This is a genomic window from uncultured Mucilaginibacter sp., assembly GCF_937859865.1.
GTDB lineage: Bacteria > Bacteroidota > Bacteroidia > Sphingobacteriales > Sphingobacteriaceae > Mucilaginibacter_A.
In genome coordinates this window covers 1-46615 of record NZ_CALMAT010000035.1, presented here as the reverse complement: position 1 = coordinate 46615, position 46615 = coordinate 1, and the positions used below count along the sequence as shown (strand labels likewise).

49 protein-coding genes are annotated in these 46615 nt (G+C 40.2%); 26 read left to right on the top strand and 23 right to left on the bottom strand.

The window, feature by feature from the left end:
- Positions 1-117, top strand: coding sequence for a phosphoribosylformylglycinamidine synthase subunit PurS (locus Q0192_RS04360; protein ID WP_299286627.1), 117 nt, complete (start codon positions 1-3; stop codon positions 115-117).
- 179 nt (positions 118-296) lie between these two features.
- Here the strand turns inward: Q0192_RS04360 and Q0192_RS04355 are convergent, their stop codons facing one another.
- Positions 297-671, bottom strand: coding sequence for an Hpt domain-containing protein (locus Q0192_RS04355; protein ID WP_299286624.1), 375 nt, complete (start codon positions 669-671; stop codon positions 297-299).
- Positions 672-689: 18 nt separating this feature from the next.
- Complete coding sequence (gene folK / locus Q0192_RS04350) at positions 690-1181, bottom strand: 2-amino-4-hydroxy-6-hydroxymethyldihydropteridine diphosphokinase (protein WP_299286621.1); 492 nt, start codon at positions 1179-1181, stop codon at positions 690-692.
- Positions 1182-1265: 84 nt separating this feature from the next.
- On the opposite strand from folK, the gene sppA reads away from it, so the two are divergent.
- The 5 genes from sppA to Q0192_RS04325 all read left to right on the top strand — a co-directional run bounded on the left by sppA (position 1266) and on the right by Q0192_RS04325 (position 7056).
- On the top strand, positions 1266-3026 hold the full coding sequence (sppA, locus tag Q0192_RS04345; protein ID WP_299286618.1) for a signal peptide peptidase SppA: 1761 nt from the start codon (positions 1266-1268) through the stop codon (positions 3024-3026).
- Between the two features lie 83 nt (positions 3027-3109).
- Positions 3110-4816 (top strand): DNA polymerase/3'-5' exonuclease PolX, encoded by a 1707-nt coding sequence (locus tag Q0192_RS04340; protein ID WP_299286615.1) that lies wholly within the window; start codon positions 3110-3112, stop codon positions 4814-4816.
- Between the two features lie 27 nt (positions 4817-4843).
- Positions 4844-5821 carry a glycosyltransferase family 9 protein gene (locus Q0192_RS04335; protein WP_299286612.1) on the top strand — a complete coding sequence of 326 codons (978 nt, stop codon included), beginning with the start codon at positions 4844-4846 and terminating at the stop codon, positions 5819-5821.
- Between the two features lie 69 nt (positions 5822-5890).
- The gene (locus Q0192_RS04330) at positions 5891-6568 is read left to right on the top strand and encodes a porin family protein (RefSeq protein WP_299286609.1); all 678 of its coding nucleotides are present in this window, start codon (positions 5891-5893) and stop codon (positions 6566-6568) included.
- Between the two features lie 14 nt (positions 6569-6582).
- A complete protein-coding gene (locus Q0192_RS04325) occupies positions 6583-7056 on the top strand; it encodes a phosphoglycerate mutase family protein (RefSeq protein ID WP_299286605.1) in 474 nt (157 codons plus the stop codon).
- 4 nt (positions 7057-7060) lie between these two features.
- On the opposite strand, the gene dprA is transcribed toward Q0192_RS04325, so the two are convergent.
- The 4 genes from dprA to Q0192_RS04305 all read right to left on the bottom strand — a co-directional run bounded on the left by dprA (position 7061) and on the right by Q0192_RS04305 (position 10585).
- The gene (dprA, locus tag Q0192_RS04320; protein WP_299286602.1) at positions 7061-8158 is read right to left on the bottom strand and encodes a DNA-processing protein DprA; all 1098 of its coding nucleotides are present in this window, start codon (positions 8156-8158) and stop codon (positions 7061-7063) included.
- 81 nt (positions 8159-8239) lie between these two features.
- Positions 8240-8872, bottom strand: a complete 633-nt coding sequence (gene rsmG, locus Q0192_RS04315) for a 16S rRNA (guanine(527)-N(7))-methyltransferase RsmG (RefSeq protein ID WP_299286600.1) — start codon at positions 8870-8872, stop codon at positions 8240-8242.
- Positions 8862-9476 (bottom strand): sigma-70 family RNA polymerase sigma factor, encoded by a 615-nt coding sequence (locus Q0192_RS04310; protein WP_299286597.1) that lies wholly within the window; start codon positions 9474-9476, stop codon positions 8862-8864. The genes rsmG and Q0192_RS04310 overlap by 11 nt, the downstream gene beginning before the upstream one ends.
- The gene (locus tag Q0192_RS04305) at positions 9467-10585 is read right to left on the bottom strand and encodes a glycosyltransferase (RefSeq protein ID WP_299286594.1); all 1119 of its coding nucleotides are present in this window, start codon (positions 10583-10585) and stop codon (positions 9467-9469) included. The genes Q0192_RS04310 and Q0192_RS04305 overlap by 10 nt, the downstream gene beginning before the upstream one ends.
- A 291-nt stretch (positions 10586-10876) precedes the next feature.
- Here Q0192_RS04305 and tgt point away from each other — a divergent pair, with 291 nt between their 5' ends.
- The 5 genes from tgt to Q0192_RS04280 all read left to right on the top strand — a co-directional run bounded on the left by tgt (position 10877) and on the right by Q0192_RS04280 (position 15785).
- Positions 10877-12007, top strand: a complete 1131-nt coding sequence (gene tgt / locus Q0192_RS04300) for a tRNA guanosine(34) transglycosylase Tgt (protein ID WP_299286591.1) — start codon at positions 10877-10879, stop codon at positions 12005-12007.
- Positions 12007-13104, top strand: a complete 1098-nt coding sequence (locus Q0192_RS04295) for an LptF/LptG family permease (RefSeq protein ID WP_299286588.1) — start codon at positions 12007-12009, stop codon at positions 13102-13104. Before tgt ends, Q0192_RS04295 begins: the two co-directional genes overlap by 1 nt.
- Positions 13105-13109: 5 nt before the next feature.
- The gene (locus Q0192_RS04290; RefSeq protein WP_299286585.1) at positions 13110-14024 is read left to right on the top strand and encodes a DMT family transporter; all 915 of its coding nucleotides are present in this window, start codon (positions 13110-13112) and stop codon (positions 14022-14024) included.
- Between the two features lie 592 nt (positions 14025-14616).
- Positions 14617-14895 (top strand): LapA family protein, encoded by a 279-nt coding sequence (locus Q0192_RS04285; RefSeq protein ID WP_299286582.1) that lies wholly within the window; start codon positions 14617-14619, stop codon positions 14893-14895.
- 2 nt (positions 14896-14897) lie between these two features.
- Complete coding sequence (locus Q0192_RS04280; RefSeq protein ID WP_299286579.1) at positions 14898-15785, top strand: NAD(P)-dependent oxidoreductase; 888 nt, start codon at positions 14898-14900, stop codon at positions 15783-15785.
- Between the two features lie 6 nt (positions 15786-15791).
- On the opposite strand, the gene ispE is transcribed toward Q0192_RS04280, so the two are convergent.
- On the bottom strand, positions 15792-16595 hold the full coding sequence (ispE, locus tag Q0192_RS04275) for a 4-(cytidine 5'-diphospho)-2-C-methyl-D-erythritol kinase (protein ID WP_299286576.1): 804 nt from the start codon (positions 16593-16595) through the stop codon (positions 15792-15794).
- A gap of 98 nt (positions 16596-16693) precedes the next feature.
- Here ispE and Q0192_RS04270 point away from each other — a divergent pair, with 98 nt between their 5' ends.
- The 6 genes from Q0192_RS04270 (at position 16694) to Q0192_RS04245 (ending at position 25240) form a co-directional block, all read left to right on the top strand.
- Positions 16694-17488, top strand: coding sequence for a thymidylate synthase (locus Q0192_RS04270; protein WP_299286573.1), 795 nt, complete (start codon positions 16694-16696; stop codon positions 17486-17488).
- Between the two features lie 55 nt (positions 17489-17543).
- Positions 17544-19448 carry a M1 family metallopeptidase gene (locus Q0192_RS04265; protein ID WP_299286570.1) on the top strand — a complete coding sequence of 635 codons (1905 nt, stop codon included), beginning with the start codon at positions 17544-17546 and terminating at the stop codon, positions 19446-19448.
- A 2-nt stretch (positions 19449-19450) separates the two neighbouring features.
- A complete protein-coding gene (locus tag Q0192_RS04260; protein WP_299286567.1) occupies positions 19451-19933 on the top strand; it encodes a dihydrofolate reductase in 483 nt (160 codons plus the stop codon).
- A 111-nt stretch (positions 19934-20044) separates the two neighbouring features.
- A complete protein-coding gene (secDF, locus tag Q0192_RS04255) occupies positions 20045-23044 on the top strand; it encodes a protein translocase subunit SecDF (protein WP_299286564.1) in 3000 nt (999 codons plus the stop codon).
- A gap of 95 nt (positions 23045-23139) precedes the next feature.
- On the top strand, positions 23140-24450 hold the full coding sequence (locus tag Q0192_RS04250; RefSeq protein ID WP_299286561.1) for an NAD(P)/FAD-dependent oxidoreductase: 1311 nt from the start codon (positions 23140-23142) through the stop codon (positions 24448-24450).
- 241 nt (positions 24451-24691) lie between these two features.
- A complete protein-coding gene (locus Q0192_RS04245) occupies positions 24692-25240 on the top strand; it encodes a DUF4251 domain-containing protein (RefSeq protein ID WP_299286558.1) in 549 nt (182 codons plus the stop codon).
- 29 nt (positions 25241-25269) lie between these two features.
- On the opposite strand, the gene Q0192_RS04240 is transcribed toward Q0192_RS04245, so the two are convergent.
- Positions 25270-25629, bottom strand: a complete 360-nt coding sequence (locus tag Q0192_RS04240; protein ID WP_299286555.1) for a hypothetical protein — start codon at positions 25627-25629, stop codon at positions 25270-25272.
- 382 nt (positions 25630-26011) lie between these two features.
- The gene (locus Q0192_RS04235) at positions 26012-26200 is read right to left on the bottom strand and encodes a hypothetical protein (protein WP_299286552.1); all 189 of its coding nucleotides are present in this window, start codon (positions 26198-26200) and stop codon (positions 26012-26014) included.
- Between the two features lie 121 nt (positions 26201-26321).
- On the opposite strand from Q0192_RS04235, the gene Q0192_RS04230 reads away from it, so the two are divergent.
- On the top strand, positions 26322-26606 hold the full coding sequence (locus Q0192_RS04230) for a hypothetical protein (RefSeq protein WP_299286549.1): 285 nt from the start codon (positions 26322-26324) through the stop codon (positions 26604-26606).
- A gap of 78 nt (positions 26607-26684) precedes the next feature.
- On the opposite strand, the gene Q0192_RS04225 is transcribed toward Q0192_RS04230, so the two are convergent.
- From Q0192_RS04225 to accD, 3 genes are all read right to left on the bottom strand, one after another.
- On the bottom strand, positions 26685-27260 hold the full coding sequence (locus tag Q0192_RS04225) for an arylesterase (RefSeq protein ID WP_299286546.1): 576 nt from the start codon (positions 27258-27260) through the stop codon (positions 26685-26687).
- Between the two features lie 85 nt (positions 27261-27345).
- Entirely contained in the window at positions 27346-27615 is a 270-nt protein-coding gene (locus Q0192_RS04220; RefSeq protein WP_299286544.1) for a DUF3072 domain-containing protein, read from the bottom strand.
- A 79-nt stretch (positions 27616-27694) separates the two neighbouring features.
- The gene (gene accD / locus Q0192_RS04215) at positions 27695-28540 is read right to left on the bottom strand and encodes an acetyl-CoA carboxylase, carboxyltransferase subunit beta (RefSeq protein ID WP_299286541.1); all 846 of its coding nucleotides are present in this window, start codon (positions 28538-28540) and stop codon (positions 27695-27697) included.
- A gap of 121 nt (positions 28541-28661) precedes the next feature.
- Between accD and fbaA the strand changes: the two genes are divergently transcribed.
- The 3 genes from fbaA (at position 28662) to Q0192_RS04200 (ending at position 30718) form a co-directional block, all read left to right on the top strand.
- Positions 28662-29741, top strand: coding sequence for a class II fructose-bisphosphate aldolase (gene fbaA, locus Q0192_RS04210; protein WP_299286538.1), 1080 nt, complete (start codon positions 28662-28664; stop codon positions 29739-29741).
- Between the two features lie 84 nt (positions 29742-29825).
- Complete coding sequence (locus Q0192_RS04205; RefSeq protein ID WP_299286535.1) at positions 29826-30296, top strand: low affinity iron permease family protein; 471 nt, start codon at positions 29826-29828, stop codon at positions 30294-30296.
- Complete coding sequence (locus Q0192_RS04200) at positions 30293-30718, top strand: GNAT family N-acetyltransferase (RefSeq protein WP_299286532.1); 426 nt, start codon at positions 30293-30295, stop codon at positions 30716-30718. The genes Q0192_RS04205 and Q0192_RS04200 overlap by 4 nt, the downstream gene beginning before the upstream one ends.
- A 248-nt stretch (positions 30719-30966) precedes the next feature.
- Here Q0192_RS04200 and Q0192_RS04195 read toward each other — a convergent pair whose 3' ends face one another.
- From Q0192_RS04195 to Q0192_RS04160, 8 genes are all read right to left on the bottom strand, one after another.
- Entirely contained in the window at positions 30967-33303 is a 2337-nt protein-coding gene (locus tag Q0192_RS04195) for an FdhF/YdeP family oxidoreductase (RefSeq protein WP_299286529.1), read from the bottom strand.
- Between the two features lie 2 nt (positions 33304-33305).
- Positions 33306-33677, bottom strand: coding sequence for a hypothetical protein (locus tag Q0192_RS04190; RefSeq protein WP_299286526.1), 372 nt, complete (start codon positions 33675-33677; stop codon positions 33306-33308).
- A 120-nt stretch (positions 33678-33797) separates the two neighbouring features.
- A complete protein-coding gene (gene fdhD / locus Q0192_RS04185; RefSeq protein WP_299286523.1) occupies positions 33798-34655 on the bottom strand; it encodes a formate dehydrogenase accessory sulfurtransferase FdhD in 858 nt (285 codons plus the stop codon).
- A 130-nt stretch (positions 34656-34785) separates the two neighbouring features.
- On the bottom strand, positions 34786-34938 hold the full coding sequence (locus Q0192_RS04180; RefSeq protein ID WP_299286520.1) for a hypothetical protein: 153 nt from the start codon (positions 34936-34938) through the stop codon (positions 34786-34788).
- Between the two features lie 35 nt (positions 34939-34973).
- Entirely contained in the window at positions 34974-35201 is a 228-nt protein-coding gene (locus Q0192_RS04175; RefSeq protein ID WP_299286517.1) for a hypothetical protein, read from the bottom strand.
- Between the two features lie 262 nt (positions 35202-35463).
- On the bottom strand, positions 35464-36453 hold the full coding sequence (locus Q0192_RS04170; protein ID WP_299286514.1) for a type IX secretion system membrane protein PorP/SprF: 990 nt from the start codon (positions 36451-36453) through the stop codon (positions 35464-35466).
- Between the two features lie 52 nt (positions 36454-36505).
- Positions 36506-37747 carry a gliding motility-associated C-terminal domain-containing protein gene (locus Q0192_RS04165; protein ID WP_299286511.1) on the bottom strand — a complete coding sequence of 414 codons (1242 nt, stop codon included), beginning with the start codon at positions 37745-37747 and terminating at the stop codon, positions 36506-36508.
- Positions 37748-37783: 36 nt separating this feature from the next.
- Positions 37784-38479 carry a hypothetical protein gene (locus tag Q0192_RS04160; RefSeq protein ID WP_299286508.1) on the bottom strand — a complete coding sequence of 232 codons (696 nt, stop codon included), beginning with the start codon at positions 38477-38479 and terminating at the stop codon, positions 37784-37786.
- Positions 38480-39626: 1147 nt separating this feature from the next.
- On the opposite strand from Q0192_RS04160, the gene Q0192_RS04155 reads away from it, so the two are divergent.
- The 3 genes from Q0192_RS04155 (at position 39627) to Q0192_RS04145 (ending at position 41488) form a co-directional block, all read left to right on the top strand.
- Positions 39627-40394: a dienelactone hydrolase family protein gene (locus Q0192_RS04155; RefSeq protein WP_299286505.1), complete on the top strand. Its 768-nt coding sequence runs from the start codon at positions 39627-39629 to the stop codon at positions 40392-40394.
- A gap of 176 nt (positions 40395-40570) precedes the next feature.
- Complete coding sequence (locus Q0192_RS04150; protein ID WP_299286502.1) at positions 40571-40990, top strand: MerC domain-containing protein; 420 nt, start codon at positions 40571-40573, stop codon at positions 40988-40990.
- A gap of 72 nt (positions 40991-41062) precedes the next feature.
- Positions 41063-41488, top strand: a complete 426-nt coding sequence (locus Q0192_RS04145; protein WP_299286500.1) for a transcriptional repressor — start codon at positions 41063-41065, stop codon at positions 41486-41488.
- Positions 41489-41561: 73 nt separating this feature from the next.
- Here the strand turns inward: Q0192_RS04145 and Q0192_RS04140 are convergent, their stop codons facing one another.
- Positions 41562-44132 (bottom strand): TonB-dependent receptor, encoded by a 2571-nt coding sequence (locus Q0192_RS04140; protein WP_299286497.1) that lies wholly within the window; start codon positions 44130-44132, stop codon positions 41562-41564.
- Positions 44133-44373: 241 nt separating this feature from the next.
- Entirely contained in the window at positions 44374-44715 is a 342-nt protein-coding gene (locus Q0192_RS04135; RefSeq protein WP_299286494.1) for a LysR family transcriptional regulator, read from the bottom strand.
- A gap of 237 nt (positions 44716-44952) precedes the next feature.
- Between Q0192_RS04135 and Q0192_RS04130 the strand changes: the two genes are divergently transcribed.
- On the top strand, positions 44953-45375 hold the full coding sequence (locus Q0192_RS04130; RefSeq protein ID WP_299286492.1) for a DUF983 domain-containing protein: 423 nt from the start codon (positions 44953-44955) through the stop codon (positions 45373-45375).
- Positions 45376-45500: 125 nt separating this feature from the next.
- On the opposite strand, the gene Q0192_RS04125 is transcribed toward Q0192_RS04130, so the two are convergent.
- Entirely contained in the window at positions 45501-46178 is a 678-nt protein-coding gene (locus Q0192_RS04125) for a DUF1080 domain-containing protein (protein WP_299286489.1), read from the bottom strand.
- A gap of 89 nt (positions 46179-46267) precedes the next feature.
- On the opposite strand from Q0192_RS04125, the gene Q0192_RS04120 reads away from it, so the two are divergent.
- A partial coding sequence (locus Q0192_RS04120) for a hypothetical protein (RefSeq protein WP_299286486.1) occupies positions 46268-46615 on the top strand: 348 nt, incomplete at its 3' end.

The window sequence follows — 46615 nt, the reverse complement described above, 5'->3', positions numbered from 1 at the left end:
TTGGCAATCGAAGCAGATTCTGAAGACGACGCTACCCAAAAAGTAGAACAGGCCTGCAAAAAACTGCTGGCCAATTTAATTATGGAAAGCTATACTTTCAAAATGCAGCCCGCTTAGAACCTGTTTAAATTTTATTTAATTAGATATCAATGCTTCTTTTATCACCTAAAAATTGGTGTTTATACTTCGTATTGGTTTGCTTAGGCTGGCGCTAACACCAATTTTTATAGGGTAAAAGAAGCATTGGCATCAATCCTGAGAATATCGAAAGACCTTTTACAAATTTAAACAGCACATTAAGCTTCAGCTTCTTTTTGTTTTTTGATCTCAGTCAATTGTTCCAAACTTTTGGCAACTGCTTTTTTTACCAATTCAAATTTCAAAGGCAGTTCTGCATCGGTTCCGCCTGCTTTGGCACCAACCTCAATTTCCTGCATTACCCCTTTTATCCGGTCCATCCCAAAAAACCCTAAATTGGATTTTACTTTGTGCGCCAGTGCATAAGTGGTGGTCCAGTCTTTGGAAGCAATAGACTTGGTTAAATTGCCAAAAATTTCAGGTGTTTGCACCAGAAACATGTCAATAGATTCGATCATAAATTCTTTGTTCCCGTCGGCAATTTCTTCTAAAAATGACAAGTCGAAATCAGGTTCACTTTGTTGCGTATTCATATTTTCAAATAATAAAAATTAGTTTTGGCTGGTAAATTTTTTCACTAAGAGTTTATCTTTAACTTCTTGTTTTAATTTGTGTATCGACTTGTTTATAACCGGATGGATAAAATCAGGAATCAGTTCATTTAAAGGCACTAAGGTAAATAAACGGTTTTGTATTTCCGGGTGCGGTATTTTAAGCTTGCTGGTATTAATAATTGCAGATCCATAAAACAAAATATCTATGTCAATTGTACGCGATTGCCATTTATTTGTTCTTTCCCGAAGCAGTTTTTCTTCGATTATTTGTGTTTTTTCTAAAATAATTTCCGGCTCGAGGCTGGTTTCTATTTCCAGTACTTGGTTTAAATAATCCGGCAGGTTTTCCACGCCCCAGGATTGCGTTTCGTAAATACTTGAACTGCGTTTGATTTTTCCTACGAACTGTGCTAAAAGCACAGATGCTTCTTTTATATAGGTATTTCTATCGCCCAAATTGCTGCCCAATAAAAGATAAACTGTTTGCATGTTGTAACAAATTATATCCGTAAAGCTCTTACAATTAACGTTGCCGTTTTGTTAACTTCGCAAATAAATAGAATTAGCTGTTAAATGAAACAATTTTTTAAGTATGTTTTTGCCACCATCATTGGTGTTCTGTTGTGCCTGGTTATTTTTACGTTTGTTGTCCTCGGCCTTATTTCTTCTGCCCGAAGCGATAAAAAGACCGAAGTTGAAGCTAATTCTGTGCTTCGTTTATCCTTAGATTATGCCATTAAAGAACGCACATCTTCCAATCCGCTTTCCGGTATTCCGTTTTTAAACCTCAGCGTTAAAAAAACGCCGGGTTTAAATGAAATTTTAGCCAGCATCAAAAGGGCAAAAACAGACGACAATATCAAAGGCATTTATCTCGACGAAAGTTACATGCTTTCGGGCCAGGCAACTTCCGAAGAAATTAGAAACGCGCTGCTTGATTTCAAAAAGTCAGGGAAATTTGTCTTGGCCTACGGCGAAATTTATACACAAGGTGCTTATTATTTAGCTTCTGTTGCCGATAAAATTTACCTCAACCCAAAAGGAATCTTTGAGTTCCGCGGTTTCCATTCGCAATACACTTTTTTTAAAGGTGCGTTGGAAAAATTAGGAATCGAAGCACAAGTGATTAAAGTTGGAACGTTTAAAAGTGCAGTTGAACCTTTTATCTTAGATAAAATGAGCGAGCCAAACCGCTTGCAGGTCAACTCCTATTTAGGTTCTTTGTACGATTACTTCTTGACTGGCATCAGCAAAAGCCGAAAGCTGAACAAAGATTCGTTGTTTAACATTGCCAATAATTTGCGTATCAAATACCCGGAAGATGCTTTAAAATACAAGCTGATTGACGGGCTGAAATACAAAGACGAAATTTTGGACGAGCTGAAAACGCGCACCGGAAAAGACAAAGACGAAACCGTAAACATGGTGGAACTGTCGGATTACGTACAACCGAACGAAGACCAGGAAAAAGGTTCGTCCAATAGCCGCATCGCTATTGTTTATGCTTCCGGCGATATTGGCGGCGGCGAAGGCGACGATAACAGTATCGGGTCTGAAGGTATTTCCAAAGCCATCCGTAAAGCCCGGATGGACAAAAAAGTGAAAGCAGTTGTATTGCGCATCAATTCGCCTGGCGGGAGTTCGCTGGCTTCGGATGTGCTTTGGCGCGAAGTGATGCTGACTAAAAAAGTAAAACCCATCATCGTTTCTATGGGCGATGTTGCCGCTTCCGGCGGTTATTACATGGCTTGCGCTGCCGATTCTATCTTCGCGCAGCCTAATACCATTACGGGTTCTATCGGTATTTTTGCCATTTTGCCCAACATGCAAAACTTTTTGAACCAAAAGCTCGGCGTTACTTTTGATGGTGTAAAGACCGGCAAATTTGCTGATCTGGGTGATGTTACCCGTCCGCTAAACCCTGCCGAACGCGCTATTTTGCAGGATCAGGTGAACCGCGGTTACCTGGATTTTACCAGCGCAGTTGCAACCGGACGTAAAAAAACGCAGAAATATATTGACAGCATTGGGCAAGGCCGCGTTTGGACAGGATCACAAGCTTTAAAAATTGGCTTGGTTGACCGTTTGGGAAGTATTAACGATGCCATTCGTTCCGCGGCAGCGAAAGCAAAAATAAAAGATTACCAGTTGGTTGCCTATCCCGAGCAAAAAAGTTTGTTCGAAAACTTTGGTTCTGGCCTGGCTTCCGAAGCAAAAACCTATATGGTGAAACAGGAACTGGGCGAAAGCTACAAATATTATGAGGAATTGAAAACGATTTTGAAATTTAACGGCACACAAATGCGTTTGCCTTATACTTTGGATATTCGCTAAAAATCAAATTAAATAATTTTTGCAAAAGCTACCTTAATGGGTGGCTTTTGTATTTTTGATGCTTCTTTTACCGATCATTTTTTATGGAGAACAAACTCATTTCCCGGCATCTCCGTTTCCTGTCGCAACTGATGGAACTGCATGGGGAAAATCCTTTCAAAATAAAATCTATTGCCAATGCTTCTTTTAAGGTAGATAAATTGCCCTTTCCTTTAAATGGAAAAAGCATTGCCGAACTGGATAAAATTGACGGCATCGGTAAAAGTATCGCCGAAAAAATTGTAGAACTTTTTGAAACCGGATCATTAAAAGAAACCGAACACTACCTTTCGATTACACCGGAAGGCGTGGTAGAAATGATGCAAATAAAAGGCATCGGGCCAAAAAAGGTGGCTGTTATTTGGCATGATTTGCACATTGATACCGTTGGCGAATTGTATTATGCCTGCAACGAAAACCGGCTGATCGAAGCAAAAGGTTTCGGTTTGAAAACGCAGGAACAGATCCGCAAAACCATCGAATTTAATTTGGCCGCACAGGGCAAGTTTTTGTATGCACAGGCTGAAGGCGTAGTTTACGAATTGACAAAAATCTTTAATGCTTCTTTTACCGGTATAAAATTGGCGGTTGCCGGCGAGTTTAGGCGATCAATGGAAATCATTAACGAACTGGTTTTTGTTGTTGCTGCCAAAGATGAGAAAGCAATTTTTGCAGGTTTGAATCAACTTCCAACCTTAACTTTTTCTGAACAAAACGGGCAAAGCTGGCTCGGGCAAACTGAACATGGGCTCGACATTAAAATTATCTGTTGCAAACCGGAAGCTTTTACCATCAATTTGTTTAAAGCAACCGGCAATGATGAACACGTAGAAGCTGTTTTGGCACGAATTGAATATCCAGATTTTCAACCCAAATCCGAAGAAGAAATTTACCAGAAAGCCGGTTTAAATTTTATCGAACAAGAACTGCGCGAAGGAATTACATGGATAAAAAAAGCATCTGCCGGAGAACTTCCTGAACTGATAACTTTCAAAGATTTAAAAGGAACTTTACATAACCATAGCACCTGGAGCGATGGCGTAAATACGTTGGAAGAAATGGCTTTGTACAGCCGCGATCAGCTTAAACTGGAGTATTTTGGCATTTGCGACCACAGCAAAAGCGCTTTTTACGCCAGCGGTTTAAGCATCGAACGTGTTTTGCAGCAGTTTGAAGAAGTGGATTCGCTCAATAAAAAGCTGCAAAACTTTCAGATTTTCAAAGGAATTGAATCGGATATTTTGAACGATGGCTCGCTGGATTATCCGGACGAAATTTTAAAACGTTTTGATTTTGTGGTTGCTTCCGTCCATTCAAACTTGCGGATGACGGAAGAAAAAGCCATGGAACGGCTGATCAAAGCGATTGAAAATCCGTACACCACAATTCTTGGTCACCCAACTGGCCGTTTGTTATTGAGCAGAAACGGTTATCCGGTGGATTATAAAAAGATGATTGATGCATGCGCAGCCAATGGTGTTGTGATTGAAATTAACGCCAACCCTTTACGTTTGGATTTGGATTGGCGCTGGCACCAGTACGCGTTGGAAAAAGGCGTTTGGCTTTCCATCAACCCGGATGCGCACCGAACGACTGGTTTGTGGGACATGCACTACGGCATCCACATTGCGCGGAAAGGCGGCTTGACCAAAGAACAATGTTTAAATGCTTTATCAGCAGTAGAAATTGCGCAGTTTTTTGAATCTAAAAAAGAAAGAATTTTGCATGATAAAAGAAGCATTGTACTTTAACCGTTTCATCTCCAAATTTCGTTCCGCTTGAAAAAACCGCTTAAAATATTGGTGATACGCCTGAGTTCTATGGGCGATATTATTTATACCACGCCCATTGTGCGTTGTTTAAAACAGCAGTTGCCCGGTTCGGAAATCCATTTTTTAACAAAAGCTACCTTTAAATACATTTACGAAGGCAACCCGTTTGTAGATAAACTGCTTTTACTGGAAGATAGTTTGACCGAAACCATCCAACAAATTAAAGCAGAAAAGTACGATCAAATCATTGATTTGCACAACAATCTGCGTACGGCAATCATCAAATTTCGTGTTGGCGTTCCAACTTCAACCTACAAAAAACAACCTTTAAAAAAATGGTTTTTTTTGAAGTGGCGCTGGAATTTGGTTTCGGCCAAACATTTGGTAGAGCGTTACATGGAAGCCGTTGATTTTTTAGGCGTGAAGAACGATCATCAGCCGATCAATTATTATTTAAAACAGCAATATGAGTTAAAAGATTTGCTGCCCGCTTCTCACCTGCCCGGTTTTGTGGTTTTTATCATTGGCGCTACACATTTTACCAAAAGGATGCCGAACGAAAAAGTAGCTGCTATTTGTCGGGAAATTAATTTGCCGGTTGTTTTACTTGGAGGTTCGGATGTTCAGAAAAACGGGGAAGCAGTTGCTTCTTTTACCGGCATAAAAACTTACAATTCTTGTGGCAAACTCACTCTGGATCAGTCAGTTTTTATCTTAACCAAAGCCCAAAAAATTATGGGTTTTGATACCGGTTTAACGCACATTGCCGAAGCTTTTGACCGTCCGATTGCTTCTATCTGGGGAAGCACCACGCCTGATTTGCTGGGCGTTTGGCCTTACGAAGCAAAAAACGCACAGGTTGTAGGCATAGATTTGTATTGCAGGCCGTGTTCAAAATTCGGTTTGGAAAAATGTCCTTTAAGCCATTTCAAATGTATGCACGACATCCCAAACCAGCAGTTGGTTGATTTTGCAAACCAATGATAAAATTACTCCAATTAATTAGTGCGAATGGTTAATTTTATAAAAGTATTTTCTTTAATTAATTTTAAGATGTTAAAAAAGTATGGGTTTGTATTGGCGGTGCTTGCATTGTTAGGACAGCAACTTTGCGCCCAGTCTGTTAAATTTGGCGCAACCGCAGGCATCAATTTTCCAACCATAAGTGCTTACGATAACCCAACCCATTCGCTAGACCAGTCAAAAGCTTACAGCAATATTAAACTGGGGTTTATTGCCGAAAAACAATGGCCCAAATTAGTATTGCAATCTGGTTTGTTATTGGATGGCAAAGGCGGAAAAGACATTTACATCAACGAGGAAACAAACACCAACCGTCAAAAAGATTCCCGTTTGTATTACCTTCAAGTTCCGTTGAATTTACTGTACAGAACGCAAACTAAAATTGGTGATTTGTATTTTGGCGGAGGCGTTTATGCAGCCTACGGGCTTTGGGGAAATTATTCCCTTTCGGGGATTATTTTCGATTCGGATGTGGACGAAAGCGACAAAGCACAGTTTGGAAATGATGAGAACAGCGATTATAAACGAACAGATTATGGTATCAATTTGAAGGCAGAGATTCGGCTTTTGCACGGGATAGGGTTTGAGCTGAATTATGAATATGGTTTAAGAAATATTGCTTCGCCCGGGATTTACGACGATGCCAATTTAAAAACACGGAACAAAGTTATCGGCCTGGGTGTTTCTTATTTGTTCAAACACAAATAATACTTCTTTTACCCATGAAAATTTTAGTACTGATCCGCCATGCCCAGGCCGAAAACAATTTGGAGGAAACAACAGATTTTAATCGGCCTTTGACCACATCCGGCAAAAGCGACGCGGCAAAAATGGCCGGACAATTAAAAAAAGCAGGCACAGTACCGCAAGTAATGATCAGCAGTTTAGCGTTGCGCGCTTTAACTACGGCAAATATTTTCAGCAACACTTTAAATTTACAAGAACCTCAAACTGATAAAAGAATTTATGAAGCGGAAGTTGAAGCTTTGTTGGCCGTAATCAATTCAGTTGATAACCAAAACCAGGTTGCAGCTTTGGTGGCACACAATTCCGGCATCAGCGATTTATTGTATTATTTAACCGGTAAAATGACAACAATGCCAACCTGTGCTTTTGCTATAATCTCGTTTGAAACAGAACACTGGAACGAAGTAAGTATCGGAACCGGAAAACTGCTTCAATATTCTTTTCCTTAAAAAACTATCGCACCAAACTGTAAGCTTTGCCAGGCAAAGAACGCACCAAGCCCTGCATTTCTAAATTCAACAGGTTCATGGCCAGCGTACTAACAGAAATATTAGTTTGGATGGCCAAATCGTCAATCCCCATTTGTTCTGAAATTTTTAGCGTTTCAAATATTTGTTTTTCATCTGCCGAAAGGTCCAAAGGAAACAACAATTGCTGGGTTTTTATTTTCGGCTTTTCGTCCAGCCAGCCCAATTGCGTGGCTAAATCATCATAACCGGTGAGCAAACCAGCTTTGTTAAAACGCACTAAAAAGTTGCAGCCTTCCGAAAACTCATCGCCAATCCTTCCGGGAAAAGTAAAAACATCACGGTTGTACGAGTTGGCAATTTCTGCAGTAATCAAAGCACCACCTTTGATGCTTGCTTCCACCACAACGGTTGCATCGGCCATTCCTGCAATGATGCGGTTACGTTTTGGAAAGTTTTCCCGGTCGGGGTTTGTTTCTGAAGGAAATTCCGTTAACAAACCGCCGTTTTCCAGCATCTTTTCCGCTGTATTTCGATGTTGTGCGGGATACAACCGGTCTAAGCCATGCCCCAAAACTCCGATTGTAGGCACCTGGTGTTTTACACAGGCTTTATGCGCACAAATATCAATGCCGTAAGCCAAACCGCTAACTACGGAAACATCAAAAGCTTTTAGATGAGCGACCAATTCTTCGCAAATCTGCTTGCCGTAAGAAGTTGCATGGCGCGTACCAACAATGCTGATGACGCGCTGCTTGTTTAAATCGGCGTTGCCTTTGTAAAAAAGCAGCATGGGCGAATCCACACAGCTTTTTAACCTTTTGGGATAGGTTTTATCGGTATAAAAAATAGGTTGGATTTTATTCCGCTCCAAAAACTTCATTTCCTTTTCGGCACGCGCAAAACAAATTGGGTTGAGGATAGCAGCAGCCATTTTTGGGCCGATACCGGGAATAAACAACAGTTTGTGTTTCGGGATTTTGAAAATTTCCTTCGCACTGCCGCAATAACTTAACAGGTTTTTGGCGAGGACATCTCCAATTCCGGGAACAAATTTTAAGGCAAGTTGGTGCAGTAGCGACATAAATACTTTCGTCTAAATTAAAAATTTATTTTAAAGTATAAATGCCGATGCTTCTTTTATCGGTATAAAATTGGTGAAGGGTTATTGGAAAGCCTGGACGTAAACCACTTTCTTCGTCTCAAAAAAACCCTCTTCAAAATACTCACTCAACTCAAACTGCTTCACCTTCAAACCAAATTCTTTAATTTCCTGCTGCAAATCGCCGCCTTTTAAATACAGGATACCGTTTTTCAATTGGTTTTTTGATTGCTGGTTAAACTTGTTTTTCACCCAGGGATAAAAATCTTTGAGCTGCGTAACGGCGCGGGAAATTACAAAATCAAATTTTTCATCAATTTCTTCGGCCCTCGCATGTGTGGCTTTTACATTGTTTAGGCCGATTGCCTGCGATACTTCTTTTACCACCTTAATTTTCTTGCCGATGGAATCAACCAAATGAAAATTGGTTTCTGGGAAAAGAATAGCTAAAGGAATGCCTGGGAAACCGCCGCCGGTGCCAACATCAAAAACAGTTTCTCTGGGCAAAAAGCTGCAAACTTTGGCGATCCCAAGTGAGTGCAACACGTGGCGTTCGTACAACAAATCAATATCTTTTCGGGAGATGACGTTGATCTGCTCGTTCCAAAAATGGTAAAGCGGCTGCAATTGCTTAAATTGCTCTTGCTGTTGCGGGGTTAAATCAGGAAAATATTTTAAGATCAGGTCAAAAGTCACTATTGGTATCTTTTCGCCTGCGGTTCAACACGTTTGATAATAGATCACGCGCCCTGAACAATTGCGCTTTTACCGTTCCCAAAGGCAAATCCAGTTCGCGGGCAATTTCGTCGTAAGAAAGTTCTTCAAAATAACGCAGCATAATGAGGTTGCGGTAACGTTGTGGCAAGCCTTCCACAATCAGTTTCAGTTCGGATGCTTGTTGTTTTTTGATGGAAGATTCTTCCGGGTTCAACGTGTCCGATTTGATTTGCAGCGGCTGGTTGTTGCCTTCTTCGTCAACCAAACGGTCAATAGAAAGCGTGTTCAGCTTTTTTTTGCGGATAAAATCAATACAATTATTGGTGGCGATACGGAAAAGCCAGGTGCTGAAAGCAAATTCAGGCTGGTATTTGTCCAGTTTTTGAAAGGCTTTGCCAAAGGTTTCCACAGTCAAATCCTGGGCATCGTCCTTATTGTTCACCATTTTCAAAACCATAAAATAGATTGATTCTTTGTAGCGCTGCATTAAATCGGCATAAGCTTTTTGCTCGCCGTTTTTGGCACGCACCACCAAATTAAAATCGTTCTTTGCGTTTTCAGAGAAGTTAACGTTTATTTCCATTTCAGATTTTTTGTAACTGAGCCAACAACACCAAATACATTTAAATAAACATAGTAAAACAAATCCAAAATTGGAAACCACCAAACGAGGTCTTCGGCATCCAGTTTTCTAAATATTGCAGGGTAAAAGAAGCATTGTACCATCAAACGGAAAATAAAAATGCCGGTTACAATCCAGGGCTCAAATTTAAGGATTAATAAAACGGTTAGAAAGGTATAAAAAAGAAATCCGCTCAAAGCATCTAAAGTAATTAAAGTACGGTTTTTTGCTTTGTAATACTTCCCAACGCCCATGTGCCGCCTTTTTTGGCGATAATAGGCCACCATGCCTTTTTTTGTTTCGCTAAAAGTTTGCGCTTCCGGCGAGATTTGAATTGCTGTATTGATGGCTGTAGCGTTTTGGTTGATAAACAAATCATCGTCTCCCGAAAGCAGGTGCAAATGTGCGGCAAAACCCTTCGAACGAAAAAACAAAGTTTTGGTATAAGCCAAATTGCGGCCAACGCCCATATAAGGTTGGTTGTGCAAAGCGGCCGAAAGATAACTGATTGCTGTTTTTACCGTCTCAAACCTGATAAACGTATTTAAAAAGCCGCCGGTTTTTCGGTAAGGCGAATAACCCAATACGATTTCTTTTTCTTCGGAAAAACAAGATTGCATCAGTTTGATCCACTGGTTGGAAGCTGGTTGGCAATCTGCATCCGTCAGCAATAAAAATTCGTTTTTTGCTGCTTTGATGCCCATCGTCAACGCAAACTTTTTACCGGTTTTAAAACGTTTATGCTCGGTTACGGTAACTACTTTTAAATTTGGGTAACTGTTTTTAAGCTGATCTAGAACATGTGCCGAATCATCAACCGAACAATCGTTCACTACAATTACTTCAAAATCAGCATAATTTTGTGTGAGGATTAGCGGCAGGTTTTCCTGTAGGTTTTGCGCTTCGTTGCGGGCACAAACAATCACCGAAACCGGCAAATTTTGGTTGGAAGGAGAACTGTTGCTGTTTGCCCATTTTAAAACCCCTTGCCGGTAAACCAGGAAATAAAGCTGGACAACAAAACAGATTTGGAACAGCGCAAACAGTAGATAAGGTAAAAGTATTTCCAATGGTAAACCAAATTTCGGCTGGCAAATTTCTTAAAAATTAACCACAATCCCGTACAGCTAAAGCAATTATCGCTCGCTAAATAGTTTGAGGCTGTTTAAAATTTACTTATCAAGGTTTCGATGCTTCTTTTATCGCCTAAAAATTGGTGCGTAATTGGGCTTTGATTTGTTTAAGTTGATTTAAACACCAATTTTTATAGGGTAAAAGAAGCATTGACATTTTTTCTTGTATAAATTTAACCAGGCTCTTTTATTTTCTAATTTTGCGGCACAATTGGTGTTTTACGATAAATGAAGTTTCAGCAGATTGCCCTCGACCCAAATTCTAAAGCCCGGGCCGGAGAAATTAAAACAGACCACGGAACGATACAAACACCGATTTTTATGCCGGTTGGCACCGCAGGAACGGTAAAAGCTGTCCATCAGCGCGAACTGGCAGATGATATCCAGGCACAAATTATCCTCGGGAATACATATCATTTATACTTGCGCCCTGGTTTAAATACGCTGGAAAAAGCAGGCGGCCTACATAAATTTATAAATTGGGACAAGCCGATTTTAACGGACAGCGGCGGTTACCAGGTTTACTCGTTAACGGAAGTACGCAAAATTAAAGAGGAAGGCGTTACTTTTCGTTCGCATATTGATGGTTCCAAACATTTGTTTACGCCCGAAAATGTGATGGACACACAGCGGACCATCGGTGCCGATATCATCATGGCTTTTGATGAATGCACGCCTTATCCTTGCGAATATGGTTATGCGCGCCGCTCCATCGAGATGACGCACCGCTGGCTGAAGCGCTGCTGCGACCGTTTTGATTCCACAGAACCGAAATACGGACACTCGCAAACCTTGTTTCCGATTGTGCAAGGTTCGGTTTATAAAGATTTGCGCGAAAAATCTGCCGAAGTGATTGCTTCTTTTGAACGGGAAGGCAATGCGATTGGCGGTTTATCTGTTGGAGAACCGGCCGAAGAAATGTACGCAATGACCGAAGTGGTATGCAGTATCCTCCCACAAAACAAACCGCGTTATTTGATGGGTGTTGGCACACCGGTTAATTTGCTCGAAAATATTGCATTGGGGATTGATATGTTTGATTGCGTGATGCCAACCCGGAACGCCCGAAACGGGATGCTTTTTACCTGGAACGGCATCATCAACATTAAAAACGAAAAATGGAAAAACGATTTTTCGGCCATTGATGAAAGCAGTGCTTTGTTTGCCGATAAAAATTATACAAAGGCTTATCTTCGGCATTTAATCCATTCCGGCGAAATGCTTGGCGCGCAAATTGCCACTTTGCACAATTTGCATTTCTATTTGGCATTGGTAAAAGAAGCACGGCAACAAATTATTGCCGGCACGTTTTACAATTGGAAAAATAGTATGGTAAAAACAGTATCACAACGATTGTAATGCGGAAACTGACGCAGCGTTATTTAAAAATCATTGATTGGTATATCATCAATAAATACCTTGGCACGTTTTTTTTTACGTTGGGCATTTTCCTGGTTATCATTGTTGTTTTTGATATTTCGGAAAAGCTGGACGATTTTTTAAAGCACGACCTCGGTTTTTGGGATATTGTTACACAGTATTATTTCGGGTTCATCCCCTTCTACCTCAACTATTTATCGCCGCTGATCAACTTTATTGCCGTTATTTTCTTTACCGCAAAAATGGCCGACCAAACCGAAATCGTTCCTATTTTAAGCGGAGGCGCGAGTTTTAACCGGTTTTTGCGGCCTTATTTCTTTGCTTCGTCTATTATTTTTATTGTTTCGCTGGTTTTCAACGTCTTTATCATTCCGCATACCAACCAGCTTAAAACCAGTTTTGAGAACAAATATGTAAGCAACGGCAACAGCGAACAGAAAAGCGAAGTGCACATGCAGTTGGATAAAAACACGTTTGTGTACCTGCAATCTTTTGATCAATCGCAGCATACCGGCTACCAATTTGTTTTGGAAAAATTTAACAGTGATACGCTCAGAGAAAAAATCATGGCTACGCGCATCAGCTATGATTCGTTAAAAAGGGTTTGGTCAATGTTGGATTATTCCATCCGCTACGTAAACGGCTTGAAAGAAAAAATGGTAAACGGCACCAAAAAAGATACGCTTTTAGACATGCGACCTATTGATTTTGAGGCGCATAACGATATTGATGCGATGCCGCAGAAAGAACTGAACGCCAATATTGAAAAAGAAAAAATACGCGGCACCGGCAATTTGGTTGATTTGCAGTACGAAAAATTTTACCGTTTTGTTTACCCGCTTTCCGCATATGTTTTAACGCTGATCGGCGTTGCCATGTCTTCCCGAAAAGTGCGTGGCGGCATTGGTTTGCCTTTGGGAATCGGCATTTTTCTGTGCTTTGCCTACATCGTAACCGTGCAGTTTTCTAAAGTTTTTGCCTTAAAAGGAGGTTTGCCGCCCATCATTGCTGTTTTTATCCCTGATATTATTTTCGGCATGCTCGGTATTTACCTGCTTCGGAATGCACCAAAATAAATGAAATGAAATTTAAAACCGCTTTAAACCCCTTAGAAAAAAACCTGCTGATCCTTCATGGTACTGTTTTTATCTGGGGATTTACCGGGATTTTAGGCGCATTGATTTCCGTTTCCGCTTTTTATTTAGTTTGGTACCGGCTGCTCATTGCCTCTTTATCGCTTTTGCTGTACCTCGTTTTTGCCAAAGTTAAGTTTAAGGTAGATTGGAAAACGTTCTTGCAGCTTGCCTGTACCGGTGCTTTGGTTGGGATGCACTGGCTGCTTTTTTTTCAATCCATCAAAATTTCAACAGTATCGGTTACGCTGGTCTGCCTTTCGTCCATCACTTTGTTTACGGCTGTTTTTGAGCCTTTGGTAACCAATAAAAAAATATCCCGCTTGGAGATTTTGGCCGGGCTGATGATCATCTTCGGCATTTTTTTGATCTTTAAATTTGAATCCCAATACACGAAGGGGATTATTTTAGGCTTGATCAGTGCAGCCGCTGCAAGTATATTTTCGATCATCAACTCGCAATTGGTTAAGCAAAAGCCAGCCCCTGTTATTGCCTTTTACGAACTTACGGGCGCATTTTTTTGGCTTTCGGTTTACCTGTTTTTCATGGGCGGTTTCAAAGCTTCCCTGCGTTTAAGTAGCAATGATTTTGCTTATCTGATCCTGCTCGGAACCGTTTGCACCTCTGTTGCTTACGTTGCCGGCGTTGCTGTGATGCGCCAGTTGTCCGCTTTCCGGGTTGCTTTGGTTACCAATTTAGAACCGGTTTACGGAATTATTATGGCTTTTATCTTTTTTGGCGACCTTAAAAAGATGACGCCGGGCTTCTGGATAGGGGCTGTTTTAATCCTTTCAACCATATTTTTGTTTCCGGTCGCTCAGCAAAAATTGACCAATTATCGGCTCAAGAAACAAAACACTTAACATTCTTCCTTTTTTTAAATTCTGTCGTGTTCCTCAAAACACATTTATTATCAATTTATATCTGCTAAAAAGAGTATTTGCACATGGGTAATATTATTTTGTCCGATGCTTCTTTTACCCCTATAATTTTTAAAGAAAAGAAAGAACCTCATTCAAAATGAGTTGAATTTTTTAATTAAATAAAGTACTGATAATCAAATCAACATAAAATTTAATTAGAGAAAAAGTAAAAGCAAAAGAAAGATTAACACAAAAATAAGACTACAATTTTTAGCAAAAGCTGTTTTAACCTTAATAATTTTGTTTAACAAATTATTTACCAGGGGATTAAAAGGAAGTTTGTAAACAATTGATAGAGTTGTTAAAACGACAGCTTTGATAAGAATTGGTGTTGTTGCAGCGAAGGTTTAACTACCGGAAACCGAAGAAAATGATTGAATTTTTTATTGCGGTAAAACTGATATTAGCAGTACAAAGCTTGTACCAAAATTTGCTTTTGATTTAATTATTAGTTATTAATTTTCAAAGCAAAAATTACCGCGCTTTTAATCAAAACATCCTTTAAAAAAGAAATGTTAATTCAAAGAAAACCATGAGGGCGAAAACTTTTTTTGTTGTGGTATTAACGGTGCTGGTTACCGTTGTCCTGATGCAAAACTCGGACGAAGTAAAATTCAAGGTTTTGTTTTGGGAAATGTATTTGCCTAAATTGGTGATCATGACGGGCGTTGGCGCCATCGGTATCATTTTAGGTTTTATGATGGGCAGTCCTTTTAAATCAAAAAACAATAACACAAACCAATCAAATCAAAACAACCCGCCTCCTTACGATACACTAAGCCAGGAAGACCGGGATTACATCAGCGATTAAAAATGAAAGAAAAAATAGGGTTTATAGGATTGGGCAACATGGGTTTGCCCATGGCCAAAAACTTGATTAAAGCAGGTTACACTTTACAGGTTTACAACCGCACGGCATCAAAAGCAGACGAGTTGGAAAAAGCAGCCGTTACCGTTTGCAGTTCTCCGGAGGAAGCGGCGACTGATGTACAGTTTGTGGTAACCATGCTTTCGGAAGACGCAATTTTGGAAGAAGCCGTGAGCGGAGAAAAAGGGTTGCTAAAATCTCTGAAAGGCGGTGGCGTGCATATTTCCATGAGTACCATTTCGCCTGAAACTGCTGCCAAGTTAAACGCTTTACATCAGCAAAACGGATCGCATTATTTGGCAGCACCGGTTTTTGGAAGGCCGGAAGCAGCGGCGGCGCAAAAGTTGTGGATTTGCACTTCCGGAAATTCATCGGTAAAAGAAGCATGCAAACCAATTTTGGAAAGCATGGGACAAGGCGTAGTTGATTTTGGCGAAGAACCGGGAAATGCCAACGTAGTCAAAATCACCGGCAATTTTATGATCATGGCATCAATGGAAATGATGGCCGAAGCTTTCACTTTAGGCGAAAAAAATGGCATTGATCCCAAAAAAATGGCCGACTTTTTTGGTTCTACTTTGTTTAATGCGCCAATTTATCAGAATTACGGCAAACTGATTGCCAACAAACAGTACGAACCAGTTGGTTTTAAAGCAAAGCTGGGTTTTAAAGATGCCCGTTTAGCTTTTGCTTTGGCACAAAAAAGCGAAACGCCCATGCCAATGGTTGCAACCATACATAACCGTTTGCTTACGGCAATTGCCAAAGGCAAAGGCGAACGCGACTGGGTGGAAGGTTTTGGAAGTGGCGTTACCGATGATGCCGGATTGTAAATCAACTTAAACAGCATAAAAAACCTGGTTTGCTTTTTCCAACTCCTGCAAATCAGGTTTTTTGTTGAAAATGCCAAATACCGAAGCCCCGCTCCCGCTCATGGCGGCATAGATGGCACCTTGTTGGTACAATGCTTCTTTTACCTGCATAATTTTAGGATGGTGTTGAAATACCGTTTTTTCAAAATCATTTTTAACCAATGCTTTCCATTCTTCTACGGGAAGTTTTAATGCTGATTTTAAATTATTTTCAGAAGCTTTAGGTCGGACACCGCCATAAGCTTCGGCAGTGGAAACATGAACCGGCGGCATCACCAAAACTAAATGATAAGCGGAAAGGTCAAGTTCCAAAGGTTCAAACTGGTCTCCTTTTTCAGAAGCAAAAACCGGTTTATTGCCGATAAAAAAAGCACAATCCGCTCCTAACTGCCGCGCGTAATTTTCCATTGCATCAACACTTAATCCAATTTCGCAAACTTCATTTAATAGTTTGATAAAAAACCCGGCATCGGCCGATCCTCCGCCTAAACCTGCACCAATTGGGATATTTTTATGCAGATGAATATTGACCGGCGGCAAATCATAATCTTTTTTAATGAGGTGATACGCTTTCAAACACAAGTTATCATTTGCATTTCCCGGAATTGCAATGCCGGAAGAAGTAAAGCGCAGTTTATCACTCAACACAACTTCCAGCGCATCTTTAATTTGAATCGGATAAAAAACAGTTTCCAAATTATGGTAACCGTCTGCCCGGCGTTCAACCACATTTAAACCGATATTTATTTTTGCGTTTGGGAAAACGATCATACGTTGATAAACCTACTTTTAAACATTAATAGGATTCCAAAAATAGATTATTTTTCTTTGTACCGAAGTGATGCTTCTTTTATCACCATAAAATCAATATGAAACAATACCAGGATTTGATGCGCCACGTTTTGGAAACCGGCAACCAAAAACACGACCGAACCGGAACCGGAACGATCAGCGTTTTTGGTTACCAGATGCGGTTTAATTTGCAGGAAGGTTTTCCGGTTGTTACCACCAAAAAACTGCATCTCAAATCTATCATCCACGAATTGTTATGGTTTTTAAGCGGCGATACCAACATTAAATACCTGAAAGACAACGGCGTGAAAATTTGGGACGAATGGGCCGATGCCGAAGGAAACCTGGGTCCGGTTTACGGTTACCAATGGCGAAGCTGGCCAACGCCGGATGGGAATCATATCGACCAGATTGCGCAGGTGGTGCAGCAATTGAAGAACAATTCTGATTCGCGCCGCATTATTGTTTCGGCTTGGAATGTGGCTGATGTTAACAAAATGGCACTTCCGCCCTGCCATTGTTTGTTTCAGTTTTATGTGGCCGATGGAAAATTATCTTGTCAGTTGTACCAAAGAAGTGCTGATATTTTTCTGGGCGTTCCGTTTAATATCGCTTCTTATGCTTTGCTTACGCTGATGCTGGCACAGGTTTGCAATCTCGAACCTGGAGATTTTATCCATACTTTGGGCGATGCGCACATCTACAACAACCACATCGAACAAGCAAATTTACAGTTGGGCCGCGAGCCGAAAAAATTGCCAACGATGAAGATCAATCCCGAAGTAAAAGATATTTTTGGTTTTAAGTTTGAAGATTTTACGTTAGAAAATTACGAAGCCTGGCCGCATATCAAAGGTGCGGTTGCGGTTTAAATATCAGAATCGAACAAAAAAGCGCAATGCTTCTTTTACCCCTATAAAATTGGTAATGAAATTTAACGGTCAATATAAAATTATTTCATCAGTAAGTTTGTTGCTGATTTTTGTTTGTTGCACAAAAAGCTTTGGGCAAAACCTGCCGATGCCGCCTGATATCCAAAAAGCTTTTCAAAAAGGTACGCATTTAACCAACGGCAAGCCGGGCAAAAACTACTGGCAAAATACCGGCAATTATAATATCTCGATTACCGCAAATCCGCCGGGACGCGATATCCGCGGAACGGAAGACATCACTTATTTCAACAACAGTCCGGATACGTTGAAGCAGTTGGTGATGCGCCTCGTGCAAAATATCCATAAACGCGGCGCCCGGAGAAACCCGAACAGCCAAGCGGATACGCTAAGCAATGGAATCGTAATTGATCAATTTAAAGTAAACGGAAAAACCAAACCACTGCCAGACAACGAAGGCCATTACACCTGGCAAAATGTGGATTTAGATAAGCCTTTGTTGCCGCACGATTCTATTAAGCTTTCTGTGAACTGGCATTTCTACATTTCTCCGCAAAAAGGCCGCGAAGGTATTTTGGACGAAACGACCTACTTCCTCGCTTACTATTATCCGCGCGTTTCGGTTTACGATGATTACAACGGTTGGGACCGATTGGATTTTACCGGCGGGCGCGAGTTTTACAACGATTTTAACAACTACAGTTTACAAGTTACCGTTCCGAAAAACTTTGTGGTTTGGGCAACCGGAACTTTGCAAAACCCAAATGAAGTTTTAAAACCGGTTTATGCAAAACGTTTAAACCAGTCTATGACGGCCGATTCTGTTTTTCACATCGCTACAAAAACCGAATTGCTTAACCATCAGGTAACGGCACAAAACGCAACCAACACTTGGAAATGGACAGCAACTGACATCAGCGATATGGCTTTGGCTTTAAGCGATCATTACGATTGGGACGCCAGCAGCACGATTGTAGATGAAAAAACAAACCGACGGGCAAGTGTTCAATCTGCTTATAATGATGATGCTGCGGATTTTCATCAAATGGTGCGTTACGGCCAGCACGCTTTAAACTGGTTTTCAAAAAACTGGCCTGGCGTGCCTTATCCTTTTCCAAAAACAACCATCGTTCAGGGTTTTGCCGATATGGAATACCCGATGATGGTAAACGACGATACGAACCGCGACACAACTTTTTCACGCTTTGTTGCTGAACATGAAATTGCACATACCTGGTTTCCGTTTTACATGGGCATTAACGAATCGAGTTTTGGTTTTATGGACGAAGGCTGGGCAACAACTTTAGAATATTTGATCGGTCAGGTAGATTTAGGAAAAGAGCAAGCTTCCGAAAACTTCAAACAGTTCCGCGTAAACCGCTGGATTAAAAACCGGAATTTAAAAACGATACAAGTGCCAATTGTTACGCGCGGCGAATTAACGCCGGGAAATATTTTGGGCGACAACGAGTACGGAAAACCTGCTTTGGCTTATCTGGCTTTGAAAGATATGCTGGGCGATGTGCTTTTCAAAAAAAGTTTGCAAGAATTTATGAGCCGCTGGCATGGCAAACATCCGATCCCCTGGGATTTCTTTTATTCGATGAGCAATGCTTCGGGCAAAAACCTGGATTGGTTTTGGAACAACTGGTTTTTCTCGTCCAACTACATTGACCTTTCCATCCAAACATTAAACCCGACCAAAAAAGGAAATACTTTAGTGGTTGATAACATTGGCGGTTTTGCCGTTCCTTTTGATGTGAATGTTGTTTATGCAGATGGTTCAACCCAAACTTTTCATCAAACGCCAGAAGTTTGGCAGAAAGATGAAAAGCAGGCCACGATACTTCTTTTATCGGCAAAAAAAATCAATTCTGTAAAATTAGATGGCGGTATTTTTATGGATGCCGATACCAGCAACAATACTTTATCGGTAAAATAATAATGTTGATCTCGCTTGTAGTAGCCGTTGCAGCCAATAATGCCATCGGTAAAAACAATAAACTGCTTTGGCATTTGCCGGCCGATCTGAAACATTTTAAACAGATCACAACCGGGCATACTGTTTTTATGGGCAGAAAAACTTATCAATCCATTGGAAAACCATTGCCAAACAGAAGGAACATTGTCATCAGTAAAATTGTAAAAGAAATTGCAGGTTGCGAAGTTGTGCCATCAATGGAAGAAGCGCTTCTTTTAGCAGACAAAAATGAGGAAGCGATGGTGATCGGCGGCGCAGAAATTTACAAACTGGCACTGCCGAAAGCCAATCGGATTTATCTTACCAAAGTTCATTACGAGTTTGAGGCCGATACTTTTTTCCCGGAAATTGACCCAAACCAATGGCAAGAAACACAGCGCGAAGATTTTCCTGCAGATGAAAAAAACCCTTTTCCATACTCTTACATTACCCTAAACCGGCTGTAAAGTGCTGATGCTTCTTTTATCATATAAAAAAACCTAAATTCCGTTTTTTTGTTAGCTTTGCCGTCTTGTTAAAAAACCCATAAACAACATATCTTATACATTTAACAGCACATGCAAAGTAAAGGAGTAATTAAATTCTTCGCGATTGTTCTGGCTATTGTTTGCCTCTATCAGCTATCCTTCACCTGGGTGGCGCACCATGTAGAAAGCAATGCCAAAATTTATGCTAAAGGCAATCCCGAAAAGGAAACGGCTTATCTCGATTCTATCTCAACACAACCGGTTTATCCTGTTTTTAACCACACTTATCAGTACTGCAAAGAAAAAGAGCTGGCTTTGGGTTTGGATTTAAAAGGCGGAATGAACGTTACGATGCAAATTTCGCTGGCCGAACTGGTAAAATCTTTATCTGATAATAATACCGATCCTGCTTTTAACCAGGCTTTGTCTAACGCCGAAGCACGTTCAAAAACCAGTCAGCAGGATTACATTACGTTGTTTGTTAACGAATACGAAAAACTGAACCCAAACGGTAAACTGGCTCCTATTTTTTCGACTAAAGAAAGCCAAAGCAGGATCAAGTTTGATGCGTCTAACAACGATGTAAAACGTTACTTGCAGGATGAAGCCAAAAGCGCGGTTGACCGTTCGTACAATATTTTAAGAACAAGGATTGATAAATTTGGGGTTACCGCGCCCAATATCCAATTGCAAAGCGGGACTAACCGTATTTTAATTGAATTGCCAGGTGTTTCTGATGCAAACCGTGTCCGCAAATTGTTGCAAGGTTCGGCCAAGTTAGAGTTTTACGAAACTTTTGACAATTCGGAAATTTTGAACTTGTTGGGTAATATCAACAACATTTTGGCTGCCAAGGCAAAAGCCGGAACAACCACCAAAGATACCACGGTAAAAACAGCATTGGCAAAAACAGATACGTCTACCGCTGTTGGTGGCTTATTGAACAAAGTTGCCAAAAGCAAACTAGCCGATACGAGTGCAAAAAATACAAAAACAGGCAACCCTGCGGTTAACAGCCCTTTGCTTAACCAAAACATGTTGCGCCCGAATGTTTATGCTTCTCAAGATGGCGGCATTCAGCCTGCTCCAGGACCGGTTGTCGGTTTTGCTGCCGTTGGCGATACGGCTAAAGTAGATAGGTTGTTAAACAGCCCGGATGTTAAATCGGTTATCCCTCAAAATGTCCGTTTTCTTTGGGGCGTTAAAGCCCTGCCTGTAAATGATGACAATAGCAGACGTTTTAACGATAAAATCCCTCGCGTTGAGTTGTATGCCATTAAATTATCAGGTGCTGATGGCGGACCAGTTTTGGCCGGTGATGTAATTGCCGATGCCCGTAACGACTACGACCAAAAAGGCAGCCCGGAAGTACAAATGACGATGAATACCGAAGGCGCAGCAAAATGGCGCACGGTTACTGCCGCTGCCGCAGCCGATCAAAACAATAAAAAAGCTATTGCCATTGTGTTGGATGATTATGTATATTCTGCGCCAACCGTTCAAAACGAAATCTCGGGCGGTGTTTCTTCTATTTCCGGAAGTTTTACCGTTGATGATACCAAAGATTTGGCCAACGTTTTAAAAGCCGGCCGTTTGCCTGCCCCTGCCCGCATTGTAGAAGAAGCCATTGTTGGCCCCTCTTTAGGCCAGGAAGCAATTAACGCTGGTTTAATTTCCTGCGTAGTTGGCTTGCTGGTGGTGCTAGTTTTCATGATTGCCTATTATAACCGTGCCGGCAGCGTTGCGGTTGTTGCTGTTTTTATCAATGTTTTTTTCTTGTTTGGTGTGTTGGCAAGTTTGGGTGCGGTTTTAACGTTGCCTGGTATCGCCGGTATCGTATTAACGCTGGGTATTTCGGTTGATGCCAACGTGCTGATTTACGAACGTGTACGGGAAGAAATGGCACACGGAAAATCAGTTCGAATTGCAGTGGCTGATGGTTTTAAACATGCCATGCCTTCCATCCTCGATTCAAACATCACTACTTTTTTAACCGGTATTATTTTATACATTTTTGGTTCAGGCCCGATTTTGGGTTTTGCCACAACTTTGTTAATCGGTATCATCACTTCCCTTTTTTGTTCCTTATTGATTTCCCGCTTGATTTTTGAGTGGATGCTGGAAAAAGGCTGGGACATCAAATTCTCTTACCCTTGGAGCGATCATACTTTCAAAAACGCACATTACGCTTTTGTTAAAAACAGGTTTAAATTTTACACTTTCTCCGGCTTGTTCATTCTGGCCGGCCTGATTTCGATCATCACCCGTGGTTTTAGTTTAGGTGTTGATTTTAAAGGCGGAAGGACTTATGTTGTCCGTTTTGAAAAACCGGTTGATGCCCAGCAAGTACGCGATGCATTGGACAAAACCTATCATTTAACTACTGAAGTTAAAACTTTTGGTACAACCAACCCGCAGTTGCGCATCACAACGCCTTACCTGGTAGACGACAACTCGCCAACGGCCGATACCAAAGCAGAAAGCAAACTGAAAGAAGGTTTGCATCTGGTCAACAACCCGAGCCAGATTATGAGCCAGCAAAAAGTTGGGCCAACTATTGCCAGCGATATCAAAACCAGTGCATTTTACTCGGTTGTGTTTGCGATCCTGATTGTTTCTTTATACATTTTGATCCGTTTCCGCAAATGGCAGTTTAGCTTAGGTGCTTTAATTGCAACCGCGCACGATGCTTTGCTGGTGTTAAGCTTCTTCTCGCTGTTTAATGGGATATTGCCTTTTTCGTTGGATATTGATCAGGCATTTATCGCTGCCATATTAACCGTGATTGGTTACTCCATCAACGATACCGTCGTGGTGTTTGATAGGATCCGGGAATTCCTAAACCTGCACAATACAAAAGCCGATGACCAGAAAGTGGTTATCAACAATGCCATCAACAGTACTTTAAGCCGGACGGTTATCACCGCTTTAACCGTAATTTTTGTGCTGATTGTATTGTTCGTTTTTGGTGGCGAAGTGATCCGCGGGTTCTCATTTGCATTGCTGATCGGTGTTATTTTTGGTACTTATTCTTCCATCTGCGTGGCCACACCGGTGATTGTAGATTTTGGCAAAAAAGACTTAAAATAATCCAAATCTCCTATTTTAAAAGCCGTTTTGATTATTCAGAACGGCTTTTGTATTTTTAAATCAAAACAGAACCCTTAAATTGCTGTAATAACAATATGGAACCAACATACAACTCCAATTTCCCTAAAGTCGTGATTATTGGCGCAGGCTTTGGCGGGATAGAACTCGCAAAAAGTTTAAACAATAAAGAAGTAGAGGTCATTTTAATTGACAAACACAATTACCATACGTTTCAGCCATTGATGTACCAGGTTGCCACGGGCAGTTTGGAGGCCGATTCGATTGCTTTTTCGGTGAGAAAGAATTTTGAAGGACAAAAAAACTTCCGTTTCCGGAATGCCGAATTAAAGAAAATTAATACCGATAAAAACAGTATTGATACCACCATCGGCGAAATTGACTACGATTACTTAGTACTTGCTACAGGTTCTACCAACAACTTTTTTGGAAACAAGGACTATGAAAAATATACGCTTCCGATGAAGAGCATTCCGGAAGCTTTGAATTTGCGTAGTGCTGTTTTGCAGAACTTAGAAACCGCTTTGTTATTGCCAACCAAAGAAGAGCGCGAACCTTATTTAACTTTCGTTTTAGTTGGTGCCGGGCCAACCGGGGCCGAATTGGCCGGTTCCATTGCAGAAATCCGCAATTACATCCTTAAAAAAGACTATCCTGAGTTGAACAAGGAAGAAATGAAGGTTTATCTGGTAGATGGAATGCCCAAGGTTTTGGCCAACATGAGTGAGCAGGCTTCCAAAAAAGCGCAAGAGTTTTTGGAAAACATGAACGTAGAAGTGCTGACTAATCTGATGGTGGAAAGCTATGATGGCAATGTTATTTCTTTTAAAGGTGGCAGAAAGATCAAAACTAAAAATGTAATCTGGTCTGCAGGCGTGGTAGGCGTTGTGCCGGAAGGCATCCCGAAAGAGCAAATTGCAAAGGGAAACCGCATTTCTACTGATGAAATAAACCGCGTTATCGGTTTGAACAATGTTTTTGCCATCGGCGATGTATCATCTACCGTTAGCGAAGGCATGCCGAAAGGTTTGCCAGGCGTGGCCCCGGTGGCCATTCAACAGGGCAAGCATTTGGCAAAAAACTTGATTAGCCTAATCAAAAACGAACCGACGGAAAAGTTTGTGTACAACGACCAAGGCTCGATGGCAACTATTGGCCGTAACAAAGCGGTGGTAGATTTAGGGAAAATAAAGTTCCAAGGTTTTTTTGCCTGGTTAACCTGGATGTTTGTTCACTTGGTTTTGCTGATGGGTTTCCGTAACAAGGTTGTCGTATTCATCAATTGGCTGGGCAGTTATATCAGTTATAATGGCGGCACACGTTTGATCATCCGCCCCTATTACCGTCCTGATGGCCAACCAATCAAAGAGCCGGTTGCCCAATCATAACCATGCTTCTTTTATTGGCAAAAAATTGATATTGGTTTTTTGCCGGTAAAAACAGTATCTGCAACAAGTGATTATTTAAAATATTATTTCCTCTGAAACTTGTATTGGCGCTTGATAACCAGGAGGGTTACAATTACGTACAGCAATTTTTATGTCATAAAAGAAGCATTTGTATTAAACTGAACTTTGGTTTCGTTGTTAATTAATTCTACTGTTGATTAAACAAAAAACATTATTTAGCATGAATACCAAACGCAATTATATCCATATTTTATGCAGTGTTATGCTGCTGTTTTTAACGCTGCTGGGTTCAAACCCGGCTTCTGCCCAAAACACCAAAACTACAAGGGCACAAAAAACAGCAGAAAAAAAGCAGGCCATAAAAAACATGATGGACAACCAAAACTTTGTTTTTATGGCACAAATGGCTTTGCCGCAAGGCTGGAGCAACATTCAGTTAAATTACAATTACAACGTAACAGTTAGTAAAGATTCTATTGATTGCTATTTGCCCTATTACGGCCGGGCTTATGTTGCACCGATGAACCCAACCGACCCGACCCAAACCGGGATACAGTTTAAAACTAAAAAGTTTGATTACAACAACAGCAGCAACAAAAAAAGCGGCTGGGAAATTACACTGGTGCCGCATGATGTAAAAGAAACGCGGCAAATGATTTTATCTGTTTCTGATTTGGGTTATGCCAATTTAAACGTCATTAGCAACAACCGGCAACCCATTTCTTTTAATGGTTACATTACCGAAAACAAACCAAAAGATAAAAAATAACCGGTAAAAGAAGTATCCAATTTTGGATCTTAATTTTCCAGATCAATGTTGTAAACTTTTAAACTATTTAATTTAGGTTCGTTTTCTTTAAGGGCAATTGTAGCAAAGGCTCCATCTTTTACGCGGTAAATGGTAGAGCCTTTGCTGTTTTTACCGTTATAATTTTGGAGGTATTTTTGTATCACTGCAACTTGTGGCTGGTTAGTTGTGGCGATGTGGATTATGGTGTGGCGTTTCTGAAAACTAATGGCAATATCGGTATAATCTTCATCTGCAATTAAGCCTAAAAAATGCAAACTATTGTTATCTGAACCAGGCAAAACCTGATAATTCTTTTCCTTTAAAAAAGCAATAATTTGGGACGGATTGTTTTGAACAATTGATTGCAAGTCAGGGTAAGATAACAATTGTTTTTGTGCCGAACAGAAAAAAACTGTGCAACAAAAAACAGCAGTGAATATAGATTTTAACATCATATATTTTTATGGTTGATTGTAAGATAAAAAAACATACAACGAAATGTTTAACAAAAATTGTATGCTAAAAGAAGCATTAATTTTAAAAACTTTTTTGATTGATCAATCAAAACCGATGGTTAAAGATTGCTTTCTTTTTGGTGTCGGTTTTTTTGGTTGTGTCTTGCACTGCTTTCAGGGTTTCAGCGGCTTTTGATTTATTTTTCTGGCAAGAAACCAAACTTAAAAAAACCAGAAAGTACAAATGTTTCAGTTTCATCATTGTTGTTTATATAGTTCCAATTTTAAATTAGATTTAATTGTTCCTTTGGCTGATAATACTGTCAAAAACCATGTTTAAGCCGTTAATGTCTTCTTCAATTTCAACTTCCAAAGTTTCTATTTGAACTTTAACCTCGGTCAATTTCAATTTTAAATCTGCCAGCCTGATTTTCTTTTTTTGCAGGTTAGATTTCAGGTTTCGATAGATCTTGTAATTTTCCATAAAATAGTTACGGCGAAACTGCAACCTTAGTTTTAAATCTGCGTACAAGTTTTAATTAATTCTAATCGTTTAATAATTTATTAGATCCTATCAACTTTCCACACTTCATAAATGTTGTATTATGAATGAAGCTTTTTTAGAAGTATTGCCCTCCAAATTTACAATTGCGGATTTTGAAAAGTATAAATTGCCCTTGCCTGTTTGCACGGTTAAAGACAATTTTAAACTTGTGTTTACGACCGAAAATGAATACTGCCAATATTTGAACGGGCTACAGGATGAATGCAACAATAACCTGTTGCAATATTGTATTATCAAAAACCCGGATTTATTTAGCAAGAGCCGGTTTATTGTAAAAGTTTTAGCGTTTTTAACAAGTGCAAGGCCAAAAACAAACTTTAACTAAATTAATGATTCTTGATTTAGCTTATGTTTTTAAAATTTGAAAATACACAAAATTTATACTGGTAAAAGAAGCATTTGCTTACAATATTTTTTTTAATACGTCCCAAACATTCCCTGCTACAATTTCATAGCCTTTTGCGTTTGGGTGTACACCATCCGGCAGGTTCAGTAAGCGGTTTCCGGCAACGCCGTTCAGCAAAAACGGGACAAAAGCCATCTTGTTTTTATCGGCCAACTGCCGAAACACCAAGCGGAAATCTTTCAAAACATGACCGGTTAAAAACGATGGCAGTTCCATCCCCAGCAAAAGCATTTTTACGTTTGGGTGCTTTAGTTTCACCAGGTCAATGATAAATTGCAAGTTGTTAAAAGTATCTGCAACGGTTATGCCGCGCAAAATATCATTAATGCCCAACTCCAACACAAAAATATCTATTTGCCGGTCTATCAAATTTAAAATCCTGCTTTTGCCGCCAACCGAAGTTTCTCCGCTTAAACCTGCGTTAATTACTTTGTACGAAAGTTTGTGGGCATTAATTTTTTGCTGAATTAAAGATGGAAACGCTTGTTGCGATGGCAAACCATAACCGGCAGTCAAACTATTGCCAAAACATAAAATTTGCTTTATCGGCAGTTCTGGTTTATCCTCAGACATATAAATTAATCTAATTTGAAAGTTAGCAGACAAAAAAAGTGCCCCTAAAAGAAGCACTTATTTTTTAAAAAGCGGCAAAACTTGGTCAGTCGTCCAAACCGCGTCCGGTTTTATGTTGCAGTTCATCAATTTTTTTGGATGCTTCTGCTTTGTTCAAAGTTTCGTCAACCTCTTCGCCGGCCTGGTCTGACAGGGTTTTCAGGTAAGAGTGCTGTGCGCCTGTCATTGGTTCGCTTCCGGTTGTCCAGGTGTCCGGGTCTTTTACCGTGTTGGTATTCTCGGTTGCGTGGGTACTGTTTTTATCGGTATTATTTTGGTCTTGATCAGTCTGATCGTTTTCCTTTGATGGGTTCATGTTGCTGTTTTTTGGTTTCCTACTATCAACCAAAAAAAAAATTGATTGTTTTAAAAAGGATCAAAAAAAGCTAAAAAAATTAGTTATCTATCATCTTGATAAATGCGCCCAACTTTTCTTTCATTTTCCGGCGGTCAACAATAAAATCGAGGAAACCATGCTCTAAAACAAATTCGGCTGTTTGAAAACCTTTTGGCAAATCTTTTTTGATGGTTTCTTTGATTACGCGCGGGCCGGCAAAACCAATCAACGCGCCAGGTTCCGAAACATTAATATCGCCCAGCATAGCGTACGATGCAGTAACGCCTCCGGTGGTCGGATCAGTCAGCAAAGAAATATAAGGCAATTTGGCCTGGGCCAGCAAAGCCAGCTTGGCCGATGTTTTGGCCATTTGCATCAGTGAAAAGGCAGCTTCCATCATGCGCGCACCGCCGGATTTGGAAATCATTAAAAAAGGCATCCGGTGTTCAATGCAATAATCAATGCTTCTGGAAATTTTTTCGCCCACAACAGAGCCCATCGAGCCGCCAATAAATGTAAAGTCCATACAGGCAATAACCAAATTATGACCTTCAATCTTTCCGTGTGCTGATCGAATCGCATCTTTTAAACCGGTTTTTCTTTTGCTCTCTTCCAGCCGTTCGGTATATTTTTTGGTATCGGCAAAGTTAAGCGGGTCGGCAGAGATCATATTTGGGAAAAGCTCTGTAAACTGGTTATCATCAAACAGTATCGAAAAGTATTCTTTGGAACCAATGCGCATATGGAAACCACAATAATGGCAAACGTATTGGTTTTCAACTTGTTCTGAGTAATGGAGCGGCTTTTTGCAGTTTGGGCATTTGTTCCAAATGCCATCGGGTGCCTCTTTTTTCTCTTTTGTTGTTGTAATAATCCCTTTTTCTTCCCTTTTAAACCAAGCCATCTATACTATTTTTAATGCACAAATTAACGAAAAAAACCGTCGTGGTTTATATAGCAGAATTTATTGCGCAGAAATGTATTTTATTTAACTTCGGTTTTTAAAAGTACATCACAATTTTATTATGGATCTTAAAAATTTTAAAGGCGTACTGCATGGCGACCAGGTACAGCAATTGTTTGAATTGGCAAAACAACACCAATTTGCCTTGCCGGCGGTTAACGTAGTGAACACCAATACCGTTAACGCCGTTATGGAAACTGCAAAAGCAGTCAATTCTCCGGTCATCATCCAGCTTTCTAATGGCGGCGCACAGTTTTACGCGGGCAAATCACTTAACAATGACCAGTTGCAGGCTTGTATTTTGGGCGCGGTTTCTGCTGCAACCCATGTGCATTTATTGGCCGAACAGTATGGCGTTGCCGTTATTTTGCATACCGACCATGCCGCAAAAAAGCTGTTGCCCTGGATTGACGGCTTGTTGGCGCATGGTGAACGCTTTTTTGCAGAACATAATAAACCCTTGTTCTCTTCGCATATGCTGGACCTTTCCGAAGAACCGATTGAAGAAAACATCGAAACGTCTTCGAAGTACTTAGAACGGATGGCTAAATTAGGCATGACTTTGGAAATTGAATTAGGCGTTACCGGCGGAGAAGAAGACGGCGTAGACAACTCTCATGTTGACAGTTCGCGCTTGTACACGCAACCCGAAGATGTGGCTTACGCTTATGAAGAGTTAAGCAAAGTGAGCGACCGTTTTACCATTGCTGCTGCTTTTGGAAACGTACACGGCGTTTACAAACCGGGAAATGTAAAATTGCAGCCCGTAATTTTGCACAACTCGCAGGAATATGTAAAACAGCATTTTAATTTAGAAGCAGAAAAACCAATCAATTTCGTTTTTCATGGCGGTTCTGGTTCTACGCAGACAGAAATCCGCGAAGCAATTTCATACGGTGCCATTAAAATGAATTTGGACACCGATATGCAATGGGCTTTTTGGGAAGGGATTTTAAATTATTACCACGCCAACGAAGGCTTTTTGCAAACGCAAATTGGCAGCCCGGGCAAAGAAGATGCGCCAAACAAAAAATATTACGACCCACGCGTTTGGCTGCGCAAAGGCGAAGAAAACTTTGTAAAACGCCTGACTGTTGCTTTTGATGACCTCAATTGCATCAACGTAAACGAAAAGCTGTAAGTAATTTATACCGATAAAAGAAGCGCCATTGTTTTAGATGCAATGGCGTTTCTTTGTTTAAGCGAAATTTCAACCTAAAAAACTATGGCACAAAATAGTAATTTATTTGAGCGATTTGCCAATTGGGCAACTAAAGCTACTGGAAGTGCAACAGCTTTTATTGTTGCATTTGTAATTATTTTAGCTTGGGGAATAACCGGCCCAGTGTTTAAATATTCTGAAACCTGGCAATTAATCATCAACACCGGAACCACAATTATTACTTTTTTGATGGTTTTTTTGATCCAGAAATCGCAAAACAAGGATTCAAAAGCTTTACATTTAAAATTGAACGAGTTGATTGCTGCAAACAAATTTGCCAGCAACAGAATGGTGAGTGTAGAAGACTTGTCGGAAAAAGAACTGGATAAACTGCACGAGTTTTATTGTGAATTAACAGAACTTGCCAAAAAAGAAAACGATATACACAGTTCGCATTCAATTGATGCAGCCAAGAAAAATCATTTGAGCAAAATTAAAATGCGTAAAGAAAGCATTACGAAAGGAATAGAATGAACATTATTGATGTAAAAAAAGTAACCGCTCAACAGGAACTCGAAAAAGTTTTTGCCATACGCAAAGAAGTTTTTGTGTACGAACAAAATTGCCCGCCGGAGTTAGAATGGGAATATGAGGATGAATCCAACCATTTTTTGGCAAAAGTAAACGGCGAACCGGCAGGTGCCGCACGCTGGCGAAAAACGGCAAATGGTTACAAGTTGGAACGTTTTGCTGTTTTGAAAAAGTTTCGGGGTTTTGGTGTTGGCCAGGCTTTGGTTAAAGCTGTTTTGGCCGATTTACCTGCAAATGCGAATTGTGTGTATTTACATGCGCAAATCCAAGCAGTTGGTTTATATGAGAAATTTGCTTTCGAGAAATTAGGCGATGAATTTGAAGAAGCCGGCATCAGGCATTACAAAATGGTGCTTCAATCCTAATGCTTCTTTTATCGGGTAAAAATTGGTGTCGGCTCCTTGCCTATTATATTTAAAAATTTTTGGCTAAAGCCACAGACAGGCTTCGAAATCCGCGGCCTAAAGGCCGTGGCAATGAATAAATAGATAGTTAATAGTTTTTCATTTTGCCGATTTTAATGGGGTTTAATTGCCACGACCTTCAGGCCGTGGATAAAGAGAAGCAACAATTGGCTTTAGCCAAAAAATCAAACCAACAAAAGGATTAAACTTCATAGCACCTTAAAAGCAATCGGTTCTTCAAACAACGAACTCTTTCTCAATTTCACCGCAACAGACTTTGACGAAGGCTGGTTACTTTTATCGGCCACACAACTAAGCGGCACTAAAACATTGGTTTCGGGATAATAAGTAGCTACGCAACGCTGCGGAATATCATAAGCCACAATGATAAAACCACGGGCAACACGCTCGCGGCCATCGTGGTGGTTGTACAAATCAATCACTTCGCCAATCTCAAAACCATAACGCAAAATATCCGCAGGGTTCATAAAAATAACGCGCCGCTCGTTGTAAACACCACGGTAGCGGTCATCCAAACCGTAAATGGTTGTATTAAACTGGTCGTGGCTGCGGATGGTCATCATCATTAATTCACCTTCTTCCAATTTTTGAACTACCAACTCGCTTACGGCGAAATTGGCTTTGCTGTTTTTAGTGTCCCATTCTCGGATACGTGTGCCGTTGGGTAAATAAAAGCCGCCTTTTTGGCGTACACGTTTGTTGTAGTCTTCAAAACCGTTCACCACTTTTTCGATGTCGTCGCGGATGTAATCGTAGTTTTTTTCAAACTTGTCCCAGTTAATTTTAGAACGGCTACCCAATGTTGCTTTCGCCATGCGGCAAACAATCACAGGTTCGCTCAGCAAATCATCAGAAACTGGTTTTAAAACACCTTTCGACATTTGCACCACACCGGTCGAGTTTTCGCAGGAAACAAATTGGGTAATGCCGTCGTGGATATCCAAATCCGTCCTTCCCAAACAAGGCAAAATCAAAGCTTCTTTGCCATGTACCAAATGGCTGCGGTTGAGTTTGGTAGAAACATGAACGGTGAGGTTACATTTGCGCAAAGCTTCGGCCGTAAAAGTAGTATCAGGCGTAGCCGACAGAAAGTTGCCGCCCATCGCAAAAAACACTTTTGCTTTGCCTTCGTGCATGGCTTGGATGGATTTTACCACATCATAACCATGTTCACGCGGCGGTTCAAAACCATAAACTTTTTTGATCTGATCCAGCAAAGCTTCGTGTGGTTTATCAAAAATGCCAACCGTACGATCGCCTTGTACGTTGCTATGGCCACGGACCGGACAAGTGCCTGCACCGGGTTTGCCAATGCTTCCTTTAATGAGCAAAAGATTAACCAGCTCGTTGATCGTGTCAACCGCGTTTTTATGCTGTGTGATACCCATCGCCCAGCAAACAATAATCTTGCTTTTATGCTTCAACAGGTTGGCCGCTTCTTTAATTTCATCCAACGGAACGCCGCAGGCTTCAGACAGAAAATCTAATTCGTATTTTTTTGCTTCGGAGATAAAATCCAAATAACCGGCTGTATGGTCGCGGATAAAATCATGGTCAAAAACAGTTCCCGGATGCGCCTCTTCTTCTTCCAGCAACAATCTATTGATAGCCTTCACCAAAGCTAAATCGCCGTTGATTTTAACTTGTAGAAAAATATCTGTTAGTTTTGAGCCGACACCCAAAACGCCTTTTACTTTTTGCGGATTGTTAAAACCCAGCAAACCGGTTTCGTGCAGCGGGTTAACAGAAATGATTTTTGCGCCGTTTGCCTTGCCTTTTTGCAACGCCGTCAGCATCCGCGGATGATTGGTGCCAGGGTTTTGGCCGAGAATAACAATCACTTCTGCTTCGTAAAAATCGTGCAGTTTTACCGAGCCTTTGCCGATGCCCAAAGTTTGCGCCAAAGCAAAACTGGTAGATTCGTGGCACATATTGGAACAATCGGGCAAATTATTGGTGCCGTATTCTTTGGTGAACAATTGATAAACGTAAGCCGCCTCGTTGCTGGTACGGCCCGAAGTATAAAAAACAGCTTCGTTTGGGCTTTCCAATTTATTAAGGTGCAAAGCAAGTTTCGCGAAAGCGCTTTCCCAAGTTATTGGTTCGTAATGCGTTCCGCCTTCGGGCAAATACATTGGTTGGGCAATGCGGCCACTTTTGTTGATGTGGTAATCGTCCCATTTCGCTATGTCTGCTACCGCGTTCTCTGCAAAAAAAGCCGGCTTGATGCTTTTTGACATCGCTTCATCGGCAACCGCTTTTGCACCATTTTCGCAATATTCGGCAATGGGCGAACGGTCATCATCCGGATCGGGCCAGGCGCAGCTTGGGCAATCATAGCCTAATTTTTGGTTCAAAGTAAACAAAGCTTTCATTCCGCGGGCAAAAGGCACCTGCCCGAAAACATGTTCTCCGGATACCACTACGGCCTTGATGCCGGCTGCAACTTTATAAGGTTCGCCTAATTTTAAACCTGCAAATTTTTCCGGGTTTTCGGCAGCAGGTTGCCCCATTTCTTTTTTCATAATTAACAGGTTTTGGTTGGATGGTCAAAATAGTCAGATTGATCTTCAGTCTCCACTCCATCTATACATTTAAAATCTTTTTCTATAAGTAAAAAAAGCGTTTTGTTATCGCCAACAGACAAATTATAATCGAAGCCAACTTTATCGGTTTCCGTCCATTCGGTCATGATATCATGCGGAACAAACATGGTCAATTTATTGCCGGTAAAAGAAGCATCGAGGTTTTTGCCGTCAAACAATTTTTGGATGGCATAACAAAACGTTCCATTTGGAAACGCGGTTTGATCTTCTACATAACCTTCTTTGGCAAACAAATCCAACTCTGTTTTAGAAAGCCGGTAACGAACGGAGTTACCTTTGATCCGTATTTTCATTTTTATACTATATTTTTAGATTGAACTTTTCTGTCATTTCAATTAAAGGGAGAGCTTTTCTTCAAAGCGTTAAATTTTTTGCTGCTAGAAGAATCCTTTCTTCAGATCGAAATAACAACATCAAACAAACGCGTCAACTTTATTTAAAACTACCCTTTCTGCACCGCAGTAAATGTTAAACCTTGCCCCTCTTAAAAAACCAATTAGCGTAATACCCGCATCGGCTGCCATTTGCACCGCCAAACCGGATGGCGCGCCAACAGCCGCAACAACTTTGATGCCGGCCATATATGCTTTTTGGATCAGCTCAAAACTTGCCCTTCCGCTCAATAGCAACAAATATTGGTTTAATGGAAACAGGTTTTGCTGCAAAGTTGCCCCGATCAATTTATCCAAAGCATTGTGTCGGCCAACATCTTCCCGGGCCAATAGTAATTTTCCGTCTGCATTAAACAAAGCGCAACCGTGCAAGCCGCCGGTACTGCCAAATATCGTTTGGTTTTGACGAAGCAGATCGGGCAACTGATAAATAATTTCAGATGAAAACCGAATTTCTTTGGATTCAAATTCTGGCAAACGGCATACTGTTTTTACCGCATCAATTGATGATTTCCCGCAAACACCGCAACTGGAAGTGGTGTAAAAATTACGTTCCAGTTTGCTCATGTCCAAGTCTAAGCCTTCCAACAATTCAACCTTGACCACGTTTTCGTGCAAACCGTTGCAATGTTTGATGGAACTGATTTGTGCCGCGTTTTCGATGATGCCTTCGGTAAACAAAAAACCGATGGCCAATTCAAAATCACTTCCCGGTGTACGCATCGTTACCGAAATACTTTTTTGCGTTCTGTGGGAAGAAGTACCGTAACCCAGGCGGATTTCTAAAGGTTCTTCGGCAGCTAAAAAATCTTCGGTGTTGATAATACTGTTTTTATCAACCTTAATTATGGTAAGTGGCGTAACGGCTGATCCGGGCATAACAATATTTGTGTTGAAATACCAACAAGATTAAGCAGGTTATAGTTTGCTATCGAAAGAAAAGTAAAGTCAAATATTTGTTACGGTAAAAGAAGTATGGCGATGATAGAGCAAAAGATCTTAAATGTTATTAATCAACCAGAATCTCACTGTTGTTAAAATCTATACAAACTTTATTATTTTGCAAAAAATCTAATCCAATTACGCCATCATAATCAGATAAAATACCATGAGTTAAAAAATCGTAAACCTGAACATCAAAATTTGTTTTGTTAATGCGCAAACATTTTAAGGCTTCAATTTCATATATTTTAACAATTATAATTTTCTTGCCTGTTTTAAATTACCGGCATATGCAATTGTAACTTTTGAAAAATCATTTGTTTTATCGCGCCCAATGTAGCAAACCTCTTTTTTGTCTTTGCTGTGATAAAGTAACGTTCCACCCAAAATGGTTGTGTTTCGCATTTCCGGGTTTCCAAGTAATAGCCATTCATCCGGATACAATACTTTAAGCTCGTCCATTAATACAAAAGCGGTTTCCATAGGATCAAAAGTTTGTACTACAAACTTACATCATTATCTTTTACTAAAATAATTGTAGATTAAGAGGCTGTTTAAATTTATATCATAAAATTTTACAATGCTTCTTTTATGCCTATAAATTTGGTGTGCCCGAATATTTTAAGGGTACAAAAACCACAAAAAGACAATGAATTTTATGTGGTAAAAGAAGCATGGCAAATAAGTTTAACAAAATTTAAACAAGCTCTATAACTTTCATAAAACCCAATGCTTCTTTTATCGCCTAAAAATAGCTGCTGGTTGCAAAGTTTTGTGTGGCTTTTTTGCTGAGGTAAATGCCCAAAGATAATTCGTGCGAGCCGTTGCCAAAACCGCTAAAGGCGGACATGGAATAATCAAAAGCGTAGCCAATGCGCAATTTGCTGGTGGCAAAAAACTCAACTTGTGCAACTACCGCGTTTGCAGTTTGAAAACTGTTGTTGTACGAATTTGAAAGCAATTTTAAATTGCTGCGGTAGGTTCCGCCAATCCAAAATTTGTCGCCTAAAATCAAAAAGGTGTTCAAATCTAAACTTGTGGCCGAACCGCTTGCATTTTTCAACAAAAACGAGGGTTTGATTTTGGCCTCATCGTTTAGGTAAAACAAAGTGCCGGCAGTTAAATAAAAGTGTGGCTGCGGAACGGGAACGTTTAAACTTTTATCACGGTTAAGGTATTTTGCCACCAAATTATCGGCAGAAAAACCGGCAAAAAAGCTATCGCTGGTATATAAAACACCGGCGCGGGCATCAGGCAAAAGGGTGCTTTGGGTTCCTACCGGCACTACGTTGTCTCCGCTTTGCCCGGCATTCAACATAGAACCGTTAATAGCCGATTGCACAAAACCAACGCCCAAGCCAAGCGCCAAATGATTGGTGCCGCGGTCGCCCATTTGCAAGCGGTAAGCATAATTGGCATAAGCGGCCAGGCTGCTTTGGGCGCCTAATTTATCGTTTGCCAGCAGCAGGCCCAAACCTACTTTTTCGTCGTTTACCGTTCCATCTGCAGCGATACTCAGGCTTTGTGGTGCGCCGGTAACGCCTGTCCATTGCGAGCGGTAAAAGCTGTGCAGGTAAAAATCTTCTTTGGCACCGGCAGCGGCCGGATTGATGTACAAACCGTTAAATATATACTGGCTAAATTGTGCGTTTTGCTGTGCCTTTGCATCAAAAAAGCTAATCACCAAGAAAATAATTGCAATAATTTTTACAGAGTTAAAACTGCTGACCTTCATAATTTACGCTTTAAGCATTGTACGTTTTGCCTGTAAGAGAGGTTGTGTTTAATTAAATTGTGGCCCGCAGCAGAGTGATATAACCTTTATATTCTTCCTGCTCACCTTTGCTGTTTTTAACTTTTAGGCTGTAGAAGTAGGTGCCTTCGTCCAGCTTGTCGCCGGTCCAGTTGTTTTTGTAGTTTTTAGCCTGATAAACGCTTGCGCCCCAACGGTTAACCACAACCAGTTCGTTTTCCTGGTATTGGTCGAGGTCAGCAATGGTAAAATTATCGTTTTTGCCATCGCCGTTTGGTGTAAACACATTTGGGATATTGATGCCGGAAATATCTTTGTAATCTATAGACGTATTGTTGTTTGGATTGCTGTCTGGCTCGGCCGATACTACTTTTACCGTATTTTTTATGGCACCGTGGCGGGTGGCAATGGCAGAGAAACGTAGTTCGGTGTAAGCATTGGCTTTCAATTGATCCATTTTCCAAGTCAGCAAACGAGTGCTGGGGTCATAAGTAGCTTTACCATCAACCGAATTATTTACGGCCACAAAATCTAATGCTGCCGGTAAAGTATCAGTTACGTTTACCTGGGTTGCTATTGATTTACTTTGGTTTTTAACAGTTAAGGTATATTCAAAAGGTTGGTTCGTGATTATTTGTTTACTGTCAGAACCAGCAACAATGGCTAAATCAACCGGGGCATGTGCAACTTCAGTTGGCTTTAACTGTGGTTTCGACATAACATTAAGCGTTTGTTGCATCATAATATCATTTCCGCAGGTACTTTTTCCTGGAATTGTGGCTGTGATTATAACATTGCCTACACCAATGATTGTAGCCATGTTCGTTTTGTTGTCGATACTGACAATACCCGCCGGAGAAGCTGTATAAGTTATTGGCTTTTTTGATTCTGCTGTTAACAGAAATGGGGCATCACCAATTGTTTTATTAGGTAATGGGTTAAAGGTAATGGAGCTTGAAAAAGACTGTACTACAACTTGTATCTCATCAGAAACATCCGAAGCACAAGACTGCTGGTTGAAAGCAATTACTTTATAATTCCCTGCATTGTTGGTATAGTAAGTTTTGCTGGTGGCACCAGCAATAACCTGTCCGTTGCTGTACCATTGGTAAGCTGCTGCATTAGTGCTTGTTGCATTTAAAACAGCATAAGTTCCCTGGCAAATCGTTACCGTCTGGCTGGGGGGAGGCGTAGCTGCAGCCACAAAATTGTTTACAAAAACAACAATTGTGAAAATGAAGGAGGAAATAAAGTAAGGCAATCGGATTAATTTCATAGCTTGTAAGTTGCGTGCTTCTTTTACCACCTTAAATTATTGGCCTACAGAAATTGCTGGTTTGGATGGAACAGGTATCATGTTGATTACTTGCGTTGCTGTCCCTCCGTAATTGGAATTTAAAACGTATGATACTTTAACACTATAAGTGTTATTACCGCTGGTGCCTGTTGGCGTGGTGTAAGTTGCCGCTGTTGCCCCAGTGATGTTTGTTCCGTTCAAAGTCCATTGATACAGATAGGAATAGTTGCTGTTGCCTGCATTAGCAGTTAAAGTAGAAGTACTGGTTCCGTTAGAGCAAATGGTGCCGCTGCTGGCTGCAATAGTTGGGTTTAAAGTAGGCAATACATATACTTTAAAAGGATCAGAAATATCAGATGTACATTGGTTAGAGTTGCTCATTACCAACTGATAAATGTAATAACCGGCACCTGTGGTAGTTTCTTTTAGCGTATTGTCTGTGCCATCTTGTACCAACCGTTTTGTACCAGTATTGTCTAATTTGTACCATTGATACCTAACATCTGTTGCAGTTGTAGTAGTTGAACCTGTTTTTAACGATATAACACCGCCAGAAGCTAAAACCGAACTAACAGCAGAACTGCTGCTTGGCGGCGTTGAACTATTATCGCTTGGGCCGTTTACTGCTACAACTTGTGCATTTGCGTTATAGCTGAAAAATAAACTGATAAAACAAAAAGAGATTAGTGTGTTAAATAATTTTGATTTCATAAGATTCGTTTAGTTTTTTAGTGTTTTAAATATTGATTTTTGTTATTTTAAAGGTTTTTGTAGATCCAAATGCTTATTGTGGTAGTTACTGGTATCAAACTCACAGTTGAGTAAGAAATAGAAGGAACAAGAATTCGCGATTGGCACAAACTTCTATTTTGAAGTGTGTCTATTTTTAGAAACAGTTTGTATTGTATTTTAGCCACAATTTTAATTTTGCAGGCTTCTACGGTACAAGAACTTGAAGGGTTATTTTTTGAAATTATAAGTTATTTAAGCAATAATAAATATTGATTAACTTTTTAAATAATCAATTTCCAAGAGGTTATAATTAAATATTATTTGTGCTTAGTTTTTATTTTAATAGATATAAAATTTATAAATGGAATAAAATTTATCCCTTGAAGCACAAACAGAAGTAAATCTGTCATTAAAGCTTTTTTATGCTTAATTTTATAGAAATACGATTTTTAAAAAATGGATTAGGATTTTGAACATTTTTAAATAAAACAGATTAAATACTTTTTTAACAAATAAATAAGATAAAACAGTTACTGTATTCCTAAAATTAAAAAAACGCTTCAAGTATAACTTTAGCTTCATATTTTTTCTGATTCAAACGTAATACATTCAATTACTGTAAATAATTTATCTAAATTGTTCGTAATTAATATTTAAAAAATAAATTTTAAAATTTTTAGGTCTAGTAAAGATTATAATCAAAAGCAAAATATGTTAACACCTTTTCTACTACTTAATAATAAAATTTTTAATAGGTAAAAAAATTTAGGTTACTATTAACTTTGATTATTCCAGTCGTATTTCATCCTAAAGTAATTCTGCGTATTAAAGCAGTATTTTAAAAATCACCCGTTTTTTAACACATATTTCAACTTGTTTTTGAAGTGTTAAAAGCAGTATTTAATAGATCATATAATGTACACAATAATGCACAGTTGGTTAAACCATTAATAGAACCAATACTGTTTATATGATTTGTAAGATTTTAAAAACCAAATAAATATAACTTATTTATACCTTTTACAAAAGGTTCTTTATTAAAACAAAGTGTATAGAATAAAAAACACAACACTTTTTTTATTTATTATTTAGTAATAAAAGAAGCATTTAAATATTATTTTTAACAATGAAAAAAATAGTACAATTTATTTTTGCATTTATGCTGGCCCTACCTTTAGCTAATGCACAGTTAAAACCGGTATTTTATCAAGACGGAAACCAAAAGCTGTCTGGCTTTGGCATTCGTCCAGAAAACAATACAAAGAAAAAGGCTGGCATTTTAGTTCTCCCAGCCTGGATGGGCATTGATGCACATGCCAAAGAAACAGCCGAAAAACTGGCCAAATTAGGCTATTATGCTTTTGTAGCTGATATTTATGGTGTCGGTAATTATCCAAAAAGCCCTGCTGAAGCCGGAAAATTAGCTGGCTTCTACAAAAAAGATTTTAAAGCTTACCAGCACCGTATTGAATTGGCCATGCAGCAATTGATAAAATCAAGTGCCGATCCTTCCCGGATTGCTGCAATTGGTTTTTGTTTTGGCGGAACAGGTGTACTCGAAATGGCACGTTCCAATTTCCCGGTCCGCGGCGTGGTTTCTTTTCATGGCGGATTAGGAAGAGATGCCGGCAGACCGATAGAACAGATCAAACCGAAAGTTTTGGTTTGTCATGGTGCCGACGATCCGAATGAGCCACAGGCAGAAGTTTTGGCTTTTCAGCAGGAAATGCGCGATAGCAAAGCGGACTGGCAGATGATTTTTTACGGCAATGCTGTACATTCTTTTACCGACCCACATGCCGGAAACGATAATGCCAAAGGCGCTGCTTATAATGAACTGGCCGATAAACGTTCGTGGGAACACATGAAACTGTTTTTGAACGAAATCCTGTAGAAAAAACAACCATTGCAAGCCTAAACTTTTTGTTTAGAAGCATCAAAAGCTTTAAGTAGATTTTATAGCTTTTGATGTTTTTATACCGATAAAAGAAGCATGCTTCTTTTATCGGTATTTTTTCTGGTTAAATTTAATTTTCTACATTTGCAAAAGCAACTTAGTTGCAAAAGCAAATGAAAAATTTAAAATTCAACCAAACCTTGGATAAAGTCGGGATCACGGCTTCCGTGCTTTGTGCCATTCATTGTGCCTTTTTTCCTGTTTTGTTAACCCTGCTTCCGCTGCTTGGGATCGGGTTTTTAGTAAAAGGCTGGGCAGAAATAGCCATGGTTTTGTTTTCGCTGCTGATAGCCGGCGTATCAATCTTATCTGCCTACAAACTTCATCAAAACGTTTTACCGTTGGTTTTGCTGGCTACCGGTTTCAGCATCATTGGCGTAGTTCATTTGTTCCTTCCCAAAAACCTGGAACCATTTATTTTGCCTTTCGGCGGGTTGTCCATCGCTTTTGCTCATTATCTCAACCTAAATTATAAGGGCAGGTGTTTTGTTAAGCATCATTATAAAACACAAATTGTAAACCGTACAAAATGAAAAACCAACAAAACTTTGATGTTGATCAATGATGAATTTTAACCGGTAAAAGAAGTATTAGATTTGTTGGATATGAATAATGAATTTAACGAACTGCTGCAAAAGCACCAGCTTAAAAAAACAACGCCGAGGATTAGTGTTTTATCTGTTTTAAAATCCAGGGAAATGGCAACTTCGCAACCGGAACTGGAAGAAATTATAGGCAAACAGGTTGACCGGGTTACGTTGTACCGTATTTTAAGCACGTTTGAAGAAAAAGGGATCATCCATAAAGTTTTGGGTTTGGATGGGACTGCAAATTACGCTTTATGTTCTGCTTCCTGTACAAAACATGAACACCACGACGAGCATCTCCATTTCAATTGCACAGCTTGCAACCATATTTTTTGCCTTCCGGATTCACACATTCCTACCGTTAATGTACCAAAAGGGTTTAAGGTAAATAGTTTAAACGTATCAGCTTCAGGGATTTGTGATAAATGCACAGTTGCAATCTGATTGGTTTTGATTTATCTATTTCAAAATTTTAATAAAGCAGATGCTTCTTTTAGCACTACTTTTTCAGTCTGCTTTACAACTGATAAGTAAGCGTGGTATAATACAAACCACCAACGGAAGGGCCGCCGAGGTACGAGTAATAATAATGGTTGAACAAATTGCTGGCACCAATTTTCAAATTCAAGGTTTTGATGATGTTGTAATTCACTTGTGCATCAACCGTTCCGTAACTTTTTACGTTGCCGTTCACCAAAAATGTTTGCGAATAATAACTGCTTTGCCATTTATAACTCACGTTGAAACCTAAACTTCGGTACAAATGGTTTCCGCCAAAAGCAATATTGGTGATCCACTGCGGCGTATTAAAACCATCTTCCAAACCATCGTTATTATCGGTTCGCTGCAATTTAGCGTAAGAAGCATTTCCCGAAAAAACAAACTGCTGCAAAAATTGGTACGATAAACCCAAACTTCCGCCATAATTGTAAACCGTGCTGCGCGAATTCGTCCAAACCCGGTAGCGCGACTGCTTGTTTTTATCGTTTAAGTTGATGGCTACAGAATCCGGGTTGGAAGTATTTGGTGTGCTCATCTCTACCTGCGCGATGAAGTTATCGTATTTATTGTAGTAAAAATCCAAATCTAATTTTAGTTTTTGGTTGAAAAACAAAGACTTGTAGCCGATTTCAAACGAATTAATATGTTCGGGTTTGATGTAATCGTAATAATTTTTTACCAGCAAACCTTTTTCTTTTGTAATAGCAGCGTTGGTTGCAGTGCCTTGGTTAAAATCATTTTTAACGGCAGCCTGAAAAGCATCAATCGAACTTTTTAAATAAGAATTTTCTAAAACACCGTTCGACATCACCCGTAAACCGCCAATCCGTTTTACGCCGCCACTGTTTACATTAGAAAAAGCTTCAAAAATACTGGGGAAACGGTAACCGCTTTGAAAAGAAACCCGAAAGTTTTGTTCTTCTATGGGAGAAAAAACAGCCGTAAAACGCGGGTTAAATTTAAGGTTGAAGTAATCATTTCGGTCGGCACGCAAAGTTGCCGTCAGCCGGATTTTGCTGTCCAACAAATCTTTCCCTGCTTGTAAAAAGCCGCCCGTTCTTCCATAGGGAAAAACAGCATTGGGTTTGCTTTTGTCAGGGTTGACAAAATAGTTGCCATCCGGGTCAATGATATAATCGCGGTGATCAAAACCGGCCAGAAAATCAAAACCAGTTTGTTTTTTAAAATCCGAAGAAATAGCTTTGGAAATATCAATCTGGCCTTCTGCATGAAACATTTGATCATTTACCCGCAACGCCGAACCAATATCCCAATTGTTTACATTGGCCAAGGCAGATAAAGCGTTGTTAAAAGCAGCAGTTCCGGGTTGCAAACGGCCTTGGTCTGCAAATTGCCTGGCCGCAATTAAAGCTTGTTGTACGTCTGTTCCGTTCGCCCTTGCCCGGTTAAAGCCGGTTGTAAAATCGGCATACCAGTTGTTATCGGGTTTAAAAGCTTTGTCTTCATTCTCTGCTGCCGAACGCAAGTTGTACGATTTGCCTGTATTTTCTGTGTTTAAATAAGTGCGAAACTGAAAAATCGGGTTCTTGATTTCCAGCGCATGTTGCTGCAAAATATAATCCTTCAAACGAAAACGGTTGGCGCGTTGGTAAATATTGTCAATGTCGGCAAAACGGTAAGTGTAGGTAATATCAGTTTCATCGGTCAGCTTGTAAACCAAACCCAAATCCGCTTTGATGTTTTGCAGGTGATAATCGGTAACTTCCTTTTCGTAATAACCCGTCCGGGCAACCACGTATTGCTTTCCGCCTAAAGTAACCGTTTTCCGGTCAGAAGATTCATTGCCGTAACCACTTGTGGGGTCGTAACCCGGATTGTTAACGCCGCCCGAAATGCCCACGCCAACATTGGCCGAAGCGTTTAAATCCGTCCGGTCATCGGCAATCCAATCGTAACCTTTTGTTAAAGTTCCATTTAGTTTAAAAGCAAAACGGTTGGAAATTTTTTCGGCGATGCGCAGACTGGTTTCTGCAAACAGCTTCGCCCCTGTTTCTGCATCGTTTAAATGGTTTACGCCGGTTTTTTGCTGAACCGTAACGCCGGTACTGGTAAACGGGTTTTTAGTAATGAAATTGGCCAATCCGTTAATGGCGTTTAAACCGTAAAGCGCAGAAGCCGTGCCGGGAATAATTTCTACATGTTCAATATCCAGGTCGCTTGGCCCCATCGCGTTTCCGATTGGCGCACCAATATGCGGGGCTTGATTATCTATGCCATCCACCAATTGCGTAAACCGAACGTTGGTTGTATTGGCAAAACCGCGCGTGTTGATGATGCGGAAACCCAAACTCGGCGTAATCATTTGCACACCTTTTACGTTTTCGAGCGCATCAAAAAAAGAAGGCGCGGCAGAAAGTTTAAAAGCTGAAGTATCAACCCTTTCGATGCTGACCGGCGAACGCAAAATGTTTTCGCTGCTTTTGGAAGCCGAAACCACAACTTCCTGCAAGGCCCGTGTTTTATCAAGCAACGTATCCAATTTCTGTTCGGCATGCTTCTTTTGCTGTGCAACAACTGGTAACCCGGAAACGAGAAAGAAAACAACAGCGGTAAAATTTTTATACATCAACAATCGTTATATTTTTGTAAACATAACGAAAATCAAAATCGTTTTCAGAATCTGTTTAAATATTGTTCAAATATTTTCCATGCTTCTTTTACCACATAAAAATTGTTGTTCTCTTATGATTTTTGTTTTGGCATAAAACCCAAACACAAAATTTATTGGCATAAAAGAAGCATTATAAATTTTCAGGATAGAATTTAAACAGGCTCTGAAGAATCAAAAAAATCAGCAAAAAAAGCGGTTAGGATTTGGGCTGGTTATCCTTCAAAAAATCGTGAAACAGTTTTTGGCAGGAATGAAAAAGCACAATTGCTTTCAGCCCGTTCTCCGTTACAATCGTATTTCCGCCGCCTTTGCCGCCACGTTGCGCCACAATTACCGGCCCGCCCAACTGTTCGTTCATGTGTTTGATCATGTCCCAGGCTTGTTTGTACGACATTTTCATCTGCAAAGCCGCCTGCCGCAACGAGCCGGACTGTTGGATACGTTCCAGCAGTTCTACCCTGCCGGAACCTAAAACCGGCCCGTCTTCAGTTTCCAGCCAAATGCGGCCGGTTAGTTTTAATGGTTTTTTTTGAGGCATAGGTCAGCAGCGAATTTCCTACAAAAAACTCAGACAAAAAATCTGGAAACATTAGTTCTTAAAGCATACTGTTTTTAGCAGGTAAAAATCATCAACAGAAATTTATTAAATGATTACATTTTATTGCGCAATTTAATATTGTGTTAAAACAGATTTTTATACCGAAGCAATTTAACCAACTCTTGCTATCATTGCATTAACTGTTCAACCTGTTACATAGACCTAAGTAAAAACACGATGGAAAAAGTTTCCAAAGCCAATGCGATGCTCCATGCCAAATGCCCGCGCTGCCGCAAAGGCAATTTGTTTAACCACAGCATGTATGGTTTTCATATCCAAAAAATGTACGAAACCTGCCCTTATTGCGGCTTTTTGTTTGAGCAGGAACCAGGTTATTTTTATGTTTCGATGTATGCCAGTTACGCGTTGAACGTGGCCGAAATTGTGGCAACGGTGATTGCAGTTTATACTTTCACCGGTAACATGGATTCGCCCTGGCTGTATATTGGGGTTATTTTTGTGGTTTCGTTTTTGTTGTCGCCCTTTAATTTCAGGTATTCCAGGGTGATGCTTTTGTACTGGCTTACGCCGAGGCAGGTAAAATACCAGCCAGACATCAAACCAATTGCCGAAAGAAACCAAAACAAGCCTCCGCATTAAACCAAAAAGACACCAATTTTTTGCCTATAAAAGAAGCATCCCGAAAAGTAAAATTTCGGGATGCTTCTTTTATAAATTAATGCGAAAGGTGAATTTTTTTTAGAAAACCGGCATCCAAACAGCTTTTAAAGTTCTGTAATGCTGATGTTTTTGTACGACACCTGCCCGCCGTGGTCTTGCAAAGCAATATGCCCTTTCGGATACTTGGCAAAATTTTTCCAGGTTTTAAACTTGCTGTTGTTTACCAGCGTTTCCCATTCCGGGCTGCCCATTTGGGTTTCAACAATCTTTACATTGTTTAAATAGAAAGTTAAATGGCCGTTTTGTTTGCGTATTTTGGCCTTGTTCCACTCGCCTGCCGGTTTTGCCACGTTTTGGGATGGCGCTTTCAGATCATATAATGAGCCGGCCAAATGGTTGTCTTTTTTATTGTCGTCGGCATTTATGTTGTCCAAAACCTGCATCTCGATTCCGGTATCATAAGTGGAATGGAAAGCCGGGTCTTCATGGACATCGAAAATAACGCCGCTGTTTCCGCCTTCAGCAATTTTCCAATCCAAAGAAAGTTCAAAGTTTTCGTATTCCTGGTCGGTTACCAAATCGCCCTGACCTTCTGCTTTTGGGTCAAGCTGAAGTGCGCCGTCTACCACTTGCCACGCTGCCCCAACAGTTGGTTTTAAATAAGTGTGCCAGCCCTCGGTATTTTTGCCGTTAAACAAAAGTTGGCGTTTTTGTTTTTTCTGGGCGTTAACACAAGGCGTTAAAGTGCCAACAATCAACAGGGATAAAAGAAGTTTTTTCATGGTTATCTGGTTTAGGATTCTACGGGCTAATTTGCTGTTTTTTTCTTTCGGATTAAAATCTGTTCAAGGATAAAAATCAGCTTTTGTTATTGAGACTGCAAATTTGGGATTGTTCTATTATTGATGGCCATTTTTTTATCAACGGATATGCTTATTTTGCACATGCTTCTTTTAGGGCATTAAAAAGGGCATCACCTAAATTTCAAACTTTTTCGATGGATATTACTTCTTTTTTGATTGCGCTTTTTTTGGTCCGCAGTATCCGCAGCACTTTGCAAACGTTTCCGCATCCGGCAAAGTGGGATCAATGGATAAAAGGCGGGATGACTTTTATTGTTTTTTTGCTGGCTGCCGGTTTTTTTACACGCAAAGAACACCTGATTGATTGGGTTTGGATTGCAACCTTGCTGGGTTTAATATATGTAGTAGATAAGGAG

Bases quoted from the DNA above. Each gene is read 5' to 3' on its own strand.
- Q0192_RS04290 (WP_299286585.1), top strand. From the start codon at position 13,110: ATGAAATTTAAAACCGCTTTAAACCCCTTAGAAAAAAACCTGCTGATC.
- Q0192_RS04205 (WP_299286535.1), top strand. From the start codon at position 29,826: ATGGCACAAAATAGTAATTTATTTGAGCGATTTGCCAATTGGGCAACT.
- Q0192_RS04225 (WP_299286546.1), bottom strand. From the start codon at position 27,260: ATGTCTGAGGATAAACCAGAACTGCCGATAAAGCAAATTTTATGTTTT.
- Q0192_RS04150 (WP_299286502.1), top strand. From the start codon at position 40,571: ATGAAAAATTTAAAATTCAACCAAACCTTGGATAAAGTCGGGATCACG.
- secDF (WP_299286564.1), top strand. From the start codon at position 20,045: ATGCAAAGTAAAGGAGTAATTAAATTCTTCGCGATTGTTCTGGCTATT.
- folK (WP_299286621.1), bottom strand. From the start codon at position 1,181: ATGCAAACAGTTTATCTTTTATTGGGCAGCAATTTGGGCGATAGAAAT.
- Q0192_RS04295 (WP_299286588.1), top strand. From the start codon at position 12,007: ATGCGGAAACTGACGCAGCGTTATTTAAAAATCATTGATTGGTATATC.
- sppA (WP_299286618.1), top strand. From the start codon at position 1,266: ATGAAACAATTTTTTAAGTATGTTTTTGCCACCATCATTGGTGTTCTG.
- Q0192_RS04125 (WP_299286489.1), bottom strand. From the start codon at position 46,178: ATGAAAAAACTTCTTTTATCCCTGTTGATTGTTGGCACTTTAACGCCT.
- Q0192_RS04260 (WP_299286567.1), top strand. From the start codon at position 19,451: ATGTTGATCTCGCTTGTAGTAGCCGTTGCAGCCAATAATGCCATCGGT.
- Q0192_RS04165 (WP_299286511.1), bottom strand. From the start codon at position 37,747: ATGAAATTAATCCGATTGCCTTACTTTATTTCCTCCTTCATTTTCACA.
- ispE (WP_299286576.1), bottom strand. From the start codon at position 16,595: ATGATCGTTTTCCCAAACGCAAAAATAAATATCGGTTTAAATGTGGTT.
- Q0192_RS04200 (WP_299286532.1), top strand. From the start codon at position 30,293: ATGAACATTATTGATGTAAAAAAAGTAACCGCTCAACAGGAACTCGAA.
- Q0192_RS04155 (WP_299286505.1), top strand. From the start codon at position 39,627: ATGAAAAAAATAGTACAATTTATTTTTGCATTTATGCTGGCCCTACCT.
- Q0192_RS04235 (WP_299286552.1), bottom strand. From the start codon at position 26,200: ATGGAAAATTACAAGATCTATCGAAACCTGAAATCTAACCTGCAAAAA.
- Q0192_RS04145 (WP_299286500.1), top strand. From the start codon at position 41,063: ATGAATAATGAATTTAACGAACTGCTGCAAAAGCACCAGCTTAAAAAA.
- Q0192_RS04310 (WP_299286597.1), bottom strand. From the start codon at position 9,476: ATGGAAATAAACGTTAACTTCTCTGAAAACGCAAAGAACGATTTTAAT.
- Q0192_RS04330 (WP_299286609.1), top strand. From the start codon at position 5,891: ATGTTAAAAAAGTATGGGTTTGTATTGGCGGTGCTTGCATTGTTAGGA.
- Q0192_RS04220 (WP_299286544.1), bottom strand. From the start codon at position 27,615: ATGAACCCATCAAAGGAAAACGATCAGACTGATCAAGACCAAAATAAT.
- Q0192_RS04285 (WP_299286582.1), top strand. From the start codon at position 14,617: ATGAGGGCGAAAACTTTTTTTGTTGTGGTATTAACGGTGCTGGTTACC.
- Q0192_RS04190 (WP_299286526.1), bottom strand. From the start codon at position 33,677: ATGAAAATACGGATCAAAGGTAACTCCGTTCGTTACCGGCTTTCTAAA.
- Q0192_RS04265 (WP_299286570.1), top strand. From the start codon at position 17,544: ATGAAATTTAACGGTCAATATAAAATTATTTCATCAGTAAGTTTGTTG.
- Q0192_RS04250 (WP_299286561.1), top strand. From the start codon at position 23,140: ATGGAACCAACATACAACTCCAATTTCCCTAAAGTCGTGATTATTGGC.
- tgt (WP_299286591.1), top strand. From the start codon at position 10,877: ATGAAGTTTCAGCAGATTGCCCTCGACCCAAATTCTAAAGCCCGGGCC.
- Q0192_RS04245 (WP_299286558.1), top strand. From the start codon at position 24,692: ATGAATACCAAACGCAATTATATCCATATTTTATGCAGTGTTATGCTG.
- Q0192_RS04270 (WP_299286573.1), top strand. From the start codon at position 16,694: ATGAAACAATACCAGGATTTGATGCGCCACGTTTTGGAAACCGGCAAC.
- Q0192_RS04170 (WP_299286514.1), bottom strand. From the start codon at position 36,453: ATGAAGGTCAGCAGTTTTAACTCTGTAAAAATTATTGCAATTATTTTC.
- Q0192_RS04160 (WP_299286508.1), bottom strand. From the start codon at position 38,479: ATGAAATCAAAATTATTTAACACACTAATCTCTTTTTGTTTTATCAGT.
- Q0192_RS04140 (WP_299286497.1), bottom strand. From the start codon at position 44,132: ATGTATAAAAATTTTACCGCTGTTGTTTTCTTTCTCGTTTCCGGGTTA.
- dprA (WP_299286602.1), bottom strand. From the start codon at position 8,158: ATGTCGCTACTGCACCAACTTGCCTTAAAATTTGTTCCCGGAATTGGA.
- Q0192_RS04355 (WP_299286624.1), bottom strand. From the start codon at position 671: ATGAATACGCAACAAAGTGAACCTGATTTCGACTTGTCATTTTTAGAA.
- fdhD (WP_299286523.1), bottom strand. From the start codon at position 34,655: ATGCCCGGATCAGCCGTTACGCCACTTACCATAATTAAGGTTGATAAA.
- Q0192_RS04130 (WP_299286492.1), top strand. From the start codon at position 44,953: ATGGAAAAAGTTTCCAAAGCCAATGCGATGCTCCATGCCAAATGCCCG.
- Q0192_RS04325 (WP_299286605.1), top strand. From the start codon at position 6,583: ATGAAAATTTTAGTACTGATCCGCCATGCCCAGGCCGAAAACAATTTG.
- Q0192_RS04135 (WP_299286494.1), bottom strand. From the start codon at position 44,715: ATGCCTCAAAAAAAACCATTAAAACTAACCGGCCGCATTTGGCTGGAA.
- Q0192_RS04280 (WP_299286579.1), top strand. From the start codon at position 14,898: ATGAAAGAAAAAATAGGGTTTATAGGATTGGGCAACATGGGTTTGCCC.
- accD (WP_299286541.1), bottom strand. From the start codon at position 28,540: ATGGCTTGGTTTAAAAGGGAAGAAAAAGGGATTATTACAACAACAAAA.
- Q0192_RS04195 (WP_299286529.1), bottom strand. From the start codon at position 33,303: ATGAAAAAAGAAATGGGGCAACCTGCTGCCGAAAACCCGGAAAAATTT.
- Q0192_RS04175 (WP_299286517.1), bottom strand. From the start codon at position 35,201: ATGGAAACCGCTTTTGTATTAATGGACGAGCTTAAAGTATTGTATCCG.
- fbaA (WP_299286538.1), top strand. From the start codon at position 28,662: ATGGATCTTAAAAATTTTAAAGGCGTACTGCATGGCGACCAGGTACAG.
- Q0192_RS04230 (WP_299286549.1), top strand. From the start codon at position 26,322: ATGAATGAAGCTTTTTTAGAAGTATTGCCCTCCAAATTTACAATTGCG.
- Q0192_RS04340 (WP_299286615.1), top strand. From the start codon at position 3,110: ATGGAGAACAAACTCATTTCCCGGCATCTCCGTTTCCTGTCGCAACTG.